Origin of the sequence: Nonomuraea sp. NPDC048882, assembly GCF_040649755.1 — a bacterium.
Classification (GTDB): domain Bacteria; phylum Actinomycetota; class Actinomycetes; order Streptosporangiales; family Streptosporangiaceae; genus Nonomuraea; species Nonomuraea maheshkhaliensis.
On sequence record NZ_JBEZGB010000015.1, the window covers coordinates 164,786 to 221,604 of the forward strand.

General features: G+C 68.3%; 55 protein-coding genes and 1 pseudogene. 34 read left to right on the forward strand and 22 right to left on the reverse strand.

The features are described from left to right. The first annotated feature begins 67 nt into the window (after positions 1–67). Entirely contained in the window at positions 68–2,224 is a 2,157-nt protein-coding gene (locus AB0C27_RS42005) for an NACHT domain-containing protein (protein ID WP_357856845.1), read from the forward strand. A gap of 38 nt (positions 2,225–2,262) precedes the next feature. Here AB0C27_RS42005 and AB0C27_RS42010 read toward each other — a convergent pair whose 3' ends face one another. The 3 genes from AB0C27_RS42010 to AB0C27_RS42020 all read right to left on the reverse strand — a co-directional run bounded on the left by AB0C27_RS42010 (position 2,263) and on the right by AB0C27_RS42020 (position 4,618). Beyond that, entirely contained in the window at positions 2,263–3,006 is a 744-nt protein-coding gene (locus AB0C27_RS42010) for a DUF6193 family natural product biosynthesis protein (protein WP_357856848.1), read from the reverse strand. After that, positions 3,003–3,635: a hypothetical protein gene (locus AB0C27_RS42015; RefSeq protein WP_357856850.1), complete on the reverse strand. Its 633-nt coding sequence runs from the start codon at positions 3,633–3,635 to the stop codon at positions 3,003–3,005. The genes AB0C27_RS42010 and AB0C27_RS42015 overlap by 4 nt, the downstream gene beginning before the upstream one ends. A gap of 179 nt (positions 3,636–3,814) precedes the next feature. Then, positions 3,815–4,618, reverse strand: coding sequence for a CPBP family intramembrane glutamic endopeptidase (locus tag AB0C27_RS42020; protein WP_357856853.1), 804 nt, complete (start codon positions 4,616–4,618; stop codon positions 3,815–3,817). 124 nt (positions 4,619–4,742) lie between these two features. Between AB0C27_RS42020 and AB0C27_RS42025 the strand changes: the two genes are divergently transcribed. After that, the gene (locus AB0C27_RS42025; protein ID WP_357856856.1) at positions 4,743–5,894 is read left to right on the forward strand and encodes a sensor histidine kinase; all 1,152 of its coding nucleotides are present in this window, start codon (positions 4,743–4,745) and stop codon (positions 5,892–5,894) included. Then, on the forward strand, positions 5,891–6,544 hold the full coding sequence (locus tag AB0C27_RS42030; RefSeq protein WP_357856859.1) for a response regulator transcription factor: 654 nt from the start codon (positions 5,891–5,893) through the stop codon (positions 6,542–6,544). The genes AB0C27_RS42025 and AB0C27_RS42030 overlap by 4 nt, the downstream gene beginning before the upstream one ends. 159 nt (positions 6,545–6,703) lie before the next feature. On the opposite strand, the gene AB0C27_RS42035 is transcribed toward AB0C27_RS42030, so the two are convergent. Further along, on the reverse strand, positions 6,704–6,940 hold the full coding sequence (locus AB0C27_RS42035) for a DUF1330 domain-containing protein (protein ID WP_357856862.1): 237 nt from the start codon (positions 6,938–6,940) through the stop codon (positions 6,704–6,706). A gap of 188 nt (positions 6,941–7,128) precedes the next feature. Here AB0C27_RS42035 and AB0C27_RS42040 point away from each other — a divergent pair, with 188 nt between their 5' ends. Continuing rightward, entirely contained in the window at positions 7,129–8,031 is a 903-nt protein-coding gene (locus tag AB0C27_RS42040; RefSeq protein WP_357856865.1) for a LysR family transcriptional regulator, read from the forward strand. Between the two features lie 292 nt (positions 8,032–8,323). Here AB0C27_RS42040 and AB0C27_RS42045 read toward each other — a convergent pair whose 3' ends face one another. After that, complete coding sequence (locus AB0C27_RS42045) at positions 8,324–8,812, reverse strand: DUF5360 family protein (protein WP_357856868.1); 489 nt, start codon at positions 8,810–8,812, stop codon at positions 8,324–8,326. 9 nt (positions 8,813–8,821) lie between these two features. After that, positions 8,822–9,802: a DMT family transporter gene (locus tag AB0C27_RS42050; protein ID WP_357856871.1), complete on the reverse strand. Its 981-nt coding sequence runs from the start codon at positions 9,800–9,802 to the stop codon at positions 8,822–8,824. Positions 9,803–10,068: 266 nt separating this feature from the next. On the opposite strand from AB0C27_RS42050, the gene AB0C27_RS42055 reads away from it, so the two are divergent. Together AB0C27_RS42055 and AB0C27_RS42060 are read left to right on the forward strand one after the other, a co-directional pair. After that, positions 10,069–10,695, forward strand: a complete 627-nt coding sequence (locus AB0C27_RS42055; RefSeq protein ID WP_357856874.1) for a CGNR zinc finger domain-containing protein — start codon at positions 10,069–10,071, stop codon at positions 10,693–10,695. A gap of 149 nt (positions 10,696–10,844) precedes the next feature. After that, positions 10,845–11,042, forward strand: a complete 198-nt coding sequence (locus tag AB0C27_RS42060; protein WP_357856877.1) for a hypothetical protein — start codon at positions 10,845–10,847, stop codon at positions 11,040–11,042. A 222-nt stretch (positions 11,043–11,264) separates the two neighbouring features. Here AB0C27_RS42060 and AB0C27_RS42065 read toward each other — a convergent pair whose 3' ends face one another. After that, positions 11,265–11,873: a TetR/AcrR family transcriptional regulator gene (locus tag AB0C27_RS42065; RefSeq protein ID WP_357856880.1), complete on the reverse strand. Its 609-nt coding sequence runs from the start codon at positions 11,871–11,873 to the stop codon at positions 11,265–11,267. A 78-nt stretch (positions 11,874–11,951) separates the two neighbouring features. On the opposite strand from AB0C27_RS42065, the gene AB0C27_RS42070 reads away from it, so the two are divergent. From AB0C27_RS42070 to AB0C27_RS42080, 3 genes are all read left to right on the forward strand, one after another. Further along, complete coding sequence (locus AB0C27_RS42070) at positions 11,952–12,776, forward strand: alpha/beta fold hydrolase (protein WP_357856883.1); 825 nt, start codon at positions 11,952–11,954, stop codon at positions 12,774–12,776. Then, the gene (locus tag AB0C27_RS42075) at positions 12,773–13,927 is read left to right on the forward strand and encodes a YbfB/YjiJ family MFS transporter (protein ID WP_357856885.1); all 1,155 of its coding nucleotides are present in this window, start codon (positions 12,773–12,775) and stop codon (positions 13,925–13,927) included. Before AB0C27_RS42070 ends, AB0C27_RS42075 begins: the two co-directional genes overlap by 4 nt. A gap of 114 nt (positions 13,928–14,041) precedes the next feature. Beyond that, positions 14,042–14,797 carry an alpha/beta fold hydrolase gene (locus tag AB0C27_RS42080; protein WP_357856889.1) on the forward strand — a complete coding sequence of 252 codons (756 nt, stop codon included), beginning with the start codon at positions 14,042–14,044 and terminating at the stop codon, positions 14,795–14,797. A 116-nt stretch (positions 14,798–14,913) separates the two neighbouring features. Here AB0C27_RS42080 and AB0C27_RS42085 read toward each other — a convergent pair whose 3' ends face one another. Both AB0C27_RS42085 and AB0C27_RS42090 read right to left on the reverse strand, forming a co-directional pair. Continuing rightward, a complete protein-coding gene (locus AB0C27_RS42085) occupies positions 14,914–15,474 on the reverse strand; it encodes a hypothetical protein (RefSeq protein ID WP_357856892.1) in 561 nt (186 codons plus the stop codon). Between the two features lie 102 nt (positions 15,475–15,576). Continuing rightward, positions 15,577–16,029, reverse strand: a complete 453-nt coding sequence (locus AB0C27_RS42090; RefSeq protein WP_357856895.1) for a site-specific integrase — start codon at positions 16,027–16,029, stop codon at positions 15,577–15,579. Between the two features lie 21 nt (positions 16,030–16,050). On the opposite strand from AB0C27_RS42090, the gene AB0C27_RS42095 reads away from it, so the two are divergent. The 6 genes and pseudogenes from AB0C27_RS42095 (at position 16,051) to AB0C27_RS42120 (ending at position 21,853) form a co-directional block, all read left to right on the forward strand. After that, complete coding sequence (locus tag AB0C27_RS42095) at positions 16,051–17,103, forward strand: hypothetical protein (RefSeq protein ID WP_357856898.1); 1,053 nt, start codon at positions 16,051–16,053, stop codon at positions 17,101–17,103. A 25-nt stretch (positions 17,104–17,128) separates the two neighbouring features. Then, positions 17,129–17,269, forward strand: coding sequence for a hypothetical protein (locus AB0C27_RS42100; protein ID WP_357856901.1), 141 nt, complete (start codon positions 17,129–17,131; stop codon positions 17,267–17,269). A 463-nt stretch (positions 17,270–17,732) separates the two neighbouring features. After that, positions 17,733–17,816, forward strand: a pseudogene (locus AB0C27_RS42105) (triose-phosphate isomerase); the annotation flags it as partial. A 671-nt stretch (positions 17,817–18,487) separates the two neighbouring features. Beyond that, positions 18,488–19,882, forward strand: coding sequence for an alpha/beta fold hydrolase (locus AB0C27_RS42110; RefSeq protein ID WP_357856904.1), 1,395 nt, complete (start codon positions 18,488–18,490; stop codon positions 19,880–19,882). 10 nt (positions 19,883–19,892) lie between these two features. Next, entirely contained in the window at positions 19,893–21,209 is a 1,317-nt protein-coding gene (locus AB0C27_RS42115) for a histidine kinase (protein WP_357856907.1), read from the forward strand. Further along, entirely contained in the window at positions 21,206–21,853 is a 648-nt protein-coding gene (locus AB0C27_RS42120) for a response regulator transcription factor (protein WP_357856910.1), read from the forward strand. Before AB0C27_RS42115 ends, AB0C27_RS42120 begins: the two co-directional genes overlap by 4 nt. A gap of 441 nt (positions 21,854–22,294) precedes the next feature. Here AB0C27_RS42120 and AB0C27_RS42125 read toward each other — a convergent pair whose 3' ends face one another. The 3 genes from AB0C27_RS42125 to AB0C27_RS42135 form a co-directional block, all read right to left on the reverse strand. Beyond that, positions 22,295–22,468, reverse strand: a complete 174-nt coding sequence (locus AB0C27_RS42125) for a hypothetical protein (RefSeq protein WP_357856913.1) — start codon at positions 22,466–22,468, stop codon at positions 22,295–22,297. A gap of 323 nt (positions 22,469–22,791) precedes the next feature. Beyond that, positions 22,792–23,829: an alpha/beta fold hydrolase gene (locus AB0C27_RS42130; RefSeq protein ID WP_357856916.1), complete on the reverse strand. Its 1,038-nt coding sequence runs from the start codon at positions 23,827–23,829 to the stop codon at positions 22,792–22,794. Between the two features lie 123 nt (positions 23,830–23,952). Next, on the reverse strand, positions 23,953–24,909 hold the full coding sequence (locus AB0C27_RS42135; RefSeq protein ID WP_357856918.1) for a carotenoid biosynthesis protein: 957 nt from the start codon (positions 24,907–24,909) through the stop codon (positions 23,953–23,955). A 143-nt stretch (positions 24,910–25,052) separates the two neighbouring features. Here AB0C27_RS42135 and AB0C27_RS42140 point away from each other — a divergent pair, with 143 nt between their 5' ends. Both AB0C27_RS42140 and AB0C27_RS42145 read left to right on the forward strand, forming a co-directional pair. Next, positions 25,053–25,628 carry a TetR/AcrR family transcriptional regulator gene (locus AB0C27_RS42140; RefSeq protein WP_357856921.1) on the forward strand — a complete coding sequence of 192 codons (576 nt, stop codon included), beginning with the start codon at positions 25,053–25,055 and terminating at the stop codon, positions 25,626–25,628. Positions 25,629–25,904: 276 nt separating this feature from the next. Continuing rightward, the gene (locus AB0C27_RS42145) at positions 25,905–26,078 is read left to right on the forward strand and encodes a hypothetical protein (protein WP_357856924.1); all 174 of its coding nucleotides are present in this window, start codon (positions 25,905–25,907) and stop codon (positions 26,076–26,078) included. Positions 26,079–26,262: 184 nt separating this feature from the next. Here AB0C27_RS42145 and AB0C27_RS42150 read toward each other — a convergent pair whose 3' ends face one another. Further along, a complete protein-coding gene (locus AB0C27_RS42150) occupies positions 26,263–27,144 on the reverse strand; it encodes an MFS transporter (RefSeq protein ID WP_357856927.1) in 882 nt (293 codons plus the stop codon). A gap of 117 nt (positions 27,145–27,261) precedes the next feature. On the opposite strand from AB0C27_RS42150, the gene AB0C27_RS42155 reads away from it, so the two are divergent. The 6 genes from AB0C27_RS42155 (at position 27,262) to AB0C27_RS42180 (ending at position 32,653) form a co-directional block, all read left to right on the forward strand. Continuing rightward, positions 27,262–27,480 carry a hypothetical protein gene (locus tag AB0C27_RS42155; protein ID WP_357856930.1) on the forward strand — a complete coding sequence of 73 codons (219 nt, stop codon included), beginning with the start codon at positions 27,262–27,264 and terminating at the stop codon, positions 27,478–27,480. Positions 27,481–28,015: 535 nt separating this feature from the next. After that, positions 28,016–28,774 carry a recombinase family protein gene (locus AB0C27_RS42160; RefSeq protein ID WP_357856933.1) on the forward strand — a complete coding sequence of 253 codons (759 nt, stop codon included), beginning with the start codon at positions 28,016–28,018 and terminating at the stop codon, positions 28,772–28,774. Between the two features lie 22 nt (positions 28,775–28,796). After that, complete coding sequence (locus tag AB0C27_RS42165; protein ID WP_357856936.1) at positions 28,797–29,570, forward strand: alpha/beta fold hydrolase; 774 nt, start codon at positions 28,797–28,799, stop codon at positions 29,568–29,570. Next, on the forward strand, positions 29,567–30,355 hold the full coding sequence (locus tag AB0C27_RS42170; protein WP_357856939.1) for a MerR family transcriptional regulator: 789 nt from the start codon (positions 29,567–29,569) through the stop codon (positions 30,353–30,355). Before AB0C27_RS42165 ends, AB0C27_RS42170 begins: the two co-directional genes overlap by 4 nt. A 416-nt stretch (positions 30,356–30,771) precedes the next feature. Further along, complete coding sequence (locus AB0C27_RS42175; protein ID WP_357856943.1) at positions 30,772–31,074, forward strand: hypothetical protein; 303 nt, start codon at positions 30,772–30,774, stop codon at positions 31,072–31,074. A 52-nt stretch (positions 31,075–31,126) separates the two neighbouring features. Then, positions 31,127–32,653 carry a CocE/NonD family hydrolase gene (locus AB0C27_RS42180; RefSeq protein ID WP_357857145.1) on the forward strand — a complete coding sequence of 509 codons (1,527 nt, stop codon included), beginning with the start codon at positions 31,127–31,129 and terminating at the stop codon, positions 32,651–32,653. Positions 32,654–33,346: 693 nt separating this feature from the next. On the opposite strand, the gene AB0C27_RS42185 is transcribed toward AB0C27_RS42180, so the two are convergent. From AB0C27_RS42185 to AB0C27_RS42195, 3 genes are read right to left on the reverse strand one after another with little or no spacing between them, the layout of a single operon-like run. Continuing rightward, positions 33,347–33,916 (reverse strand): helix-turn-helix domain-containing protein, encoded by a 570-nt coding sequence (locus AB0C27_RS42185; RefSeq protein ID WP_357856946.1) that lies wholly within the window; start codon positions 33,914–33,916, stop codon positions 33,347–33,349. 38 nt (positions 33,917–33,954) lie between these two features. Further along, the gene (locus AB0C27_RS42190) at positions 33,955–34,329 is read right to left on the reverse strand and encodes a serine hydrolase (protein ID WP_357856949.1); all 375 of its coding nucleotides are present in this window, start codon (positions 34,327–34,329) and stop codon (positions 33,955–33,957) included. Positions 34,330–34,331: 2 nt separating this feature from the next. After that, on the reverse strand, positions 34,332–35,468 hold the full coding sequence (locus tag AB0C27_RS42195) for a serine hydrolase domain-containing protein (RefSeq protein ID WP_357856952.1): 1,137 nt from the start codon (positions 35,466–35,468) through the stop codon (positions 34,332–34,334). An 871-nt stretch (positions 35,469–36,339) separates the two neighbouring features. Here AB0C27_RS42195 and AB0C27_RS42200 point away from each other — a divergent pair. Further along, entirely contained in the window at positions 36,340–36,525 is a 186-nt protein-coding gene (locus tag AB0C27_RS42200) for a hypothetical protein (RefSeq protein ID WP_357856955.1), read from the forward strand. Between the two features lie 56 nt (positions 36,526–36,581). Here the strand turns inward: AB0C27_RS42200 and AB0C27_RS42205 are convergent, their stop codons facing one another. Beyond that, on the reverse strand, positions 36,582–36,791 hold the full coding sequence (locus tag AB0C27_RS42205) for a hypothetical protein (protein ID WP_357856958.1): 210 nt from the start codon (positions 36,789–36,791) through the stop codon (positions 36,582–36,584). Then, a complete protein-coding gene (locus AB0C27_RS42210; protein ID WP_357856961.1) occupies positions 36,788–37,324 on the reverse strand; it encodes a tyrosine-type recombinase/integrase in 537 nt (178 codons plus the stop codon). The genes AB0C27_RS42205 and AB0C27_RS42210 overlap by 4 nt, the downstream gene beginning before the upstream one ends. A gap of 5 nt (positions 37,325–37,329) precedes the next feature. Between AB0C27_RS42210 and AB0C27_RS42215 the strand changes: the two genes are divergently transcribed. Continuing rightward, complete coding sequence (locus AB0C27_RS42215; RefSeq protein ID WP_357856964.1) at positions 37,330–40,401, forward strand: Tn3 family transposase; 3,072 nt, start codon at positions 37,330–37,332, stop codon at positions 40,399–40,401. A 79-nt stretch (positions 40,402–40,480) separates the two neighbouring features. Here the strand turns inward: AB0C27_RS42215 and AB0C27_RS42220 are convergent, their stop codons facing one another. Beyond that, the gene (locus tag AB0C27_RS42220; RefSeq protein ID WP_357856967.1) at positions 40,481–41,914 is read right to left on the reverse strand and encodes an MFS transporter; all 1,434 of its coding nucleotides are present in this window, start codon (positions 41,912–41,914) and stop codon (positions 40,481–40,483) included. A gap of 89 nt (positions 41,915–42,003) precedes the next feature. On the opposite strand from AB0C27_RS42220, the gene AB0C27_RS42225 reads away from it, so the two are divergent. From AB0C27_RS42225 to AB0C27_RS42250, 6 genes are all read left to right on the forward strand, one after another. Continuing rightward, on the forward strand, positions 42,004–42,573 hold the full coding sequence (locus tag AB0C27_RS42225; RefSeq protein WP_357856969.1) for a TetR/AcrR family transcriptional regulator: 570 nt from the start codon (positions 42,004–42,006) through the stop codon (positions 42,571–42,573). Between the two features lie 244 nt (positions 42,574–42,817). Then, positions 42,818–43,645: a tyrosine-type recombinase/integrase gene (locus AB0C27_RS42230; protein ID WP_357856972.1), complete on the forward strand. Its 828-nt coding sequence runs from the start codon at positions 42,818–42,820 to the stop codon at positions 43,643–43,645. 71 nt (positions 43,646–43,716) lie between these two features. Beyond that, a complete protein-coding gene (locus AB0C27_RS42235; protein ID WP_357856975.1) occupies positions 43,717–46,596 on the forward strand; it encodes a Tn3 family transposase in 2,880 nt (959 codons plus the stop codon). Positions 46,597–46,662: 66 nt separating this feature from the next. After that, entirely contained in the window at positions 46,663–47,886 is a 1,224-nt protein-coding gene (locus tag AB0C27_RS42240) for a tyrosine-type recombinase/integrase (protein WP_357856978.1), read from the forward strand. Further along, positions 47,886–50,033, forward strand: coding sequence for a tyrosine-type recombinase/integrase (locus tag AB0C27_RS42245; protein WP_357856981.1), 2,148 nt, complete (start codon positions 47,886–47,888; stop codon positions 50,031–50,033). The genes AB0C27_RS42240 and AB0C27_RS42245 overlap by 1 nt, the downstream gene beginning before the upstream one ends. Further along, positions 50,030–50,458 (forward strand): DUF6262 family protein, encoded by a 429-nt coding sequence (locus AB0C27_RS42250; RefSeq protein WP_357856984.1) that lies wholly within the window; start codon positions 50,030–50,032, stop codon positions 50,456–50,458. The genes AB0C27_RS42245 and AB0C27_RS42250 overlap by 4 nt, the downstream gene beginning before the upstream one ends. Positions 50,459–50,531: 73 nt before the next feature. On the opposite strand, the gene AB0C27_RS42255 is transcribed toward AB0C27_RS42250, so the two are convergent. After that, positions 50,532–51,083 (reverse strand): S1 RNA-binding domain-containing protein, encoded by a 552-nt coding sequence (locus tag AB0C27_RS42255; RefSeq protein WP_357856987.1) that lies wholly within the window; start codon positions 51,081–51,083, stop codon positions 50,532–50,534. On the opposite strand from AB0C27_RS42255, the gene AB0C27_RS42260 reads away from it, so the two are divergent. Then, a complete protein-coding gene (locus AB0C27_RS42260; protein WP_357856990.1) occupies positions 51,082–51,381 on the forward strand; it encodes a Tn3 family transposase in 300 nt (99 codons plus the stop codon). The two genes, AB0C27_RS42255 and AB0C27_RS42260, sit on opposite strands and share 2 nt — an antisense overlap. Positions 51,382–51,451: 70 nt before the next feature. Here the strand turns inward: AB0C27_RS42260 and AB0C27_RS42265 are convergent, their stop codons facing one another. After that, entirely contained in the window at positions 51,452–53,245 is a 1,794-nt protein-coding gene (locus AB0C27_RS42265) for a prolyl oligopeptidase family serine peptidase (protein WP_357856993.1), read from the reverse strand. Between the two features lie 344 nt (positions 53,246–53,589). On the opposite strand from AB0C27_RS42265, the gene AB0C27_RS42270 reads away from it, so the two are divergent. Together AB0C27_RS42270 and AB0C27_RS42275 are read left to right on the forward strand one after the other, a co-directional pair. Then, positions 53,590–54,516 carry a recombinase family protein gene (locus AB0C27_RS42270; protein WP_357856996.1) on the forward strand — a complete coding sequence of 309 codons (927 nt, stop codon included), beginning with the start codon at positions 53,590–53,592 and terminating at the stop codon, positions 54,514–54,516. A 117-nt stretch (positions 54,517–54,633) separates the two neighbouring features. Next, positions 54,634–54,915, forward strand: coding sequence for an STAS domain-containing protein (locus AB0C27_RS42275; RefSeq protein ID WP_357856998.1), 282 nt, complete (start codon positions 54,634–54,636; stop codon positions 54,913–54,915). Between the two features lie 351 nt (positions 54,916–55,266). Here the strand turns inward: AB0C27_RS42275 and AB0C27_RS42280 are convergent, their stop codons facing one another. Continuing rightward, positions 55,267–56,538 carry a hypothetical protein gene (locus tag AB0C27_RS42280; RefSeq protein WP_357857001.1) on the reverse strand — a complete coding sequence of 424 codons (1,272 nt, stop codon included), beginning with the start codon at positions 56,536–56,538 and terminating at the stop codon, positions 55,267–55,269. Between the last annotated feature and the right edge of the window lie 281 nt (positions 56,539–56,819).

Sequence of the window (56,819 nt, forward strand, 5' to 3'; positions counted from 1 at the left end):
AATAATCGCCGATCGATTTGCAATTCCTTTACGGCGGGGCCGGTTTTTCGGATTTTATCGACCTCGGGTGTGGCATTATCAGCCCCACTCCGTCGTCGAAAATCCCCATACTGGAGTTATGGCAGCACGTTATTGGCGACATCCCAATGCCAGTCATCGCGCACTGAGATGGGGCGTTGTTCTCCTGGTCCTGGCAGGCGTCGGCGCGTATCAGGTAAACCAGGCCGATCTCAGCAAAGAGGCCGCAGGTGGCGTTATCGTGGCCTTGATAGGCGGTGCCTGGATGGCGGGCGAGAAACTGTGGCCGCTGTTCGTCTGGTGGCGTAAACGTGGGGCGCCGTCTCGCGGGCCGACGTCCGACGAGGTAAGAACCGCCAAGGACATCCTGGCCGGGCTGGTGGCCCAGCAGTGGTTCGAGGAAATGGCGCTGCGTTCGCTGGGCGATCCCGCCCCGATGCCCGTGCCCTGGAGCTCGACCGAGCGGCGCGAACTGGCCGACCACCCCGAGATCATCGCCAGGGGAACCGTGGCCTTTCCGGGGTTGGCGGTGCACATCGCGGACCTGGCACGCAACTTCCGTGCCCTGCGCTGCCGCCGCCTGGTCATCCTCGGCGATCCGGGCACCGGCAAGACGACCCTGGCCGTGCAGATGATGCTCGAGCTGCTGCGCACCCGGCGACCGGATGAGCCCGTGCCCGTGCTGCTGTCGGCCGCCCGCTGGGACAGCCAGAGGCACCCGCGGCTGCAGGAGTGGCTGACCGCCAGCCTGGCCATGAACTATCCCGCGCTGCTCGCCGAAGGCCTGGGCCCGGACATTCCGGAGACGCTCGTGGCCCGCGGCGAGGTGCTGCCCGTCCTCGACGGTTTGGACGAACTGCCCGACCAGGCCCGCGCGGACATGCTGACCGCGCTAAACCGGTCGATGTGCGACAAGCACCAGCTCATCCTCACCTGCCGTACGACGCAGTTCGCCGCCGCGGTAGACAAGATCGGGGACGTGCTCACGGCGGCGGCCGTGATCGAACCTCACGTCATGTCGCCCGCTGTGGCGGCCGACTATCTGGAAGCATGCCTTCCACCGGTGCCACGTCCCGCCTGGCCGCCGATCCTGGAGGCGTTGCGTTCCGGCACTGCCCCCGCCCTGGCGCAGATCACCTCCACACCGCTGGGACTGTGGCTGGTGCGGGCCACCTACATCGCACCCGGAGTGGACCCGTCGCGGCTGCTGGAGCTCGGGCGCGGCGGCACAGCAGAGCTCTACGACCACCTCTGCGATCAGCTCATCCCCGCCCTGGTGAGCACGCTGCCGCCGGCCGACGGCCCGGTCCAGCCCTTCCGCCCGCAGCACGCCTGGTCCCCGGAGCAGGTCGGCCACTGGCTGACCTACCTGTCCCGCCAGCTCAGCCGCGATCCCAGCGACCAGCGGGACATGGCCTGGTGGCACGTGGCCCGCTACACCTCGAGCCGACCCGTTCAGGTGGGAGCCGGCGTCGTGATCGGGATCCTGGCCGGGACGGGCGCCCTGCTGCTGACCAAGCTGCTTCACGCCGGCGCGTCGATCGGAGTGCTGTTCGCGCTCGGGGTCGCCATCTGGATCGGATCCTGGTTCACCGAGCCGCCGGGTCATGCGGACTTCCACCTCCGCGGCAGGCTCCCGGAGCTGCTCAGCATCGGCAGGGACGCGCTGATCATCGCGACCCTCGCGGGCCTGGTCAGCGCTCTGACGACCTTCGCGATAAGGCCCGATCTGAAAGCCGCGCTGATGGGAGCGTGGGCATACGCTGTGCTGGCCGGGGTCGGCTACCTCCTCGTGTACGGTCTGATCCGCTGGGTCGAACGCCCCACCACCGGCACGACCGCCAGGTCTCCGCAATCGACCTGGCGGGCCGACCGGAACCTGACCTTCATCCGGATCCTCGCCGGCCTCGGTGCGGGGCTCGCGCTCAGCGTCGTCGGGCTGATGGCAAAACAGCTCTGGAGTCTGGTGATCGCAGCAGGGCTGGTGCTGGGCCTCCTGATCGGGCTCCTGCTCGGCAAGCACCACGCCTGGCTGGCCTACATACTGACGATTCCCCGCCTGGCCACCAAGGGCCGGCTGCCTCTGCGGGCCATGGACTTCCTCGACGACGCCCACCGCCTCGGCCTGCTGCGTACCGAGGGACCGTACTACCAGTTCCGGCACGTCGAACTGCAGGAGCATCTCGCGCGCCAGCCGGAGCGGTGAACCGTTGGGACGCGATGACGTGTCGGTGCCGGTTGATGTCAGGAGTCCTGCGCGGGGTCTTCAAGGGAGGTCTGCAGGAGGTCCGCGGGGATTCTGCCGACGGCGATGGAGACCGCTTCGGCGGGTGTGGGGATCTGCATCGGGTCGGAGTCGTCGCGCTCGCCGCGGATGGTGTAGCCACCGGCTCCTCGTGGTGCGTCGATCCAGGCGAAGGGCCGGGAGAACGGGTAGTCGGGGGTGCTGGAGAAGCCCAGTGTCCAGTGGCTGGTGTAGGGGTGGAGCCGTCGCAGCGCGGGTTCGGCGTAGGCGGCCTCGATGAGTGCTCGGTACGCGGGCCAGTCGGCGTCGCGGGAGTGTTTGAGCAGGTACTGCCACTCTGAGGCGATGACGGCGGCGGGGTTGTTGTCGGGGACCTCGAAACGTCCGGTCAGGAGGTCGAAGGGCGCAGCCTGGTCGATCTCGTCGAGACCGGCTCCTTCGGCCCAGCCACGAATCACTTCGGGAAGCTCACGCATGTCCTCGGTGTCACCGCAGATCATGAGTCTGCCGTTGGACGAACCCCAGATGGTCCAGCGCCGTTCGTGATGCCACGCCGTCACGTAGGACGAGTGGCGATGCGGGACGACGCCGGCGATCGTGGCATGGCGGAGCGGATCAGAGGAAGTGACGGCCAGGGGCAGGAACAGGCCCTGGTCGGCGGCTGCGGCGTGGAGCGCCGCGGCGAGGCTGCCGTGGGCGGCCACGTCCGGATAGAGGACGGCCGGGTCGGGTTCGTGGCTCATAAGCTTCCTAACAGAGGCGACGTCGTGGCTACCTGAAGGTGCCGGGCCACGGTCAGCAGGTCGCGAGTGCGGAAGTATTCCACCGGGTCGTCGTGGTGGAGCGCGGGTTGCAGACGGGCATCGAGCTGGTCGATGCAGCCGGCCAGCAGCCGTCGCTGCCCAGGGGGTGGATGACCGTCCGTTTCGAGGCAGGTCTGCACGCATGCACGGAGGTCGTGTGCGGGCTTGTCATCGTCGGTGAGCAGGCTCGGCAGCCGTCGCCGGTGCCAGAAGAGCACGGCATGCAGCGCCGCCTCCCGGTGCGCTCCGTACCAGTGCGTCGGGGTGTACGGATTGACGTCGCAGGGGTGGGGGCTTCGCTGACCGCGCCGCTTGGCCTCTCGTCGGGCGGCCGCGTAGGCACGCTTGGCCTCCTGCCAGGCCGAGCGGCTGTCCTCCAGCATCGCCAGGGCCCGCAGCAGGGCGGCCTCATCGGTGCGGAACGGCCCGGCTTCGGCGTGCAGGAAACTCAGGGTCGCCTCGAAGCCGATCGGCCGATAGAGCTGTACGCACGAGCGCAGCGCAGATATCCGCCGCCGGTGGGGCAGGGCGGGATCACGCACCTTGCGGGCGAAGTTGCCGAAGCTCATCTGCTCGTGCCCCGAGTCCGCTTCAGCATCCGGCAGGCGGTGGCGCGGACGACGGAGAAGACCTCCATGAGCTCACCGTACGCTGTCGGCCTGGGCCGCCGCCTCCGGATCGTGCATGATCATGACGACCGCGCATGCGCCATCTCACCTCCGGCATCTCCCCGAACCCTCCCTGAGACTCATCGCATCCCCCTGGCATGATCGGCGCCGCGAACCTCGCTCTTCCTACGCCCTCTCAGCAAGAGCAGCGCGGTGACGGAGAGCGTGCAGACGAGGGTGACGAGCTGGAGGCCGTAGTGGATGTCCTGGGTCGGCAGCAGCATGTTGCCGGTGTGGAGTCCGACATGCACGCCGACCGCCATCCACACCGTCCCCGTACGGACCCGCGCCGCCCCGCAGGCGAAGCCGAGCGCGATCGCCTGGACCACGTAGAGCAGGCGTTCGGCGAGAGTGTCCGCCGCGCTCTGCGAGATGATGTGCAACGCGCCGAACACCACGGACGTCACCAGCAGCACGGCCCTCGGCGACAACCGATCCGCCAGCGTGTCGAACAGGTGCCCCCGCCACAGCAGCTCTTCCGGAAACGCCTGGCCGAGCAGGGCCAAGGCGATCGCGAGCGGCAGATAGGGCAGCCCAGGGCCCAGTTGATCCCACGGCACCCAGGTGGCCACGCCGAGCATCACCGATACCGCACTGGAAGCGGCCACCGCGGCCGCGCCTGCCAGGAGGCCCGCCAGAAGGTGCGGCACCGCCTGCCGCGATCGCGCGAGCCCCACATCGCGCCACGGGCGGTGGTAGAGGAAGCGGCGTACCAGATAGATCAGCCCGAGCGAGGCCAGCGTGATCCCGGCCGTGCCGAGCGGCCGGTAGAGGGGGTGACCGGGGTCCAGCAGCAGAGTCACGGGTGCGGAACCGCCGATCACCTGGGCGAACATGACGGCGACCGCGACCAGCACGACCCAGACGGGGTGGGTGATTCTCATGGAAGCCCACGCTAGGAAGCCGGGGCCGGCCGCGCATCGAACCGTGGGCTGATTCCGGGCATGACCAGGATCATGGGTCGCCAGGAGGATCCCTCCTCCTGCGCGGATCACTACGCTCGGAGGCATGCTGCTGTCACGCCCGCTCTGGCTGCGCGATGCCGACCGGCCTGTCCTGTTCAGCGTCGTGTTCTGGGCGATGCTCGCGGCCACGGGGATCGCGCACGTGTCCCACCGGGAGACGAGCGGCATGGCCGTGGCGTTCGGCGTCAACCTGGCTCTCGTGACCGCGTTGTGGCTCGTGCTGCCGTGGCGGCGGGACGGCGGATGGCGGCGGCACGTGGCGGTGGTGTTCCTGCTCGCGACGCTCACGCTGGGGCCCGCAGGCTCGGCGGAGGTCCACCAGCTCCTGACGCTCATCGCCATCGCCAACATCGCCTTCGTCTACGGCATGCGGACCGCCTTCGTCATCATCGGGTGGACGAGCGCCGCCCTGTTCGTCTCCGTCGTGATGTGGTTCGGGCGCGGGGTGGCCGAAGCCGTCGCGCAGACGGCCGCGTTCGTCGTGTTCTCCGCGTTCGTGCTCGGCATGACGTCGGCGGTGCTGGAGGCGCGGAGCGCGCGGGCGGACGCGCAGCGGCTGCTGGCCCGCGTCAGGGAGCTCACGGTGGCTCAGGAGCGGGCGCGGATGGGCGCGGAGATGCACGACTCCATCGGCCACCACCTGACGGTGATCAAAATGAGCCTGGAGAACGCCGAACGGTTCCGCACCCGCCGGCCCGAGGCCGCCTGGGACGACGTGCGGCAGGCGAAGGAGCTGACCGTGGAGGCGCTGGCCGACGCCCGCCGATGGGTCCGCGCGCTGCGCCCGCTCGCGCTCGAGGGCCGCGTCGGCAGCGCGGCGCTGCAGCGGCTGGCGGCGTCGTTCGACGGTACGGGGCTGGCGGTGTCTTTCGAGGTGGTGGGCGGTGAGGTGCACCTGGAGCCCGATGTGGAGCTGGTGCTCTACCGCGTCCTGCAAGAGGGGCTGACCAACGCCGTCCGGCACGCCGGCGCCCGCCACGTACGCGGAAGGCTGACCTTCGACGGCGGGCACGTGAAGCTGGTGATCACCGACGACGGCAGGGGCCGCGACGACGGCGCGGCCGGCGGCTCCGGGCTGCGCTCACTGGCCGAACGTGCCCGTGCCGTGGGCGGCACCCTCATCGCGGGCGACCGGCAGGGCGGCGGCTTCGAAGTACGCGCGGAGCTCCCCGTACGGGTGGGGGTGGCGTCATGAGGACGGTCAGGGTCCTGCTGGCCGATGACCAGGAGCTGATCCGGCAGGGGCTGCGCAGGATGCTGGAGATCGAGGACGGAATCGAGGTGGTCGGCGAGGCGTGCGACGGCGAGGAGGCTCTGCGCGCGACGGGGGAGTGCCGGCCGGACGTGGCGCTGGTGGACGCGAGGATGCCCAGGATGGACGGCGTCGAGCTCATCTCACGGCTGTCGGTCCTTCATCCCGGGGTCGCCGCGATCGTGCTCAGCACCTTTGACGAGGACGACTACATCTTCGGTGCGCTGCGTGGCGGAGCTGTCGGCTACCTGCTCAAGGACTGCACCCCGGAGCAACTCGTCGACGCCATCCACCGGGCGGGGCGCGGAGAGACGGTGCTGGCCTCTCCCATCGCCGAACGCCTGGTCGCCGAGATCCGGCGGACTCCCGCCACGCCGAGCCCGGAGCAAGGAGCCGGGCGTCTGTCCGTCAGGGAGTACGAGGTGGCCAGGATGGTCGCCGCAGGCGCCACGAACCGGGAGATCGCGGCTCGGCTGCTCATCAGTGAGGGCACGGTGCGCAACCACGTGTCCGCTCTGCTGCGCAAGTTCGACGTCCGTGACCGGACCCGCCTCGCCCTGCGCCTTCATGGCCTGCCCGCCTCCGGCATGTAGCCGGACGTGGGCCGAACTCGGACTCCCGCCGGATCAGGGCTGGGCTGATGGGCTCGGCGGCCGCACCCGCACCGCCTTTCACCGAGGCCGTCAGTCGATGCCTTCGACGATGCGGAAGTCACGCTGGACGCCGTCGGGGAGGGCCACCAGCGCCTTCTGTTACGCCTCGCTCTCGTATGCCGCGACGGCCTGGTCAAAGCTGTCGAACTCGATCAGAACGACGCGTTGCGTGCTTCCGGCCTCGTGGGCGACGACCCGACCGCCACGGGACGGGAGGAGAGACAGGGTGCGCCCGCCCCCGGCCTGGACAGCCGGACCGGCGAGCTTGTCGTAGGCGGTCAGCCTCTCAGGGTCGGAATTGGCGGGGTAGACACTGACCCAGTAGCCCTTGGCCATGGAAACCTCCTGTGTCGGGCCGGACACGTCCGGCTTCGAATGGACGCTCAGATCGATCGATCCCGGCGACCGGTACTGCGGCCGGTCGAGTCGTCATATGCGCAGGTTAGGGCTTGATGTGCGGCCGAGGGAAAGACCGGTTCGGGCTAGACTCAGAACGGATCGTTATCAATCGGCAGGGAGGGCACGTGGCGCCGGACACGGTGAGCCTGCGGTACTTCCTGGTGCTGGCGCAAGAGCTGAACTTCACCCGCGCGGCCGCACGGATCGGGATCGCACAGCCCGCACTCAGCGCCCGGATGCGCCGGTTGGAGGCGGAACTCGGTACGGCCCTGCTGGTCCGCAACACGCGTAGCGTCGTACTGACCACGGCCGGTGCGGCTCTGGCGGAGTCCGCGCCGCCCGCACTGGCGGCGCTGGACCGGGCATGGGACACCGCCCGGAGCGCGGCGGCCGGCGAACTGGGCACGCTGCGCATCGGACACAGCCTCAGCGCCGGGGCCGAGACCGTACCGGCTCTGGTCGACAGGCTGACTCGCGGCAACAGCGGACTCGAGGTGAGCGCGGTTCCGATGGCGACACCGGAGATCTCCCCCGCGGTCGCCGACGGCCGCATCGATGCCGGGGTCACCCGCGGTGAACAGCCGGGCCGTGGCGTGCGCCGGTTCCTGCTGCGGCGTATGCGCGTCGGGGTCCAGCTGGCGCAGCACCATCCACTGGCCGAACACCCGGAGATCGAGATCGCCGACGCGGCCGCGTACCCGCTGCGACTCCCGGACCGTGCGGCCAACCCCGTGATCCACGATCAGCTGTCCGCACTGTTCCGAGACACCCGGCCACACCCTCGATTCCGTACGCCCGCGGTCTCCTTCGACATGTCTCAGCGCGACCTGCGCGACGGGGTCACCCTCGCCCCGGCCGGAGAAGCCGCGGTCACGACACAACCGGCCGGTCTCACCTGGCGACCGCTGCGTGGCGCGCCCAGCCTGACGATCCATCTGGTCCTCCCACGCGAGCCGTCGCCGCTTCACCGCCGCATCCGTTCCGTCGCCAAAACTCTGGCGCGCGAGTTGCACTGGCTGCCGGACTGACGCGCAAGAGGTCAACGGGGCGCGTTTTTCGCCCAGAAGGACACGAGCGCGTCGGCCGCCTGGCCGGAAGCCCCGAACATCCACCCATGGGCGGCGCCGGTGAGGGTGACGACGTCGGCGCCGATCCGCCCTCATCACCGAACTGGCCGAACACCAGGTCACCCTGATGCCCGACCCCAACCCTTGAGCCGGCCGACCCACCCCGGACCACCGTCGACAAGCCGCGCCATGCTGATCATGTCGCAGTCCCCGGTCTTGTCTGCCAGATCTTTCGTCAGGAGCCTGTTGAAGATCATGCGCGGCTCCCAACGGGTTGACTCGTCAGACAGATGATCCCGGGAACGGGGAAGAGCATGAGGTAGAGGTTCGGTATCCACCAGGTGAGTGAGAAGTCTCTCCGCAACGTCCAGAACGCGATCGCCATCAGCCCGGAGGCCATGGTCAGCACCAGCGAGACCAGCATCGGCGGCGGACCGCTCACCCTGCCGCGGCGCAGGAGCCACAGGCTGGTCAGCCCGGTGGTGCTGGCCAGCAGATCGATCCAGAGGAACGACCAGTTCCAGTCGATCATCAACGGGTTGGCGTAGTCAGCGAATGCCCATGTCGCTTCGCTGTCGGTGGCGACGCGCCGTTCACGGATTCCGGTACGCTCCTCGATCCACTCGGGGGCGACGTGCATGCGATCCGAGAGCTCGGCGTTGGACACGACGGTCGCCGGCAGGCAGGCAGGCACCGGTTCCGGCGATGGCGACGCGGTGGTTCGCGGGCGCGGCACGTTCACGATTTCGGTTCATGTTTCTCCCTGGGGATGTCGCCGGCGTTGTGGCGTCACACGCCGGTGTGCTGGGGCGGGTCCTCGGCGACAGGGGCCGGGGGGTGCCGCGGGTGTGGCGCGTCGCCCGCTGCTGGCGGCCGCCCCGATGACGGAGGCGCAGACGAGCGCGGCACCGATGATCTGCAGCGGCGACAGGTCTTCCGCGAAGACCAGGAACGCCAGCACGCTGGTGACGACCGGCTCGGCGCTGGAGATTGCCGCCGAAGGGGCGGCGCCCAGCAGCCGAAGACCGGCGAAGAAGGCGATGATGGCGATGAGTGTGGAGACGACGGCGGTCGCCACGGCCGCCGACCAACCGGCGAGGTTGCCGGGGAAGGACGGAGCGTGGGCCAGGCACGCGCCGGCGTAGACCCCGGTCGCGGCCAGGCAGACGGTGGTGGTCGAGGCGAGCGGGCCGGCCGCGCCCGACAGGTGGCTGCCCGCCAGGATGTAGCCCGTGTAGATGACCGCCGCGGCGACCGCGAGTGCGATGCCGAGAAGATCGCCCTCCAGCGTCGGGCCGGCGACCAGCGCGACGCCCAGAGTCGCCATGCCGGTGGCCGCGAGCGTGAGCAAGGCAGGCACGCGGCGGGCCAGGACGGCGCCGCAGATGGCCACCAGCACCGGGTAGGTGTAGAAGAGGACCGCTACCAGGCCTGCTGGTATCCGCGTCAACGCGGTGAAGTAGGTCAATGACTGCCCGACGTAGCCGACGGCGCCCATCAGCACTAGGAGGCGCAGGTCCCGCCCGCGCGGCCATGGGGTCGATGTGATCGCCATCAGCGCGGTGAGGGCGATCGCGGCGACGCTGAAGCGGATGAGCAGCACACCGTGAACGTCGGCGCCGCTGTCATAGGCGATCCTCGCGAAGATCGCCATGGCGCCGAAGGACACGGCGGAGCCGAGGATGAGAAGCACTCCGGTCGCGGTACGCCGGGGCAGGACCGGGGCGGTCATCGCGATCCTCCGCCCGGGTGCGCCGTCCGGCGTGGTGAGCAGGCGCCTCGCGCCGCCTCAGGCCACGTGCTTCAAGGATCGATACGGCCGCCGGGGCGGCTCTGATTGCGCCGCGCCTTGCGCTCTTCGGCTCTGATGCCGGTGGGGCTGAGCTTCGTGGGGCTGAGCTTCATGGGGGAACCACATCCCGTCTCCTTGAGCTTCCCCCCATTCGGAGTAACCTGTCAAGTAGTGAGAATGGTGACGGCGTAGATCGGGTGTCCATAATGACGAACGAGCAGAGGGGTAAGCCCGACGTGGCTCCGGAAGGCTTGGAGACGCTCCGGCTCTTTCTCAATACGCGAGATCTGGAAGCCGGCCTCGACGAGTTCGACGAGGCCGGCTCTCTCGCGAGGTGGCTGCGCGAACACGAACTTCTCGGCCCGGACGAGACGGTGGGTCATGACGACGTCCTGCGGGCCCGCGAGCTGCGTGAGGCGCTCCGCTCCCTGCTGAGCGAGCGCTCCGAGCCCGGCCGCGCCTCCCGCGCCGCGCAGTCCTTCAACGCGGCCGCCCAGTCGGCCGCCCCGCTGCAGGTCGAGATCTCACCGGATGCGACCGTCACGTTGGTCGCGACCCGCTCCGGGGCGCCTCGCGCGCTGGGCCGCATCGTCGCCGCCGTCGCCGGGTACGCGGGAACCCCTGCCTGGGAACGCCTCAAGATCTGTGGCAACCGTGCCTGCCAATGGGCGTTCTACGATCACGCCAGAAACAAGACCGGCCGCTGGTGCAACATGGCCACCTGCGGAAACAAGGCCAAGGCGAGAAGCTATCGGCGGCGGCGATCCAACACGGTGACGGCCGGCGTCGCCTTCGATCCGGGTGGCCGCCCCGGTTCACCCCAAACCGGCTGACCGGCCTGCGCCGGCCTGCCGGTGACCGGCAGGTGCCGACTTGATGCCCGGGCGGCCTCGCGGCCGGCCCACGTGGTGGGCCGCGCTTTCCGTACCGTGTCCTCAGCCGAAGTCGCGGGGGCCGTCCTCAGCCGGTGGGATGGTGCCTCGTGGCGGAGAGTGCGCAAGCGGATTCGTTCGGCGACCTCGACCTGGTGGAGGACGTCGCCGCGGCCGATTATGGCGAGATGTGGGCGCTCATCAGGGACGGCTGGGCTAGCAGCGTCGCCCCCTGCGGCGGCACGACCGGATTATTGATCCCGGCTCAGGAGGCTAAGGACACATTTCTGATCTATGGGCTCAGGTAACGGCCAGTATGCGCGCAAGGTGCCGACGAGGAAGGCAGTGCTTACCCTCCGTGTCCCGCACGGGTGGAGACAGTCCGAGTGAGTTGATACCAGCGTGCGGTGGCCATCTCAGCCCGCGAGTCACACCAAGCCCGTCAGCCTGAACATCAGGGCTCAAGGCCCCGGCCAGCCCACCTTACTCAGCGCACGTTCTACCTGATCACCAAGGTCAAGATCATCGGCTTAGGAACAGGCGTCCTGGACGCTGGGGCGAGCGGCGGCGGACAGCAGGGTGAGCGCGGCCTGGCGGGCGGCCTCGCCGGCGCCGGCTGGGTCGTGATGCGCGGCGACGACGGTCGCCCCCTCGACCAGCATGAGCAGTTGTCGTCCCAGGACGGGCGGATCGACAGCTCCGGCACGGCTGGCGATGCCGGTCAGGAGATCAAGGTAGTGGCCCAGATGGCGCGCGGTGATAGTGCGAACGGCGTCCACGTGGTGCTGGGCGGCCGCGTTCAGTATTGCGCAGCCACGGAAGACCGGGTCGTCGTACCACCGCTGGAGGGCGTCGAACACCGCGGCGAGCTGCTCGCCGGGGGCGTCCCCGGCGGCTGCGGCGGCTTCGGCCAGCCAGCTCGTGACCCGCTCGCTGCGCGCTTGCAGCATGGCCTCCACGAGGCCGTCCTTGGTGCCGAAGTGCCGGTAGAGCGTCTCCTTGGACACCCCGATGCGGGTGCACAGCTCGGCGACGCCGATGCCGTCGAGGCCGCGTTCGTACAGCACCGCGGTGGCCGCTTCAAGGATGGTGGCGCGAGTGCGTGCGGGGTCGATCGTCGAGCCTTTGGTGACTGGCATGAGGTAGATGGTACCGATCGGTCCGATCCGATGTAATGTCTCAGATCGTACCGATCGGTTCGATCTCGGGAGTCTCTTGTGTTTGACCCGCTTGCTGCCGACCCGCCGCGCGATCCTGACTTTCCGGCCACCACGCCGGCGCTGAGGTTCGACAGCGGGGGCGCGTCCCTGCTCGGTGTGCTGCACGTGCCGGCAGGCCGAGGGCCGCACCCTGTCGTCGTGCTCCTGCACGGATTCCCCGGCAACGAACGCAACTTCGATCTCGCGCAGGTGCTGCGCCGTGCGGGCTACGCGTCCTTGGTGTTCCACTATCGCGGTTCGTGGGGCGTCGGCGGCTCGTGGTCGTGGGGGCACGTGCTGGAGGACACGGCAGCGGTCGTGGCCGGACTGCGCGACCACGCCGCCGCTCACCGGCTGGATCCGCAGCGGCTGGTGTTGATCGGTCATAGCCTGGGCGGCTTCGCCGCGCTGATGACCGCAGCCGCCGAACCGTCCGTCACCGCCGTCGCCTCGGTGGCCGCGTTCGACTTCGGTACGGCAGCGGCGCTCTGCCGTACCGACCCGAATGTCCGGGCGAGCTATGTCGAGGCGTTCACCGGCGAACTCGGTCCCCTGCGGGGCACCAGCGGGGAAGCCCTCGTCGGCGAGATGGAGGCGATGGGCGACTCATGGCGGCTGGCCGGACTCGCACCGCTGCTGGCGGACCGCCCCGTACTCCTGATCGGCACCGGCCTTGACACCGTCACGCCGTACGACGTGCATCACGAACCAGTCGTCACGGCCTATCAGGCGCAGCCCGTCGAACACCTCGAACACCACCTCTTCCCGACAGACCACGCATTGTCGGACCATCGCGTGACCATGACACGTACGCTCCTGGGCTTCCTGGAACGGTGCCCGTGAGGCAGGCGCCGTGGCAGGCGCTGCGGTTGGCTCTCGGCACCGCCTCGGCGCTCGGGCTGGCGCGCTTCGCGTACGGCCTGCTTTTGCCGGCCATGCGCGAGGACCTGCGCTGGACCCTGGCTGAAGCGGGGGCGATGAGCACCGCCAACGGCCTCGGCTACCTCCTCGGCGCGCTGGTGACCGCCGCGATCGTGCGCCGCTGGGGCACCGCCGCCGCCTTCCGCATCGGGATGACACTCACGGCCGTGTCGCTGGCTGCCACCACAGCGAGCGACGCCTACCCAGCGCTGCTGGCCGCGCGGGCCGCGGCGGGAGCGGCGGGGGCGGTGGTGTTCGTCGCCGGCGGCGTGATCGCCTCGCGCGTCGCCGCCCGCGCGGCCTCCAGCTCGCCCATCACGGTGTACTTCGCCGGCACTGGACTGGGCATCGTTGTCAGCGGTGTGAGCGTCCCCGTGTTGGGGGAGCACTGGCGCCTGGCCTGGGTCGGCCTGGCCGTCGCCGCCGCGCTGACGACCGTGGCGAGCTGGAGTGCGGCGAGCACGGGTGAGGACGCGCATGCCGCCGCGGCCGGCCGGGTCCGCGTGCGCCCGCTGTGGGGGGCCGCCCTGGCCTACCTGCTGTTCGCCGCCGGGTACATCACCTACATCACTTTCCTGTCCGCCTACCTCGCCGACCAGCACGCCTCGCTCGGGCAGGTGGTGCTCACCTGGACGGCGCTGGGCCTGGCCGTCGTTGCGGCGCCCGCGCTGTGGAGCCGCCCCACCGCCGAATGGGCCGCCACCCGGGCATTGGCCACCCTGCTCGCGATCCTGGCCGGCGGAGCGGCGCTGGCGCTGGCAGCACCCACGCCACCGGTCATCCTCGCCTCCGCGATCATCTACGGGGCGACATTCATGGGCGTTCCCGCCGCCATCACCGCCCTCATCAAGGGCAACGTCCCGTCCGCCGACTGGACCGCCACGCTGGCGGCCTTCACCACAGTGTTCGCGGCTGGGCAGACCGCCGGGCCGTGGATCGCCGGCATGGTCGCCGATCACACCTCCACCGAGGCCACCCTGGCGTGGACCGCGATCCTGTGCTCCGCGGCCTCCGCGATCGCCATCGCCGGAGGCCGCACACGCCCCGGCGTACCCGGCGCGGCACACAACTGAGACGTGCGTCTCACACCGGCGACCGACACACACCGCGCATGCGGTCGACGTTCTCCCGGGCAGCGCCTCACGAGCCACCAGACACCAATCCGACAAGAGAAAGCGAGAAAGATCATGGGGAACTTCGTGCTCATCCCAGGGATGTGCCACGGCGGCTGGTGCTTCGAGGAGCTCACCGGCGAGCTTCGCGTGCGGGGGCACGCCGTCTACCCGCTGACGCTGACCGGGCTCAGCGAGCGCAGCCATCTGCTGCACGGCGGAGTGAACCTCGACACGCACATCCAGGACGTGACCAGTGTGCTAGCCGCTGAGAACATTCAGGATGTGGTGCTGGTCGGCCACAGCTACGGGGGCATGGTGATCACCGGCGCCGCCGACCGCGCACCCGAACGAGTGAATGCCCTGGTCTACCTGGACGCCATGGTGCCGGAGCCCGGCGACTCCACCTGGACCCTCGTCTCCGACCAGGAGCGCCAGTGGTACATGGACGTGGTGGAGACCGGCTACGCGGTACGGCCGCTGCCCTTCTTCGACCCACGGGCCACGCCCCACCCACTGGCCTCGCTGCTCCAGCCACTCCAGCTCACCGGCGACCTCGCGCACATCCGCCGCAGGGACTACGTGTACGCCGCAGGATGGGACGGCCATTCCCCGTTCACCCCCGTCTACCAGCGGTTGCGCGAAGACCCCTCGTGGCGGACGTACGCGCTGGACAGCGGGCACAACCTCATGCGGGACGCGCCGCAGGACCTGTTGAAGATCCTGCTCCAGGTCGTGGCCCCCGCTGATGGCGAGGATCGGGACAGCTTCACCGCGCGGGCTGCCACCAGAGCAGTCACCACAAGACCTTCGCCGGCCGGCCAAGCGTAGCGCCGAAGCAGCGCCGCGCGCCGACGCTCTGGGAAGCCCCTTCGCACCCAGCCATTCGCTCACGCTCAGGGCCATCCTTTCCATCCGGCGAATCGACAGCTGAGAGTGCGCGTTCCTCAGTGCCTGCGGGCGGCGGGATCGTGTCTGGCCTGCCAGCGCGCGAGTGCTTCTCCGGAGACCTGGGCATAGCGGGCCGGCGAGACGACTGAGGTATGCCCGGAGTAGGCCAGCAGGGTGGAGGTCTTGGCGCCGTCCTCGGCCGCGTGGGTCAGGGCCGAGTGCCGGAATTGATGCAGTGTCCAGCCGCCGGTGGCGCTCTCGAACAGCTCGGCCGCCCGACGATAAGACAGCCGCGCCTTCCCGCTGCCCGCACCGACATCGGCCGGTGGCAGGTCCACCCGGGCCCGCCGGTCGGTGGTGAGTACCGGCCCGCGGGCGGCCTCCCAGTGCTCCTGCGGTGGCAGGCCGGTCTCGCTGTGTGGCGTGCGGTGGTAGGTCTGGCGGACGAACTCGCTGAGGGCCGTGTCCAGCTCGGCTAGGCTGAGCCATGCTCGCCCGGCCCTGTCCCGGGTGCCGCGCGGCGCGTAGCCGGTGCCGCCGCACCCCGACTCGCCCGGTCCGCATATCGTGGCGCGCTGACCGCCCGAGGCCGATCGGTGAAAGTCCGGCCCCGCCACTGGAGCTGTCGCCCCTACTGCGGCAGCGATCACCACCCCGGTCGATACCCTCGCCTCTCGATGCGACCCGGATCGCCGGCGGGCCGAGGCTGGGGCCGGTCGTCACGGTGCGGTGGCAGCGGGCCGCTCAGCGAGTGGGCCGGGCAGGAGGGGCGCGGCGGTGGGGACGCGGAGGCGTTCCACGGCGTCGCGTGCTTCTTCGTCAGGCCGTACGTCGTAGCGGAGGGTGGTGCTGGGGCTGGCGTGGCCGGCCAGGCGGGCGGTCATGATCGCGTCTGCTTGCGGCAGGAGGTTGGAGATGAACGTGCGGCGCCGGTCGTGGGGTCGTACGGGGGTGGTGGCGGCCTGTTCGGTGCGTTTGGCAAGGATGTCGCGTACAGCCTGGAGGTTCATCTGCCAGGGACGGCCGTCCGGGGTGGTGCGTACGGCGCCGCCGCGGGTCAGGCGGGGGAACAGCGGGCCGCGGTGGGTGCCGCGGCGGGCGAGCCAGGCTTCCAGGCGGCGGGCGGCGAAGGTGTTGACGGGGCTGCGGCCGCACTGGCTGACGGCGGCCACATCTTGGCTGTCCTGGACGGCATGGACGAAATCCCCGCACCCGCCCGCGCCCAGGTGATCGCCGCGCTCAACGCCTCGCTGACCGCCCGCGACCAGCTCATCCTGACCAGCCGCCGCACCGAGTTCGCCACCGCCATCCACGACACTGGTCGCCCGCTCACCGCCGCCGCGGTCATTGTCCCCCAACCCGTCCCCCCACAAGCCGCTGCCGACTACCTGACCGCCTGCCTCCCCGCATCCCCGACCGACGTCTGGAGGCAGACCCTGACCGCACTACGCTCCCGCACCGTCCCCGGCCTGACCCAACTGGCCGCCACCCCGCTGGGCCTGTGGCTGATTCGCACCGTCTACGTCACCCCCGGCGCCGACCCTGCCCCCCTGACCGGCCCGCTCGGCGCCGACGCCGACGCGCTACGGGCCCACCTACTCGACCACGTCATTCCCGCCGTCATCGCCGCCCGGCCACCCAGCACCGGCCCCGCCGACCACTTCCGGCCCCGCCACCGGCTTGACCCCGATGCCACCCGCCGCCACCTGACCTACCTGGCCCGCGCCTTCCCCCCGGCCGCCACCCGCGACATCACCTGGTGGCACATCGCTCGCACTACACCCCACATCCGGTCAACGATCGGGCTCGCGACCGGGCTCGCGACCGGGCTCGCGACCGGGCTCGCGACCGGGCTCACATTCGGGCTCGTCGGGTTCGGGTTCGGGCTCGGGCTCGGGTTCGTGCTCACGTTTGGCGGGCTAGATGCCGAGTTCGCGGTGGTGCGCACGGTTGGGCTCATGATCGGGCTCTTTGGGCTCGCGTTCGGGCCCACGATCGGGCTCGCGGCCGGGATCCTTATGGGCAACCATCATGCGTGGCTGGTCTGCACCATCACGGTGGCCCGGCTAGCCCTCCAACGCCGGCTTCCCTGGCGATTCAGGAACTTCCTCGACGACGCCCACCGCCTAGGACTACTGCGTGCCGTTGGCCCGGTCTATCAGTTCCGCCACGCCGCCCTGCACGACCACCTCGCCTCCGCGGACATGTCCCAGGGGACTTCTCAACGGATCGGACACAACTTGTGAGCTGACGTCGCAGCATGTTCGCGACGTGAAGCTCCAGGTCGGGACGATGTTTACACCGCGGTCGTTCAGCAAAGTCCACGTGGAGGCGAAACTGGCCAAGCTCGACACCAGCGGCTGGCGACCGCTGCGGCCCACCCAATTGCGGGAGCTGGGGCTGACCCCGTGAACTGAGGTCCTTGAGAGAAAGGTGAGGGCCCCGTCCTCGCCCGGCAGGGCCGGGTGAGGGTTGGGGCCAGTGGGATGGCGGCGCACGGGTTACGGGCTCGGCACGGGCGGGGGCAGGATCCTGGACGGCAGTCGGCCCAGTCACGGTGCCACGTTCAGTCGGGCCACCCATCGGCCCTCCAGGCGGAGATGACCTCCACATGCCGACTCCGCCCGACTCTGCAATGTGAACGAGACCACGTCGCACACTCTGGCACCGAGTTGACCTCCCGCGCGGCGTGCTCGGCCTCGGCTCGGCTGCGCCACAGCACCCCATCCAGCCACTCACCGTCGCCCTTGGTCAGATACGGGATTGAGGCTGGAAGCCAGGAACAGCGGTTGGCACCGAGTATGGTCATCGGCCGGGCGTCTGGAGCTCACCAGCTCTAACGACGCCTTTCGGCGCCTGCTCGGCGCCCTCGCCCCCGGAGGACGCCCAGGAGGTCTGCGGAGCGCTGCGGGTCAGACTCGCCGAGCTCTACGACCCCGAAGTGGCCTCCGCGATCCAGCCTTCCTGCGGTACGCGACCATCGCCACCCCCACTGCTGAGGCCCGCCCCGGAAGCGGCCTGTCCATCACCGTGCGCTTCCCTGGCTGAACGTCACCCGGCGCCCACGATGATCAGCCGTATAGAAGCACGGTACGGCGGCCGAGCGTCGGCAGCACGCCCCCGTACGCGGCGCCACAGATAACCCGCGACCAGCCCGGCGGCCGGCGCGAGCGGCAGTACCAGCCCGACCCTGACGAGAGCCCCAGGGGGCGCGACACCACGGCAGCACCATGGACCGCGCTGTCAGCGGGTCGTAGTCATATCCGGCCGGGAATTTCCGTTGCCGACCATCGACGCATCCCAGCAGCTTCCGAGAAGGCCGTGTTCCCGGAAGCTCTCGCCACGGGGACTTCCGAGAACGAGGCCCAGAGCGCGGCGAACAGCCAGCTCAGCACTTCCGAGAACAGCAGCCGGACACCAAGCGGGAATTTCGGCCGGATAGTACAGCACCCGGATCTGCACGCCCGCAGCGTGCGTGGCGGGTCGTCGGTATGCCTTGTGGCAGATGTGGCGGGAGATCGGCGTGCCTAATCTGTGAGGTCGTCTGCGGGCGCTCGCCGCACCATCCTGTTGGAGGATTCGATGACCTGGCCACGATCGGTTTTGCTTGCCCTGCCCCTGGTGATGACGATGGGAGCGTACGCATCAGCAGCCTCCGCCTCATCCAGCGGAACGCCGGCGCCGCCCCTGACCTGGTCCGCCTGCGAGGGGAAGATCTCGGCCGAGCTGCAGTGCGCCACGTTGCGCGTGCCCATCGACTGGTCGAAACCCGGCGGTAAAACGATCGCCCTCACCGTGGGCAGGGCGCCGGCGACCGGTGCGGCGGCCGCGGGCACCGTCCTGTTCAGCCCCGGAGGTCCTGGTGGCGCCGGGGTGCAGGAGTTGTCCCGGGCGCTACCCCACTTCGCTGCTCTGCGTACCCGGATGGACGTTGTCACCTGGAACCCGCGGGGCGGGGTGAGCGGTGAACATATCCCGCTGGCCTCATGCGCGGCCGGTCCCGCCTTCGCCACTCCGGACAGCCGGCGCGAGTACGACCAGGCCCTCAAGGCGAACACTGCCGGGATCGTGGCCTGCCGGGACGCCGTGCCCGAACTGTTCGCCCACCTGGACTCCGCCACCCAGGCCCGCGACATGGACGCCATCCGCGCCGCCCTGGAAGAGAAGAAGATCGCCTTCCTCGGCAACTCCTACGGCGGTGTGCTCGGGGCCTCCTACGCGCGGCTGTTCCCGCAGCGGCTGCGCGCGATGGCGGTGGACAGCGTGCCCGATCACGTGGACCCGTTCGAGAAGTCGGAGCGGCTGCAATATGAGGGCCTGGAGGCCGGGTTCCAGCGGTTCGTCCGCTGGTGCTCCGGCTCCTCCGACTGCGTGCTGCGCGGCGCGAACGTGGAGAAGACCTGGCAGGCCGTCGTGCGGCGTGCCGAGCGCCGGCCCCTGTCTGGCGCCCCGGCCGCCGGTGAGCGCCGCTACGACGGCGACGACCTGAAGTTCCTGGCCTACGGCCTGGTGGACAGCACAACGGATTGGCCCGTGCTGGCCAAGGCCATCGCGAGCGCCGCCAAGGGTGACGCGGCCGGTTTCGACCCCCAGGGTCGCGGCCTGCCGTCGCGGGTGACCGCCATGCTCGCGGTGAACTGCGCCGACGGGTTCCGCTACGACGGCTACCACGCCTACCGTGCGGCGGTGCGACGCTCGGTCAAGGTGTCGCCGAACTTCTCCGGCATGCGGGAGAACGCCTGGCTCGCCTGCTCGCCGTGGGCGGCCAAGGCCGCTAACCCGCCGGCGTCGCTGCCGGCCCGCGAGCTTCCGCCGCTGCTCGGTGTCGGCCCGGTCTATGAGTACCCCTCCGTTCGCGCCATCACCGACCAGGTCCCCGGCTCGGTCACGGTCAAGTACGACGGCGTCGGTCACGGCCGGTACCTCAACGCCGGAGACCCTTGCGTGATCGGCCACGTGAACCGGTACCTGATCGACGGCGAGGTGCCCGCACCCGGCACCACGTGCCCCGCCTGGCCGGCGTGATACTGATCGCGTGAGACGACCAGCGGCTTTCCGCCCCCTTCCGACCGGCGCCTGGCGGCGTATGCCGCTCATGGGCCGCGACGCCCTGCTCGCCTGCGCCGTGGCGACCATCGCGCTGACGGTCTCGGCGCTGGACGAATGGCGGCGCGGCCCGCTTGCCGAGATCACCGATGTCGGCGCGGCGGCGGCGTGGGCGGCGCCGATTCTGGCCGTCTGCGCGCCGCTGGCGCTGCGCAGGCGGCTGCCCCTGACGGCAGTGGTCGCGTCCGCGATGGTGATGCTCGCGCTCGGCCTCGCGCTGGAGCGCGACGCCGGGATCTGGGTCCTGGGCCTGATCGTCGCCTCGGCGGCCTATCACCGCCATCGGCTGCGCGCAGTCCTCCTGGTCGGCTCGATCGTCTGGGCGGTGGCGGCAGGACTCGGGGGCAGGTCCGCGCTGGGCCTGGCCGCCGTGTCCGTCTATGCGGCGGCCGGCGCGGCGCCGGTCGCCGCCGGGTATGCGCTGCGGTTGCGGGCCGACCGCGCCGTGCAGGCCGCGCGGCTGCAGCGTGCCCAGGAAGAGCGGGCGCGCTCGCAGGAGGCCGCGCGCATCGCCCGGGAGGTTCATGACGTCGTCGGGCATCACCTCAGCGCGATCAGGCTACAGGCGGTCGGTGCCCGGCGGGCGCTGGCTGGTCACGACTGCGAGGCCGACCGGGCGCTGGCCGGGATCGCCGGTCTGTCGGCCGAGGCGCTGGCCGAGATTCGGGCACTGCTCGCGACGTTGGTGCGCTCGGATGGCGAGGACCACGCTCACAGCGGGAGCCTCGCCGACCTGCCCGCGCTGGCGGAACGCAGTGGCGGGCCGGAACTGGCCGTCGCGCTGGAGGTCGACCCTCGCCTCGACAGCACCGTTCACCCCGAGACAGCGGCCTGCGTCTACCGGATCGTGCAGGAGGCACTGACCAACGTGGCGCGGCACTCCATGGCCGCGCTGGCCTCGGTCACGGTCCGTGCAGTGAGCAACCGAGTCGTCGTCACCATCGACGACCCCGGCCCGCCCCGGCCGTCGGCCGGCGGCGGACCGGCGGACGACGGTGTCCTGAACGGCGGGCACCGCGGGGGGCAGGGCCTGGCGGGCATGCGCGAGCGTGCGGCGGCGCTCGGGGGGCACTGCCACGCCGGCCCGCACGGCGGGAACGACTGGCGGGTGCGCGTCAGCCTGCCTGTGCTTCCTTCGAAGGCGCGTGACGGGCACGGTACGGCGGTGACCGCCGGCGGTGCGGACCGAGGCCCTTCCACGATGTCCGTCGCGTACAGTCATCCGGCCCGGCGGGTGGTCCCGTGATCCGGCTGCTGATCGCCGACGACCAGCAGCTCGCCCGCGAGGGCCTGCGGCAGTTGCTCGGCCATGAGCCCGACATCGCCTTCCTCGGAGCCGCACGCGACGGGGACGAGCTGATCAGCATGGCACGCGAGCACCAGCCGGACGTGATCCTCACCGACCTGCGCATGCCGGGCACGGACGGGATCACGGCGATCCGGCGGCTGACAGCTCAGGCGCCGGATCGCCCCATCATCGCGCTGACCACGTTCGACACCGACGAATACCTCTTCGGGGCACTCGAAGCGGGCGCCGTGGGCTTCCTGCTCAAGGACGGCGACCCCGACCTCTATCTGGCGGCGATACGCGCAGCCCACCGAGGTCAGGGCCTGATCGACCCGCAGGTGACCCGCAGGCTCGTGCGCCGCTTTGCCACCCCACCAGTGCGAGGTCAGGGCCCGGAGCTGACGCTCCGGGAAACAGAGGTCCTCCGCTTGGTCGCGCTGGGGCGGTCCAATGCCGAAATCGCCGCCGAGCTGCGTATCGCCGCAGGCACGGTCAAGATCCACGTGTCGCGTGTCCTGTCCAAGGTCGGTGTGCGAACTCGTGTCCAAGCCGCGATCCACGCCTACCGCTCAGGCTTGGTGCCCGCGGATGAGGAGAGGTGAAAGCCACTATCGGCGCCGCCGCAGGCCCCGCGCCACCGCCGGGTGGCGGACTTCTACGGCGGACGCCGGAGCTCCCCCGACATCCTGGCCTGCGTGGCCACCACGTGTTACCAGAAGATCGGCGGAGGCGGAGAGCGTGGCATTGCCGTACTGAACCGCGCGGTCCTGCTTGGAAGCGCGTGACGCTGGACTCGCTGTGCACCAAGGCGCGGACATGACGGGCATAGGCCAAGACGTCCTCACCGTTCAGTTCGGCAAGAGTAGGCGGTGCAGGGCGCTGGTCCAGCCAGACGAAGAAGCGCCGGAGCTCGCCGAAGAGCATTCGCATGCTGATCGGCGACGGTCGTTCCTCCCCTGGCGGGAGCGGCATCGCCATGAACGCACAGAAGGCCTCCTTGGCCAGGGTTCGATAGCGAGCGGGGACCTTGTCGAACAGCAGCCTCAACCAGCGGACATCGGTCTGATGGATGCCCGGGGCAGGTCCCATGCCTCGTCGACGAACCGGCTGGTGTCGGCCAGATCGTGGCCACTGCGCAGCACGTAGTGACGCAGGATGTGAACATCGTCCCAGGGATGCGCAAGGTCGGCCTTGGCGGCGGCGTGGGTCAGGCTCATTCGGTTCCCTCCCAGGGGCGTTCCACCAGGTCGAGCAGCGCGTCGGCGGGTTGGTGCCGTCGTGCGGCCTCGATCTCCGCCGAGGTGAAGCCCGCGTTCCGCGTAATTCAGCGGTCTGGAGGTCTGAATCTGGGGTGTGAGCTGGGCTGACATGGATGTGACCGTCTGGAGGGCGTTTCTCTAGGCGGCTGTGTTCGGGCTCCTGCTCCGGCCTGCCGGGCACGGGTCCGAACCGGACCCCCTCCGGCACGCAGCCCGTGCACCGGCGCATGCACGGGTTGCGTGGTCGGGGCTGGTGGACTGTCCGGTCGGTTTGCCGCCGATTACTTGGACTCGATCTTGCCAAGCGGCTGAGCCGTCCGGTTGAGGGCGGTGACCGCGCGAGCCCAGGCGGGGTCGCCGGGGTAGAGCTGGCTGCGCAGATATGCCCACGACATCGCCCGTAGCTGGGCGACTCGTTGCGGGTTCTCGTCCGTGGTTTCCTTCGCGTCGTAGCCCGCGACACCGCCGAGCGAATGCTGTGCGCCGAACAGGGTCAGCAGGCTCTTCGGGCCGGGGCTCTGGTGGTAGGCGTCGGCTCGCCAGTTTCTGCGCGCGGAGAAGGCAGGGTTGAAGTCGTTGTCGCCGTACACGATCAGGGCGGGTTTGGTCATGGTGTCGAAGGTCAGCGTCCGCATCGCGGGCGACTGCGCCTTGGCGGGCGGCGTGAGGTCGGCGCCGTTGCCGGCGGGTGCCATGGCGACGCCGGCCTTGATCCGGTCGTCGGCGAGGTTCAGTGGTCCATCCACCGGATCGGTCAGGCCCTGGCCGAGGAGCATGGTTGCGGTGGTGCCGCCCATGGAGTGCCCGACGACGGCGATCCGGCTGCTGTCCAGGCGCCCGCGCAAGCCCGGCACGGCCTTTTGGAGGTCGTCGAGGTGGTCGAGGATGTCAGTCATGTCCTGGACCCGGGACCGCCAGTGCAGAGACGCCTCTGGGTCGTTCGCGTCGCGCAGGCCCAGTGTCGTCGAGTCCAGATGGGTGGGCTGGATGACGACGAAGCCGTGCGCGGCGAAGAAGTCCGCCAGCGGTGCATAGCCGTGGAGTGAGGAAAGGTGGTTCGAGGAGCCGTGTCCGTGTGACAGCAGAATGACGGGTAGTTTCTTGCCGGTGGTTGGGGCGGAAATCTTGATCTGAAGGGCGACCGGCCGCCCGGGGACGGCCATGGTGAGGGGCTGGAAGGTCGTCACGGGGGAGGGGCGGCTGACGGGTATCCCGCCTTCCAGGAACGACGAAGGACTCGCTTTCGCTTCGTCATCGGTCGCGGCATGTGCGGTCGGTAGGTGGCTTGATATCAAGGTTGCCACGACGGCGGCGGCCACGCCGGCACTCAGGCGGTCACGAGCACGTGAATCCCCGTCCCGCGGTGCCTGATTCTCCGTGGGAGTTTCCATGAGGGATGGTTGACGTCTTTTGCTTCGCACTGATACTCCTCGATGAGGGAATTAGGGTGTGTTGAAAAGCGGCGAAGAATCCGCTCTGGATTCCGCCCTCTCCGGTGCACCGATGAGAGCGGAACGGATGATGCGTGTCACCGCGATGATGACGATGACGACCGGACCGAAAAGGTTGAAGGTGAACATGGTTCCGTAGATGTCGTCAGTGTCCCAGGTGTGTCCGACGGCGTCGGTGACCGTGCTGTCGGACTGGGTGAAGAAAAGGGTCATCGTAGTGGCGGCGAGCAGGAAATAGATCGCGACGGCCAAGGCGACGGGCTCGCTCCGCCTGTTGTCGAGGCCGGGATCCACCGACCGGCGGCCGGCCAGCATGAGAGCGAAGATCTGGAAGAAGAGGTAAGTGACGAACCACCATCCGAGGTAGTTGGTCCAAGGCACGCCGAAGACAGCGCCGCCGTGATCCCAGATCCAATTCTTCTGGATGGTGGAACTGACCGAATCGGTGCCGAGATCGAACATGGTCATCATGGCGGCGGCGACTGCGGGCAGAGCGACGATGTCGACGCGGCGGGCCGGGTTGTTGCGATCGCTCAGGCGCTGGTCGGCATTGTCGAACAACGCGGCCGTGGTCAGCCAGCAGACCATCGCAAGTGAGCAATAGGCCAATGCGACCTGGATCGGGAAGTTGCCGATCCGCGGGCTGCTGCCGGGATAATAATAGTCGCCGAACGGAAAGCCGGTGGAGATGCTCAAGTTCTCGAAGATGTTCGCGACGGCGAAGGTGACGGCATAATACTGGCCCGTCATTCGCCAGCCGTAGCGACGACGCGCCAGGACGACGGTGAGCGGTATCGCGAAGAACATGACGACGGGTGTCGTGATGCCGAGGGCGGGCTGGATGACGGCCACCAGTGACGCGATCGCGGTCAGGATGCGGGCGGCGACGGTCCAGCCGTTGCACGGCGGGGGTTTTTGAGCGGGGCGTGCGCGGTTGACGGTGGTCACGCAACCTCTTCTCATGTGGAAGCCGAGGCAATCTAAGCGATGCTTGGATTCTAAGCAGTGTATAGATCGATGCGGTCTAGACTCAAGGGGTGCCAGCCAGTGAGACCAGAAGCACTTACCATCACGGGACCCTCCGTGAAGAGTTGATCAGGGCCTGCGTCGCACTGATCGAGAGTGAGGGCATCGGTGCGGTCAGCCTTCGCCGCGTCGCGAGAGAGGCCGGCGTAAGTCCTGGGGCCCCCTACCATCACTTCGCCGACCGGGCTGAGCTGCTCACCACGATCACCGCACGCGGCTTCGAACAGCTGGCGACCGAGATGCGGGCGGCTCACGACAGCGCCGGCACCCCGGTGGAAGCCCTCGGAGCCATGATCGAGGCCTACGTCAGGTTTTCCAGGGAAAACACCGCGTACGCCCGGCTCATGTACCGCCCCGAGTTGTCCGAGACCGGAAAGGGACAGACGGGAGCGACACACGCGCACGAGGGGATGAAGCTGGTCACCGACACAGTGATCGCGGCCCAGCGCGAAGGCACCGCCCCGGCCGGCGACCCGGCTCCGCTGGTGACCATGCTGTGGTCGCTGGCCGTCGGCCTGGCGGTGCTGTCGATCGACGGCCCGCTGGCCGCCGCGTCGGCCAGACGCGGCTCCAGCGTTCCCGAACTGACGGCACAGGTCACGGCACTGCTCCAGCGGATGCTCATCAACACGGAGAAGTGAACACCGCCGCGGCGGTTCTCTTCCGGTTGCCAAATCCGCTGCTCGGCCTCGTCATCCGCCCCAGCCGGCTCACCCTGCCGGACCGGCAAGGACAAGGTGGCCGTTCAGGACCACACCGCTCGCTTCCGGCTCATGCCCGCGCTCGCCAAGACGCTCAACGTCCCGACCCCGGCCATCCGCCGGCCGGGTAGCCGCTACTGTCCGTGTGCTGATCAATCAGTGTGACCCCGAGGGCCTATTAGGCATGGGGCTCCCGAGGGCGAGTACGACCCTGAAGTGCGTGATCTGACCGCTCTGGTGTGCGGTCAGGAAGAGATCACAGCCGAGGCTGTGGGTGTGGTCTGGAACCGGTGGTTCAACAAGGTCTCCGAGTGGAGCACCTGGAAAGCTGAGCAGGTCAAAGAGCGCGGCCGCGCTGGAGAGCCTTCGTGGCCAGCAACCGCGCTCTAGTCCCGCCACCACCGGCGCGATCGGGGGCGTTCACGAGTACGGTCGGCCTGGGGGAGGAGGTCATCGCAAGATCGCTTCCCGAACTCTTGGAGATCGTTTCCCGCTCAACCTGCGACACGGGGACCGTCACGCCAGCCCCCGTGTCGTTTCTGAGCCTTGGCACTTCGGGCCAATGAGGTCAGCGTCAAGCCTCGAATGTGCCCTTGTGGGGGCATTCAACCGTTCGGCCCTGATGCGTGATGACCCGATTGACCAGATGATCGCGTAGAAAACGGCGAAAGCCCCAAGAAGACGAGTGGTATCGGTCATCCCGATGGTCGCGGCCATGGGTGCGACCGCAAGTGTCGACACCCCCTGTAACGCGGACGAGGCTGAAGACGAACACCATGACCCGTCCACGGATGTGGTCGGGTGTCGTCAGTTGCAGACCATTGAGGGCGAGGATCGCACACGCACCTACTCCGATGTGGCCTACCAAGGCCGCAGCCATTCCTGGGCCGAGGTGAGTGCTGTGAGCCAGCAGCAGGTATCCGAGGCCGAAGATGGCCAGGGCGGCCGCGGCCACGTACAGCCGTCGATGGGTTGAGCCGCCCGTGAGCCGTCTGCCCACGAAGGGCCCGAGAACGGCGCCGAGTCCTTGTGCGAGGTACAGGGGGCCGACTCCCGCGTCGCCGACGTGGAAGCGTTCGAGTGCGTAGAGGGGCAGGAGTCCGACCATCCCGTAGCAGAGACGCAGTCCTGCGGTCAGCCACATCAAGGCCGACGCCACCGGGGTCGTTCGCAGAAACCGCCAGAGCTCCGCGGTGTCAGCTCCTATCCGCAGCCGCCGCGTTGCCATGGCGCTGGAGAAGGGCCGCTTGATCTTCGCGACGAGAAGCGCGGAGACAACGAACGAGGCGCCATCAATGAGGAGTGTGGCCGAGGTTCCCCATGTCGCGGTGACCACGCCCCCCAGACAGGCTCCCACGAGCAGGCCGGCCGAATACAGGCTGCCGATCACGGTCTGGGCCAGTGGCAGTTCCCGGCTGGTGACGAGTTCGGCAGTGCGGCAGAGTCCGCTGCGCAAGATGCGAACGAGTCCCGTCCCGATCAGAACCGGCGTCCGGACCCGCCGCAGTCGGCTGCGCACCGGGGCCGAGCATCGTCGGATCGGCGCGACCTGGCCGGGACTGACGAGCAGGTGGTGGCGGCGATGACCAGCGCGGGCCGACCGATGCGCGCCAAGGAGGTGGCCCAGGCATTGGGGGAACCACAGGCGCGAGGTCGGGTGGAGGCCACGCGAGCCCGGCTCAAGAAGCTGGTGACGGCTGGCTGGTTGACCCAGGCAGAGCCGGGACTGTTCGCGATCGCCGGCGGAATCAACGGTCATGCCGTGAAGGGAGCCGCCGAAGCCGACGCATGATGAGCGCCCCGCTACTGCCCTACCTCAGCAAGACGCGGCAACGGCCATGGACGTCCTGGCATCCGCGTCACCCGACACCGTCGTGCATCACCCGTTCACCAACCATGAGGGCCCCCTTTGCCTCGCCGTGCTGGACCTCGCTCCTCGGTGATGCATGGCCGGTTGCCACCGTGGCCGGGTCTGGGCTGTGCGTGACTTCTGATCTCGGTCTGCACCTTGCTCAGATCCTCCCCTTCGTCTGGTCACGGTGGTCGTAGCGGGCGGTGGTTAGGAGGGGTCTCGGTAGCAATGAAGAAATTTTCAACGAAGTAGTAGCTGACCTGCGGTAACGAAAGACCTTCCGGCTGACGTCTCGGTTCGATTACGGTGTGGGATCATCCTGCGCGGTGCCGGGTTGGTGGAGTTCTGCGACCCCGGACCCGGGTTCGTGGTGGAGGGCGACGCGATGGCAGCGTCCTGGGCCCCACTCGGGGTCCGCGTCACCCAGCCGCAAAATCACGCTACGTAATCGCCGCTACTCTTTGTGATTGCGAGATTGATCATCTCGGTGTCGAGTAACGACCGTCTGTCGACACTCATGGAGTTGATCACGGAACCGCAGGTGGATGCTGTCGATAGCTCGTGTCGAGAATCAATGTCGGTGAACGGTGCGTGGAGTAGATTTCGACAGTGGCTCTTCGGCTACGCGCGGATCAGTACCGCCGACCAGAACCCCAACCACCAGATCGACGCGCTGCTGCGCGCGGGCGTCAACCGCAACGACATCCATCTGGACAAAGCCAGTGGCGCCAAGGCCTCCCGGCCCAGCCTCGACCTGGTCCTCAAGCTGTTGCGCGAGGGCGACACGCTGATGGTCACCCGGCTGGACCGGCTGTCGCGTTCAGTCCTGCACTTGGTCACCCTCGGGGCGGACCTGCGCGAACGCAACGGGGGCCGTCGCCCCCGCCTCACGCCCGAGCAGGCAGCGCTGGCCCAAGAGCTGTACGACGCGCGAGTCAAGACCGTCCAGCAGATCGCTGACCTGTTCGGTGTGCCGCGCTCGACGGTGTACGGGCATCTGAAGGGCGACACCGTGCTCCGCCAACTGAAGGAGGCCCGGGGAAGGTCGCAGTCGGGATGTGGGGTTGGGGGTTTGTTTGTCGTGACTGGCCCACCGGTCCCGAGTGACTGCCCGCCTTGCGTTCAGACGAAGTCAGGCGCTTGGTCGCATGCCCCTTCTGCGAATGCGCGCGATGCCTACGCCCTGGGTTTGACCTTGACCCTAGGTCAGGGTGCACGCTTTACGGGTGAGTAATTTCAACTCCGCGTGGACAGGCATGGTGCCGATCGACGACACCGCGCTGGCCGTGACCGACACCGGTGGGCCCGGCCGGCCCGTGATCTACCTCAATGGCCAGTTCGCCAGTCAGGCGTACTGGCGGCAGGTCATCGCCGAACTCGGCAGCGACTACCGGCACATCACCTACGACATGCGGGCCCGCGGCCGATCGAGGCGTTCGGCCGCGGCCGCTTCGTTCGAGACGCACGTCCGTGATGTCGACGCCGTCCTTGCGGCCAGGGGCGTGGACCGGCCGCTTGTGGTTGGCTGGTCCTACGGCGCGGCGGTTGCGGTGCACTGGGCCGCCCGGAATCCGGACCGCGCCCTGGGGGTGGTGCCCGTGGACGGCGCCTACCCGCACGACTACCCCGACGCTCCCCCGGAACGGGTCCGGCAATTCTGGCGCCGGATGCGCTTGCTGCTGCCACTGCTCTCCAGGCTGGGCATGGCCGCGAAGATGTCCGCCGAGCAGCATGCCCAGAGCAACATCGAACTCATCGAGATCAGCGCCGCCCTCGGCCCGGTCCTGGACGGTATGACCTGCCCGGTCCGATACGTGGTCGCCACGGGCGCCAACCTCGGAGGCGGCCATGATGAAATGGAAAGCGCGCGCGCCACCCTCACCCCGATGCTCGCCCGCAACCCCACCATCACGAGCACGAAAGTCGCCAGCAACCACAGCAAGATCGTACGCATGGACTTCCGCGCGATCGCGGACGCGGTTCGCGAACTCACCGGCGCCCCACGATCACGGCGCCGGCAGAGCAGATGACGGACGGCGTCACAATCGGCCAGGCGGCGGCATTCGCCGGCGTCACGGTGAAGGCCATCCGGCACTACCACCAGCACAGGTTGATCGACGAACCCGCGCGCGACAGCTCCGGCTATCGACGCTACGGATCGGCCGACCTGCTGCGGCTGGTCCAGATTCGGACACTGGTCGGCGCCGGCGTGCCGCTGGCCGAGATCGAGGCGATCCTCGACGCCGATCCCGACCGGTTCGCCGCCGCACTCGTCGACGCCGAACGGCGCCTCACCGACCGGATCGACGATCTGACCGCGCGGCGCGAGACGCTGCGCCGACTCGCCACCGGCGACCGTGCCCTGCTGCCCCAACGCGCTCTCGCCCTCCTGGATAGGGCCGCCGATCTCGGCTTGACCCCGGATGACGTGACGATGGCCCGGGAGGGCTTGGTGTTGATCAAAGCCCTGGTGCCGGAGGGTTTCAATGACTACCTCGGCCGGATCGAGCGCGCCCTCAACGATCCTCGGTACATGTCGTTGATCAAGCGCATGTGGCGTGCCGCCGAGTGGGAGCCGGACGACCCCCGCATCGACGAGCTCGCCACGGCCATCGCCGGCCACTTCATCGCCCATCCCGCGCTGCTGCCCATCCCGGCCGGACTCCAAGCCCGCACCGACAGTGCGATCCGCTACAGCCTGCTCACCCACCACGGACACGAGCAGAAGCCGGGCTGGACCCGGCTGACCGCGCTGATCGAAGCGCGCCTGCGCTCGGCCGGCATCGACATCGCGGACCAGACTCCCCTTCACTGAACTCTGAAATCGCACCCCCGGTTTCCACCGCGTAGGTCGGGCCCACTCCGGCCTTCTGAGCCAGGGGCACTCTGGCGGCCCACGGCGCAGCCGTCGGCTTTCGGATCCATACCAGCGGCCTCTTCCTGGTCAGCCGCCGGGTCATGAGTGTGCGCTTCGCCGTGCGTAGAGCGCACAGATACTCATGCTCGAGGGGCCGGTCCCGATCAGCCAGGGCCGCCCCCGCCCGGGGCCGTGCTCGTCGCCGTCGAAGCGGCCGCCCGCACCCGCCAGGCCCAGCCCGGCCGCACCCTGGCGGACATGGCGCCCAAGATCACCGAAGACTTCGACGCCGCTTGACGGGCTTGTCTCGAGGTTCTCGCCGGAGCCCCGTGCTGCGGCGTTTCATCGATTGTTACCAGCCCAAAGGAGGGCACATGTCCAGTTTGAAACGGCGAGGGTTCCTCGCCGTGGTCGCACTCGCGGTTCCGCTCGTAGTCGCCGCTGCTCCCGCCGCGTCCGCGTCCGCGACGGCGAAGCCGAAGATCAAAGTCTCCGGCGGGCTCACGCAGCCCGTTTTCTCCTACAAGGACGCCATCCGTGAGCACGTCCGGGTGCAGTCGACGGTCGACAGTGACGGCGACGGTAAGAAGGATCTGGTCCGGGTGGACATCATCCGGCCGAAGGAGTCCGGTCCCGGGCTCAAGGTTCCGGTGATCATGCAGCCCATACTTCGGTGAACCGGGTGTCGGCTTCGAAGTCGAAAAGAAGAAGTACGGCGCGGACGGGAACCTGACGAAGTTCCCGCTGTTCTACGACAACTACTTCGTGCCGCGCGGGTACGCGTTCGTGTCCGTCGATATGACCGGCACCCGATTGTCGGACGGCTGCCCGACGAGCGGCGGTCCATCCGACGTGCTGGGCGGCAAGGCGGTCGTCGACTGGCTCAACGGCCGCGCGGCCGCGTACGACGCCAAGGGCGCTGCGGTCAAGGCATCCTGGACCACCGGGCGTACCGGGATGATCGGCCACTCCTATGAGGGTGCCCTCGCCATGGCAGTCGCCGGCACCGGGGTGCGGGGGCTGGAGACGATTGTGCCGATCGCGGGGCCCAGCAGCTGGTACGACATGTGGCGCGCGAACGGCACCCTCACCGATATCAAGGACGGGCAGGCCTGGATGGCCGCACGGATTGACGAGGATCCGGACGAAAAGTGCGCGGCGGTGCGCCAGCGCATGACCGAGGGCTCCGACGACGCCACCGGCAACGACAACGCCTACTGGCAGGAGCTCGACTACCGGACCGGCCCGATCTCGAAAGCGCGCAACGTGCGGGCCAGCGTCTTCTCGGTGATGGGAATGCAGGACCGGAACGTGATGGCCGACCAGTTCTCCACCTGGTGGGCCAGACTGCCCCGTACGGTGCAGCGCAAGGCGTGGGTGACGCAATACGGGCATCTCGACCCGTTCTGGGCTCGCCGCAATGTGTGGGTCGACACCCTGCACCAGTGGTTCGACCACGAACTCATGGGCGTCGCCAACGACATCACGCGCCGCCCGCGCGTCGACGTACAGCTCGGCCCGGACCGCTGGATCACTCAGGCCGACTGGCCCGCACCCGCGGCGCGGACGACGACCCTGCGGCCGCACCAGGACGGCTCCCTGGACCGCAAGCCCTCGACCGGAACCGCCAGCTACCTCGACACCGCCCAGACCGAGATCGCGATGGCCGACAACCCCGACACCGCCAACCCCAACCGGCTGCCCTTCCTGACCCCGCCGCTGAAGAAGGCGATGCGGCTGTCCGGGACGCCATCGGTGAGCCTGCGAGTCACCCTGAACGAGCCGACCGCCAACCTGGGTGTCGTACTCGTCGACTACGGCACCGACACCCGCATCGACTACCGCGAACGCAGCGCGACGTCCGCGGAAGGCCTGAAGTTCATCGGCGGTGAAGACTGCGTCGGCCAGAGCACGGACGATGACGACGGCTGCTACCTCAAGGCTGGCGACAACCTGGCGACTTCCGACTTCCACGTGGTCACCCGGGGAATTCTGGACGCGCAGAACCACGAATCGCTGAGCCACCAGGCGCCGCTGACGCCTGGCAAGGCCTACCAGATCACCTGGAAGACGCTGCCGCTGGACTACGAGTTCAAGGCCGGGCACCGGCTGGGCCTGATACTGACCGGAACCAACGACGACCTCAACCTCGACGAGAGCAGCAACGTCGAACCCGGCACCGGGGCCAAGGTCACCGTCGACCTGGCCGACACGTCGATCTCGCTGCCGCTGGTCAACGGCACCCCCAGCAAGTAACAGCAAAATCGACACTCGCGATCTTCACCGCGGTGTCACAGATCCCTTCTCCCCACGCCAGCTGCGCGCCTTGCCCGGCGCGTAGCCCACCCCCTGCCGTCGCCGGCACCCGATGCGACTCCGCCGTTGTCGGCGTGAAATACCGGATCAACTCATCCGCGCTGATCTCCGGGAACGAGCGCAGCTGGTCCAACTGCTCCTCGGAGAACATCTTCTCTGACAACGCACCACTCCACGTGCCGTACCGGACAAAACCGGAACGAACGTAGCGGCAGTGATCATCAACTCGCCACAGGACGTCAACTCCTACGTTTCCGCAGTTCAGGCGCTACTTCGTGTGCCGTCGGCCTCGGTCACCGCCCGCACGTCGTTGACGGTGAGGGCGGCCAGGGTGCTGACCCGGGCACCGAGGTCGTCGAACAGCGCGATCGCGGCTGCCTCGGCGAGACGCCCCTACTTTCGCAGGGCGAAGATCCCCCGGCGGACCTGTCGATGCGCTAGCGCTGGCAGGGCCCGCGTGCTGCCCTCGGTGGAGACGCGGGGCGGACGGACGTCGGCGGCAGGGTTGTCTGGCACGACCTTGCGCCGCCGAGCGTAGGAGAAGAAGCTCGACAGGTTGTTCCGCATATTGGCGACGGTCCGCGGCTGCAGCGGCTTGCGAGCGTCTGGGACGCGGACCGACTATCTCACCGTCTAAGGCTCGGCGATCGGTTGGGGATCGAGGATCGCGCTCGCGCCGCGAAGGAGCTCAGCACGTAGGTCGTCCACCGGCACGTCTGTAAGTTGGCTGATGGGATCGGTGGCCGCCGCGAACGCCTGGGCCGCGCGTATGCGTCGGCGCCAGTCAGGATCGGGCCCGGCGAGCAACTCGATAGCCCGGTTGACGATGGTCACCATCCTCGACATGACATCGGTCGTTCCGTCGCTGTATACAGAGGCGTCGCGCAGGAGCAGGGCCATGGTCTCGCGGTGGGCCAGCATGACGTCTAGACAGCCGCCGAGCACGTGCTGCCTGATCTCCGCCTGCGTGGAGCGAGTCGCCGCGGCGTCGACCGTCGACTCGAGCTGGTCGATGGGGGGACCCACCAGGCTGGCCAAAATCTCACTCTTGCTGCGGAAATGGTGATACAGGGAGGGCTTGGTGATGCCTACCCGCTCTGCGATGTCGCGCATCGAGGCGGCCCGGTAGGTTTGCGTGGTGAACAGTTCCCGTGCTGTCTCAATGATGCGACTTCGGGTGTCGCCCTGCTCGGTACGCGGCAACTGCTGTCCTCTGTACTCGGTTCTCAGCTGATCACACCCTATCCAGTGCGTTCTGGATCGGTAGTCACGGGAGAGCGCTGTACACCAGTGCCGCCAGCTGCCTGGCGTTGGCATCCGCGCCTTCGATGTAGCCGGACATGGTTGGGCACGTACACGGGTGTGCCCAGGCTGAGCGTGCCGTCCTGGACCAGGAGCAGCACTGCGACGGCCAGCAGCTCTTTGGTGGCGTCGGTGACCGGGGCGATCGTGTTCTCGTTCCACGGCCTCCGTGTCTTGACATCGGCGGTGCCCGCCCAGATGTCCACGATGGGGACACCCCGGTGGTAGACGCACAGCGCCGCGCCACGGTCGTCGCCCTTGCCGACAACCCGCGAGAACGCCTCGGCAACGGCGGAGAACCGCGGTTTCAGCATGGTCAGAGCCTCCCTTCGTACAGCGCCTCGATCAGGCCGCGGACCCGGAAGTCGCCGCCTTCGAGCAGCTCGGAGCCGCGGTTGGGGACGTACGCGAAGGCCAGGTCACGTTGGGGGTCGGCGAAGGCGAACGAGCCGCTGGCGCCGCTGTGTCCGAACAACCCGGTGACCTGTTCCGGCGCGGGCCACATCGGACCCCCGGGCAGCGCGAACCCCAGCCCCCACGACGTTCGCACCCGCAGGATTTCATCGATGCCGTCGCCGTAGGACCGACGCACCTGGTCCACGAGCTGAGGGCTGAGGAGCCGCACGCCGTCCACCTCGCCGGCCAGCGCGGCGTAGTAGCGCGCCAGCGACGGGGCGGAGGCGACGCCATCCATGCTGACGCTGCCGAACATGGCACGGTACGTCAGCGTCGTCGGATCGTTCAGCGCTTCGACCATGTCGGCCAGCTCAGGCACCTCCATCCCCAGCATGATCTGTTCGGCGTCGGGGACCACCATGGTGGCCATCCGGGGCAGCTCGGCGTCGGGTACGCGGATGTAGCAGTCGAGGCCGCCGAGTGGCGCGGCGATGTGGCGGGCGAAGCACTCGCTGAGGCTTGTTCCGGACACCCGCCGGACGATCTCACCGGTCAGATGGCCGAACGTCACACCGTGGTAGCCGTGGGCGGTGCCGGGCGGCCATTCGGGCGCCGCGTCGGCCAGGGTGTCGGTGACCGGCGTCCATTCCCTAAGGTCCTCCCACGTAACCGGCCTGGCCTCCATCGACGGCAGCCCCGCGCGGTGGCTGAGTAGCACCCGCACGGTGATCTCACCCTTGCCGTTCTGGGCGAACTCCGGCCAGTAGCATGCCACCGGCGCGTCCAGATCCACCTGGCCACGCTCGATCAGCAGCAGTAATGCTCCCGCCGCGAAGGTTTTGGTGGTCGAGGCCAGGGCGGCGATCGTGTCGCGCTCCCACGGCCGATGGGTGTCGGGATCGGCGTAGCCACCCCACAGATCTACGACCGGCTCTCCGTTCTGGTAGATGGCCAGCCCGGCGCCCACGTCGGCGCCCAGGGCGAGATTGCGTCGAAAGACATCCCTTACCACCTCGAAGCCGTTGGCGACGGTCCCGTTGACTTCGGTGGCATCCATGGCAGTCCTCTCATCTCGCTCTACCGACCGGTCGGTCGGCCGGTCGAGAAAGGAGACTACCTACCGGTCGGTTGGTTCGCAACTTCTCGTCGCCACCTGCCGGTCGGTGCTGCCGTCCAGATGATCGTGGTCCCTCCCGGGAGGAACGAAGTGATCGAGACCATCGGGGACGGTTGTCTGGGCAGTGGCTGCCGTGAGTGTCGGCTTCGTCGTGGTCCGTTTCCTCCTGGTGGAGCGGCACCGGAGCTCTGCGACAGCCGTGGAGGCCCAGTAGGCGGGGCAAACATGCCCTCAGTGCTGGCCGCAGAGGTCTTCTTCGTCGCTGCCTCCGAGGAGAAAAGTGAAGCCTTCCAGATCGGCGCGAAGGGCGTCCAGGCCGTACGCGGGGTAGCCGAGGTAGGTAGGAGCGATGCGACAGCCTGGCAGGGCCTGCGGCGAGCCAGTCGGCGATGAACCGCAGGAGCTCGGCGAGTTCCATGGTATCGAGGCTGGTGGCGGGCGTGGTGGGCTGGTCAGGCCGCCCGGCGGCTGGAGCGCCGCAAGCCCGCCCGGTGCGGTGACCGCGCCATCCCGGCCGCCCGGCTGGACAAGCTGTTCACCGACCTCGCGCACGCCCTGCGGGAGAAGGTGCTGTGGAGGCTCCTGTACGACACGGCGGCCCGCGCCGAGGAGATCCTCAGCCTCAACGTCGAGGCCCTCGACCTGGAGTTCCGCTGCGCCCGGGTCATCTCCAAGGGCGCCGCCATCGACTACGTGCACTGGGCCACCGCCACCGCCCGGCTGCTGCCCCGCCCGCTGGCCGGCCGCACCGCTGGGCCGGTGTTCCTGGCCGACCGGCGCGCCCCCACGTCCGGCTCTCGAGGGATGGACCTTGCACCAGCTCCGGCACAGCGCGTTGCAGCATCTCGCGCAGGCCGGACGGACCGCCCCGGAGTTGCAGGCCAAAAGCCGCCACCAGCACCTGGCCGGCCTCGGCCGCTACGTTCGCCTGGGCGAGGAGACCTCCGCGCGCGTCACCGCCGAAGCCGACCCCGCCCAGCGCCGCCGTCCCCGCTGAATTTCCAGGGTCGTCGCTCATGATCAGCACCGTAAGCGAATCGAGACCTAAGCCGCTTAGCTCGGGATAACCGCGAGGTCAGAAGCAACTTCGTTGAAAATTTCTTCATTGCTACTGGGACCCCTTAGGAGGGAGGCGCACCCGGCGAGGGCTTGGACGGTGGACAGGTCGACGCCGGCGATCAGCAGCTCGCTGATGAAAGTACGGCGGAAGTCGCGCGCTGTGAGCCGGGCGGTTTTGGCCCGCTCGCTGCGCTCGGTGATCACGTGGCTGACAGTCTGGCCGGTGTGGTGATCGATGCGGCCGCCGACGCGGCGCGAATCCGTTGGGAGCGCGGGGTGAATGGGGCGACCAGGCCGCCGGTATCGCGGCCACGCTCGGCCAGCCAGGCCTCCACCCGGGCGGCTGCGCTACGGGTGACGAGAACGAGCCGTTCCTTGTCGCTCTTGCCGCGCACGCGCAGCGAGCGCCGGGCTGGATCGTAGTCGTCAAGGGCGAGCCGGGCCAACTCGGCCTGGCGCAGGCCGGTGGAGTAGAGAACATCGATCATCGCAGCGTCGCGCAAGGCGATGAGACGCATCTCGGCGTACCAGGCCTCGTCCGGAGCGGGTGCGTCGAGGTCGGCGTCGCAGGCGTCAAGGAGAGCGTCGACCCCTGCCGGGGTGCCACCGGAATACGGCGGAAACGGGCCGCGCTCTTGATCGCCGGTCGTTAAACTCCTGACTTCACGCTGGTTGGTGATGGTTTCGGGGGGTTTGGGTGGCGTCGATCGATCGGACGGCGTACCCGAGGTTTGCACGGGCGGTGTCGGCGCGGGAGTTGGCGGAGGTGTTCACTCCGTCGGCAGCCGAGGTGGAGTGGGCGCGCGGCAAGACGCAGGATGATCAGCATCTGCTGGCGTTGCTGGTGTGGTTGAAGGCCTATCAGCGGTTGGGATATTTCCCGAAGCTCAGAGACGTCCCCGCGGTGGTCTTCGAGCACATCCGAGAGATGATCGGCCGGCCGGAGGGGGTGGTGCTGGAGGATGCCGCGGAGCGGTCGGCCAAGCGGCATCGGTCGTTCGTGCGCCAGCGGATGGGTGTCACCTATGACGCGGCCCGGGTCCGGGAGGTGGCCGATGAGGCGATCCGCAAGGCGGCCCAGGCCAAGGACAACCCCGCTGACTTGATCAATGTGGCGCTGGAGGAGCTGGTTCGCGCCGAGTGTGAGTTGCCCGGCTACACGACGCTGGATGAGATGACCAAGAAGATCCGCACCGAGGTGAACCGCGGATTCTTCACGCTGGTGTCCAGCCGGGTCGACGCCGGAGCCCAGGTGAGGCTGGCCCGGCTGCTGCTGGTCGACCCCATCACCCGGCGCAGCGCGTACGACGGTTTGAAGGACGTGGCGCAGGCGGCGTCGCTCAACAAGTTCAAGGGTCGTCTGGCGTTCCTGCGGGAACTGGACGCTCTCGGGCCGACCGAGGCGTGGCTGGAGGGGATCCCGCCGGGGAAGATCGCGCATTTCGCGGGAGAGGCGAGGGTCACCGATGTCGCGGACCTGCGGAAGGTGCTGGATGAGGACAAGCGCCTCACATTGATCGTGAGCCTGCTGCACACGGTGCGGACCGGGGTGCGGGACGACGTGGTCACCATGTTCTGCAAGCGGATCGCGACGATCCACAAGAAGGGCCGCGACCAGCTGGAAGCCCTGCGGGAGGCGCACCGGGCCGAGTCCGAACGCCTGCTGGGCGTGTTCGGCGATGTTCTGGACGGCGTCCGCGAGGCGGTCACACCCGCCGAACTCGATGCGGTCGGCCCGCTGCCGGACGGCGCGAGCACCGATCCCGCCGCGAGCGCGGGCTCCGGATCCGGGGATGTTGCCGAGCGAGCTGGCCGCCTGGTGCTGAAGGCTTTGGAGGAGGCCGGCGGCCTGGACGCTTTGGCGGCCGCGCACGAGGCGGTGTCGGCCTATCACGGCAACAACTACCTGCCGCTGCTCGATCAGCTCTACCGATCCCACCGCTCGGCGCTGTTCACCCTGGTCGAGTCGATCGACCTGGAGTCGACCAACGCCGAGCGCAGCGTGCTGGACGCGGTGGAGTGCCTGCAAGCCCAGCGCAACGCCCGGGCGGTGTTCGTTCCCGATCGGATCAGCGTGCAGCGCGCGGGTCCGGACGGCACTGCGGTCGCGGTGGAGCTGGTGGTGGACGTGGACGCGTTCGCCTCGGCGATGTGGCGGAAGATCCTCAAGGATCCGGTCCGGCCGGGCCTGCTGGTCCGCCGCCATCTGGAGGTGTGCGTGTTCTCCTACCTGGCTTCAGAGCTGAAGTCGGGCGACATTGCGGTGGCTGGGTCGGACTCCTATGCCAACCTGCACGACCAGCTCATGTCCTGGGCGGAGTGCGAACCGCTCGTCGAAGAGTTCTGCGCCGAAGCCGGTCTGCCGACCGATCCGCGCGAGCTGACCCGCCACTACCGGCAGCTGCTGGCCGACACCGCCGCCGGGGTCGACGCCGACTACCCGGCCAACACCGACCTGACACTTGAGGGCGGACGGCCGGTGCTCAAACGCCGCAAGGGTGCCGAGCGGAGCAAGGAGGCGCTCAAGCTGGAGGAGGCCGTACACGAGCGGCTCCCGCAACGGGACCTGCTCGACATCCTCACCCGCACTGCCTACCAGACCGGCTGGACCCGGCACCTCGGCCCGGCCTCGGGCTCTGACCCGAAGATCAAGGAAGCGCTGGGCCGGTACGTGCTGATGGTTTTCACCTACGGGACGCTGCTCGGCCCGGCCCAGGTTGCCGCGCATATGCGCGGCAAGGTCAGCGCCGCGGAGATCGCCATGACCGCGAACAAGCACTCCACCAGCGACAAGATCTCAAAAGCCTCCACCGACGTCATCAACGAGTTCAACAAGCTCGACATCGCCTCGGTGTGGGGCGACGGCAAGACCGTGGCCGCCGACGGCTCCCAGATTGAGACGTGGGAGAACAACCTGCTTGCGGAGAGTCACATTCGGTATGGAGGATATGGAGGTCTGGCCTACAGGCACATCTCCAACACTTATGTGGCGCTTTTTTCCCATTTCATCCCGTGTGGGGTGTGGGAGGCGGTCTACATCATCGAAGGGCTGTTGAAGAACGCCTCGGAGATCCAGCCCGACACCATCCATGCGGATACTCAAGGCCAGTCGCTGCCGGTCTTCGGGCTCGCCGCGCTCATGGGGTTCGACCTACTGCCCCGTATCCGCAACTGGCACGACCTGATCTTCTACCGGCCCACCCCAGGCACCCGGTACCAGCACATCGATTCGCTGTTCGGCGACGAGGTGATCGATTGGGCTCTCATCGAGACCCACTGGACGGACCTGCTCCGCACCGCGATCTTGATCCGGGAGAACCGGCTGTCCTCGGTGACCCTGCTGCGCCGCCTGGGCAACCACTCTCGCAAGAACCGGCTCTACCGGGCCTTTCGCGAGCTCGGCCGCGCGGTCAGGACGATCACGCTCTTGCGGTATTTGTCGGATCCAGACCTTCGCGAGCAGATCACCCAGGTCACCAATCGCAACGAGTCCTTCCACAACTTCGCCGACTGGCTGATGTTCGGCGGCAAGCTCATCGGCCACAACGATCCCGACTACCAAGAGAAGATCATCAAGTTCAACGAGTTGCTGGCCAACTGCGTCATTTACTCGACCGCTCAGGACATCACGGACGCGGCCAACGCCATCGCCGCCGATGGCCACCCCGTCGACCTCGATGACCTGGCCGCCATCTCGCCCTACATCACCCACGTCATCCGCCGGTTCGGCAACTGGATCCTCAACCTGACCCCGCCGGCCGCCAACCCCACCACCCGACTCGACCTCGAGTCCCAAGTCCTCTTCGCCCCATAACCGGCGGCTCGCTCGCCGCTGCGGGTGTTCTTCGGCACCGAAGGGCTGCGGATGACCCAGCAGGCCTACGCCAAGCGGCTCAAGACGTGGGCCGACTGGGAGGAGCTGTCAGCGGCGGCTCACTGACTGCTTGGCCTCCTGAGTGTTCGGCCCGGACGCCCCTCGGTGTCCGGGCTGCGGTCAGCCACAGGCCGGTGAATACGGCGCAGGCCAGTGTCACGGCACCCGCCGCGAGGAAGGCGCTGTTGAGGCCGGATTCGAAGGAGGCGCCGCCGGACTCCCGCGTGTGGACGATCGCCCCGAGCACCGCCACGCCGAGCACCGCGCCGATCTGCCGGGTGGTGCTGCTGACGCCCGAGGCGAGGCCGCCCTCCTGCGGGCTGACCGCCTGGATTGCGGCCCCGGTCAGCGGCGACATGGTGAGAGCGAACCCGATGCCGACGACCGCCAGCCGCCACCACACGTTCCCGTAGCCGGTATCGGCGTGGACGAAGCCCAGCGCCAGCAGCCCCAGCCCGGCCAGCGCCAGGCCGATGCTGACGACGACGCGGAAGCCGTACCTGGCCGCGAACCGGCCGGCGTACGGGCTGACGATCACCATGGCCAGCGAGATGGGCAGGGTCTGCAGCCCGGCGACCAGGATCGAAGTGCCCTGGACGTAGACGAAGAACTGGGAGAAGAAGAACGACGACCCCATCAGCGCGAACCCGACCACGACCATCGCCGTGTTGGACACCGTGAACAGCCGCTGACGAAACAGCCGCAGCGGCAGCATCGGCGTCGACACACGACCCTCGACCACGACGAACGCGGCCAGGAGCACCAGTCCGGCGGCGAAGCTGCCCAGGATCACCGGCGAGGTCCAGCCTCGGGAACCGCCCTCGATCAGGCCGTAGGTCACAGCGCCCACGCCCGCGGCGGACAGCACCGTGCCGGGGACGTCGATCGGCGGCGCGCTCGGGTTGCGGGACTCCCCCAGCACGCGCAGCCCGGCCAGCAGCAGGACCGCCCCGATGGGCACGTTGACCAGGAAGATGGCGGGCCAGCCGAAGGACTCCACCAGGATCCCGCCCGCCAGCGGTCCGGCGGCCAGGCCGATGCCGCTGAACCCGGCCCACAACCCGATCGCTCTGACGCGCTCTCTCGGGGCAGGATACGCGGCGGCGAGCAGCGCTAGTGAGGCGGGGCTCAGCGCCGCGGCCCCGACGCCCTGCAGCACCCGTCCGGCGATCAGCCAGCCGATCGAGGGCGCGAGCGAACACACCACCGACGCGGCCGTGAACACCACCACCCCGGCCAGGAACACCCGCCTGCGGCCGAACCGGTCGGCGAAGACGCCGCCCGACAGCAGCAGCATGGCCACCAGCAGCACGTAGGCGTCGACGATCCACTGCAGGCCGGTCAGCCCGGTGTGAAGCCGCTGCTGCATGTCGGGCAGGGCGGCGCCGACGATCGTGTTGTCGAGCAGCACCATGAACTGACCTGCGCAGGTCAGGGTGAGCAACCCTTTCACGTACATCCCTCCTAAAAGCAGTTTATGACTGCGTTAAAGTAGACCCTCATACGCTCTAACGCAAGTCTCAACTGCGTTAAGGTGGGGGCATGGATGAGCAGGGGCGGGCCAGGCGGCCCGGCGGGCGCAGCGCCCGGGTCCGCGCGGCAGTGCACCAGGCCGTTACCGAGCTGGTCAGGGAGCGCGGCTACGGAAACTTCACAGTCGGCGACATCGCGGCCCGCGCGGGCGTGGCCGACACCAGCCTCTACCGCCGGTGGGGCAACCTCCAAGCCCTGCTCAGCGATGTGCTGCTGACCCGGCTCAACACGCAGTCGCCGATGCCTGACACCGGCAGCCTGGCCGGCGACCTGCGGACCCACGCCGCCAACGTGGCCCGCGAGGTCACCGGACCCGACGGCCTGGCGCTGGTGCGGCTGACCATCGCGCTGTCAGGCGAGGGTCAGCAGGGCCTTCAGGCGCGCGACGAGCTCCTAGCCGACCGCACCAGGCAATTGCAGGCCATGCTCGACCGCGCCCGCGGCCGCGGCGAGGACCCGCCTGACGTACTGGAGGTGCTGGACCATCTCCTGGCGCCGATCTACATGCGCGTCCTGTTCGGCGCGGGCCCGCTCACCCCTGACTACCTCGACGGGTTGGTCGACCGGTTGCTCGCCTGATCCAGTCCGTCGCGCTGTGGAACAGCCGCTACCTGTCGACCGCCGTCGGCGAGCTACGCCCCCATCACTACTTGTGGCTGGGGGTCAGTTTCGAGAATAGGATGCCCAGTTGGTTGCGGGATAACGTTCGTTATCTGGCTAGATAGCGATCACGGACGTAGCGCGAGCTGGGCCACCGCCGCCCGGCACGGACGCTTCGTTTCCCGGTTATCTGGCAACTCGGCGGATGGTGGAGGCGTACCGCATGGATCCGGTCATCGCCGAGCAGCTCGGCCGTGCCCACCCGCTCGCCCGCCATCTCGACGACTTCCTCACCGACCTGGCCAACGCCGGCACCTCACCGCACACCCGGCGGGCCTACCGCGGCGACCTGATCGCTTTTGCCGCCCACCACGGCGAGGAGATCGGCGAGCTGACCGCGACGCCGATCCGCGCCTACCTGGCCGGGCTCGCCGAGCTGTCGCCGGCCAGCCGCAAGCGTAAGCGCGCCGCGATCGCCTCCTTCACCAGATGGGCGGTTCGCCACGACCTCCTGGGTGCCAACCCGATGGATCGGATCGACACCGTCAAGGTCCCGAAGGCCCTGCCACGCCCGGCCGCGGCCGCCGACGTGGCCAAGGTCCTCGCAGTGATCTGCTCGCGGCGGCCGCGCAAGGACGTGCCGTTGGACCGGTTGCGCGATCGGGTGCTGTTCGAGACCGCCTACGTGTGCGGCGCCCGCGCCTCGGAGGTCTGCGGGCTGTACGTCGAAGACCTGGACCTGCACCTTGACGACGAACACGTCCGCATCCACGGCAAGGGCGGCAGTGTGCGCACCGTGCTGCTGGACGATCGCGGCTACGTCACCCTGCTCAAGCTCTACCTGGCCCGCGCCGGCTACACCGCCGGGCCGCTGTTTCGCGCCTCCATCAACGGCCGCGGTGGTCCGCTGTCCTACGACGCCGCCCACCACCGCTGGCAGAGCTACTGCGCCGCCGCACGTGTCGAGATCGACATTCACCAGCTGCGCCACGCCCACGCCACCGAGCTCATCAAGGGGTATGACGAGCATCCGAACGAAAAGTCCCGTTAGCGGATGGCCCCAGCTAACTATTTGATCTTCCGCTCCTCCTGCTTGCCGGGCCTGCCCTACCTTCGGCGTCTATGCCGGTTGAGTTCTTGAGTGATGGTGAGGCGGCCGCGTACGGCCGCTTCTCGGGTGCTCCGTCGCAGGCGGAGCTGGAACGGTTCTTCTACCTGGACGACGCGGATCGGGCGCTGATCGCCGAACGGCGTGGGACACACGCCCGCCTCGGCTTCGCCCTCCAATTAACGACAGCCCGCTACGTCGGGCGCTTTCTGACCGACCCGCTGGACGTGCCCGACGAGGTGCTGGTGTACCTCGGCGAGCAACTCGGGATCGAGGATGTCTCGCAGATCGGCCAGTACACCGAGCGGCGCAGCACACCGTTCGAGCACCAGGACGCGATCCGCAAGGCATACGCGCTGAAGGAGTTCTCCCAGGCAGAGGCGGATTTCATCGTGTGGGCGAGCGCGAGGGCGTGGAACACCGGCGACGGCAAGAAGACGATCTTCTATGACGGGGTGACGTGGCTGCGCACCAACAAGGTGCTGCTCCCGGGTGTGACCACGCTGGCACGGCTGGTCGCCCGGGTGCGGGATGAGGCCACCGACCGTCTCTATGACACGCTGCGAGAGGTGCTGTCGCCACGGCAGCGGGTGATCCTGGAGATGCTGCTGGAGGTGCCCGAGGGCCGGCGTTCCTCGGACCTGGAGCGCTGGCGCAAGGGCCCGGCGGCGCCCTCGGGGAGGAATCTGGAGAAGGCGCTGGAGCTCGCTGCGGAAATCCTCGGTGTGGGGCTGGGGGCCATGCCGCTGCCGCCGGAGGTGCCGCACCGGCGGATGGTCGACTTGGCGCGGTACGGCATGCAGGCCACGGCGACCGCTTTGCGCCGCCATGGGCCCTCCCGTCAGCTCGCCACGTTGCTGGCCACGGTGATCTATCTGGAGGGCAAGGCGGTCGACGACTGTCTGGAGATGCTGGATTTGCTGGTCACCACCGAACTGGTCGGCAAGGCCGAGACCGCCACTGACAAGGAGCGGGTACGCCAGCATCCGAAATTGGCCAAGCACTCGGCCACGCTGGCCGCGGCGGTGGAGACCCTGCTGGAGGTCACCGAGTACGGCGAGGAACTCCGGTTGGATCAGGTATGGGAGGCGATCGACGCGATCGTGCCCCGGCGGGAGTTGCGGGAGGCGGTCGCGGCGGTGACCGAGATGGTGCCGCCGCCCGACGCCGATGCCGACGGGGAGATGCGGGCGCTGCTGGCCACGCGGATCGCCACCGTGTCGGGGTTCCTCAAGACGCTGACCACGGTGATCGAATTCGGCGCCAACGCTGAGGGCGCGCCGGCGCTCGCGGCGATGAAGCAGCTGCCCCGGCTGCTGGACGGCCGCAAGAAGAAGGTCACCGAGGCCGACATCGACCCCGAGTTGGTGACCGGGTCCTGGAAACGGCTGGTGTTCAAGAGCCTGCCGAATGGCAGCACCGTGGACAAGAACGCCTACACCATGTGCGTGCTCACCCAGTTTCATCGGCACCTCAAGCGCCGCGACATCCACGCCGAGGCCTCGGTGCGCTGGCGGGATCCACGCGGGCAATTGTTGGACGGTGCGAAGTGGGAGGCGGCCAAAGGTCCGGCGCTGGTCGACCTCCAGCTTCCCGAGGATCCCGGGCGGTTACTTGCCGAGCACGCGCTGGTGCTGCATCTGGCGCTCAACGATGTCGCGGGCCGGGCCGGGCAGGATGGCGTGGATGTGAGCGTGGATGCGGAAGGCCGGCTGCACGTGGCCAAGCTGGCCGCCCTTCCAGAGCCGCCGTCCCTGATTGACCTGCGCAAGCGGGTGCTCGCGATGCTACCGCGGGTGGACGTGCCGGAGCTCCTGCTGGAGGTGATGGGCCGGGTTCCGGAGTTCGAGGCCGCGTTCATCTCGGTGGCCGGCGGGGTGAGCAAGCTCGCCGACTTCCACGTCTCGGTCGCGGCCTGCCTGACGGCCCAAGCGCTGAACATCGGGTACGCGCCGGTGGTGAAGGCGGGCACGCCCGCGCTGGAACGCGGGCGGCTATCGCATGTGGTGCAGAACTACCTGTCGGCGGAGACCTACACCCTGGCCAACGGCCCGCTCATCGACGAGCAGGGCAAGATCGGTTTCGCCCAGGCACTCGGCGGCGGACTGGTCGCCGCGATCGACGGGATGCGGTTCGTGGTCCCAGTGCCCTCCATCTACACCCGCCCGAACAAGAAATTCTTCGGCCGCTCGCGCGGTGTCACGTGGCTCAACATGATCAACGACCGTGGGGTGGGGCTCGGGGCGAAGGTCGTCACGGGAACCGTGCGTGACTCGCTCCACATGATCGATGTGGCGTTCCGGAGGGATGGCGGACCGCGCCCTGAGGTTCTGGTGACCGACACCGGATCTTACAGCGACGTCGTGTTCGGCCTGGTCCACCTGCTGGGGATGCAGTACCGGCCCGCGCTGGCCGACATCCCCGATCAGAAGGGCTGGCGCATCCAGGACGCCGACTACGGCAGCCTGTCCCGGTTCGCGCGCGGGAAGATCGATCTGGAAAAGATCAAGCGGCATTGGAGTGACATCCTGCGCGTCGTGGTGTCGATCTACACCGGTGAGATCCGCGCCTACGACGTGATGCGCATGATTCAGCGGGACGGCAACCCGACCCCACTCGGGGAGGCGATCGCCCACTACGGGCGGATCTTCAAGACCCTCCATATCCTCACCTACGCCGTGGAGGAGCCCTACCGGCGCGACATCAAGGGCGTGCGTAACCTGCAAGAGTCCCGCCATGCGCTGGCGGGGAAGATCTTCCACGGCAGGAAAGGCGAGATCTACCAGCGCTACTACAAGGGCATGGAAGACCAGCTTGGCGCGCTCGGCCTGGTGCTCAACTGCGTCACGCTGTGTTATCTGGGGTGGGAGAAAGCCGTCTGCAACGCAGCGTAAGCGACCTTCCGGGATGTCTCGTCGTACCTTGCATACGAGCTATCCGGGGTCTCTACGCTACCGACCGTGACGACGGTGACGAGGGCGTTGGAGTGCAGGGCACAACGGGTCGTGCTGCCGGGCGGAGAGCGTACGTGGACGGTGCTCGGCCGTGACCACTTGCCGGTCCCACCTGTCGAGGAGTACCTGGAGTACCTGCGGGTTCAGCAGTGCTCGCCGAACACGGTGAAGTCCTACGCGCGGGCCCTGGCGTTGTGGTGGGAGTACCTGGAGCAGTACGGGCTGGCGTGGAAGACGGTGACGCTGGAGGACTTCGGCGGGTTCCTGAACTGGCTGCGAACAGGGAACGGCCCGCAGGTTACGTCGCTGAAACCGGGGGCGGCGAGGTTCGCCGAGTCGACGATCTCGGTGCGGCTACGGGCGGTGACGTCGTACTACGGCTACCACCAGCTCAACGGTGTCGAGGTCAGCGCGGACCTGCACCGGATCGTGCATGGGCGAAGCGGCGGTTACAAGCCGCTGCTGGAACACATCGCCCGCCGCAAGGGCCGCCGCCAGGCCGTGATCCGAGTCCGCCGGCCCCGGCCGGCCGCGCCGCCCACGCTGACGCCCCGGCAGATCGAGCGGATCTGCGAGGCGTGCGCGAGATGGGACGAGGAGGCCCGCGAGTGGCGAGGCTCGGTCCGTAACCGGCTGCTGTGGTCGCTGCTTGCTGAGTCCGGCCTGCGGCTGGGCGAAGCGCTGGGGTTGCAGCACCGCGACTGGTGCACCGGGCGCGGAGACACCCCGTTCATCGAGGTCGTGCCTCGCGACAACGAACACGAGGTGCGGGCCAAGAGCGGCTACCGGCGGCTCTACATCTCCGACCAGGTCGACCGACTCTATGGCGAGTACGTCTGGCAATTGTGCGAGGCCGGCGCCGACCTCGCGGTCGCGGACTTCGACGTCTCCTTCGTGTTCGTCAACCTCGGCCGCGAGCCTCGCTTCGCCCCATGGAAGCCCGACACCGTTTATGACCTGGTGGACCGACTCCGGCGAGAACTGGTCGGTCAGGTGCCCGAGGGGTGGACACCCCACTGGTTCCGCCACTCGCATGCGACGGCCCTGCTGCTGTCAGGGGTGCCGGTCCACGTGGTCAGCCGCCGACTTGGCCACGCCGACGTCCAGACGACCTTGAACACCTACGCGCACGTCACCGAGGACGCTGAGCTTCGAGCCGTCGCGGACTGGGCCAAGCTCACCGCAGGCTGGCGAGCCGCTCAGGACGCCGGACTGATCGGACCCTGCTGATGGGATCCAAGCAACTGCTGGAGAGCACGCGGGACGACTCCGGCAGCTACGCACCCGAGATCCTGGGATCTCTCTGGGCAGCGGTCCCTGCCCAGTTCCGCACCGTGGAGCTGGCCTCGGCCGACCTGACCGATGAGGACAGGGCGGTGTTCGGCCACAAAGCCGGAGTCGGCAGCTTTAATCTGCGCTTCAACCTGCTCGGCGAACCGATGGATCGCGAGCTGGCCTGGTGCTGCTGGCGGATCATCGAGTTGGGCGGCCGGGTCGCGGTCCCGCTCTGGCAGTCCCTGATCCGCTGGCTGGCCTGCACGATCGAAGACCATCCGGCACTCCGCGGCTCGTTGATGCTGCAGACGCCACGTGAGTGGGAGCGGGCGATCGCTGCCAGCTTCGCGCGCCGCAAAGGCGCATTGCCCGGCAGGAACTGGCTGCTCAACACCACCACCTTGCTGCGGCGCTGTTACCGGCTGCTCTGGACCGCCTACGATCAGCGGCCCTGGTGGCACCGGGAGCAATGGAACCTCGCGCTGGACCCGCGGATCCCACGCCGCCCGCACGAACCATCTGAAGGACAGAGCCTGAACTTCCACACATTGGAGCCGCAGTGGCTGCGCCTCGGGGTGCAGTGGTGGTTCAAGGTCTCGCTCGAGACCAACACGCTGACCTGGACGAGCCTAAGGGCGATCCGCTCGGGCATCGGCGTGTTCTCTACCTGGCTCACCGCGCGAGAGCCGACACCGCCATGGCTGAGCGACAACCCGGCCGAAGTGCGCGTGCTCATGCTGGAGTTCCTCGGCCACGTGCGAACCCTGACCGCGAGAACCGGCCCCAACCGCGGCAAGCCCTTGTCGAACCTGCGGGTCAACGACATCGCCACCAACGTCGAGCAGTTCTACATGTTCATGCACGACCAGCGCGAGAGCGCCGCCCTGGCCCTGGACGAGCCCGGGTGGGAACGGCTCGGTCCCCAGCACGCCAAGCTCTGGCGACGCGGCGAGACCCGCCGGACCACCGTGAGCCCCGAGCGCCGCGAGGTCATCGACGACACCGCCCTGTCCCAGATCATGGCAAACCTGCACCTCATCGGCGCCCCCATCGAGGAAGGCGGGTTCGGTGACGAGCAAGCCATGCGCATCGTCATGCTGGTGGCCCGGACCGGACGGCGCGTCAGCGAGATCCGGATGCTCGACCGCCAGCCCCTTCTGCCGCTGGACCGACTCTCCAGCCCCGGCGCGGATGATGACGACGGCTTTGTGGCCAAGCTCCGCTACCAGCAGACAAAGATCGACGGAGCACCCGACACCATGCTGGTCGATGCCGAGATCGCCGCCATCATCGCCGAGCAGCAACGCTGGGCCGATGAACACCTTGGCCCGAGATGGGTGCCGGGGGTTACGCCGACCTACCTGTTCCTCGCCGCCAAGATGAACCGCATGGCCGACCGACACTACCCCTACGAGCGGGTCAACGCTCTCCTCAACGAGTTCGCCCGGCGGCTGAATATCCGCGACAGCTCCGGCCGACTGGTCGATTTCAATCGCACCCACCGCTTTCGCCACACCAAGGCCACCAGCCTGCTCAACGCCGGCGTCCCGTTGCACGTCGTCCAGCGCTACATGGGTCACCTGACGCCCGCCATGACGATGGAGTACGCCGAGACCCTGGCCGAGACCCACGAACGCGAGTTCCTGCGCTACCGGAAGATCACAGCTGACGGCCGTGACCTGCAGGTCGACCCGCGCGATCTCTACGACATGCTGGAGCTGGACAAACGCACCGACAGGATCCTGCCCAACGGGTGGTGCCTGCTGCCGCCCCGGCAGGCCTGTGACAAGGGAAACGCCTGCCTGACCTGCGATAAGTTCACCACCGACGCCACCTTCCTGCCCGAGCTCGAACTGCAGCAGCAGCGCACCGGCCAGCTCATCGACGAACGTCGGCAGGCGTTCAAGTCCCGCACCGGGCAAGAGATGAGCCGCGACAACGTGTGGCTGGCCGGGCGCCTGCAAGAACACGACGCCCTCGGCCGGGTCATCCTCAAGATCGAACAGACCCGCAACGCTGACGGAACCCTCCAAGCTGTCCGCGGCGCCGGAGTCGACGCCCGCACCGACGCCATCACCCGCGACCAGGAAACGCGACCATGAGCCGGGGCAACCCCGACAACCTTCGTGCTGCCGCCGCGGCCAAGAGCGCCGCCGCCAAGACCCGCGCTGAACAAGGCCTCCGCGACATGATCCGCCGTGGTGACCCGATCACCTTCCGCGGCCTGGCCCACGCCGCAGGCGTCTCGCTCGACTTCCTCTACCGCAACCTCGAGATCCGACGCCGCGTCGAGCAACTGCGTGACCAGCAGCGAGGAACGCCTCCCACAACCCGATCTCAGCAAGTCGGCCCTGACCAGCCCAGTAGCGTGGTCCGCACGCTCACCGCCCAACTCGCCGACCTAAAACGTCGTCACCGCGACGAAGTCATCGCGCTCAAACAGGCTTTGGAGGCCGCGCACGGTGAGAACCTCGAACTACGCAGACGTCTGGGGCCGCGAGGAACAGGTTCCGCTCCCGACAGCTGACAACCTGAGCCGGCTGCTTCCATCTCCGTGACCAGACATCGGCGAGACGAGAGCCAACATCGACCGCGCAAAGTCACACATGGCCATCGCCGAACGCGTTGAGGTCCACCGGCGCCTGCGCGAGAGTCAGGCCGATCCGCCGTCGGGGAACGTCGACCAGACTGATCCCCACGGTGAGGATGTCGCCGACCTCCACCTCGTTGCCTGCGAGCTCCGTGTTCGGCACGAGACCCTCGAAGCCGTCGTCTCTGTCCTCCACGCGGACGAAGACCCCGATCGGCACGATCTTGGTGACCGGCCCGCTGACAAGCGATCCGATCTGCTGCTCAAGCTCAGTCAACGGATCATCCTGCAGCGCCTTCAGCGACAGCGCCACCCGCCCGCGTTCGATATCTACATCAAGAATCTCGGCGGTGACCTGCTGCCCAACGGAAACGACGTCAGCGGGGTAGTTGATGCGACGCCACGACAGCTCAGGAATATTGATCATCGCGGTGAATCCACCGATATCAACAAAGGTGACGCCGAAGTCAGCGATCTCGATCACCGTTCCTTCGATGCGCTGACCTCGGCGCAACGTGCGCAGGAAGTTCTTCTCCGGGTCGCTGAGGGCAGGCTCTGGCATGCCACTACATTCTCATGCGGACGCGACCGCAAGCGATCGACCTGCAAGGACAATACTTTTCAAGATCGCAGCCCCGGATACCCTGTGGAACACCTTCTACATGGACCGGGCTCTCGATCGGCTCAAAGCCGAGGGCTACCCCATGGTCGAAGAAGACGTCGCACGCCTGTCACCCTTCGTCCGCCAGCACATCAACGTGATCGGCACCTACTCCTTCGCCCAGCCCGACCTTGGTCCCGCTGGCGTCCGGCAGCTCCGCAACCCCGACGAGCCGGACTGGGAGGATGAGATTCTCTAGCCCCGGAGCCCCAAATAGGTACCGTCGTGGGCTGGAAAACGGTGGTCTCTCTCGAGATCGACTGGACTGATTAAGACCCGTTCAGGCGGCTGAACCACGTTCTGGTACGGCGTAGCAGATCGATACGGTGGTTTCGCTCGACGATGTTGTGGCCCTCGCGCGGGTAGACGACGAACTCGTGTTCGACGTCGAAACTGCGCAGGGCCCGGTGAAGGAACTCCGCCTGGCTGAGCGGGACGTTGGTGTCTTGTGCGCCATGAACGATCAGGACCGGGGTTCGGATCTTGGTGGCGTAGGAGATGGGACTCCGCTCGTCATGTGGGTGCGGGCCCACCCCCTCCCAGCCGATGCTGCCGCCATGCGCCGCCTCGAACGCGCCGAGTTCGCCGGTCGCGGCGAGCATGCCCCAGTCACTGATCCCCGCACCCACCAGCGCCACTTTGAAGCGGTCGGTCTGACCAACTGCCCAAGCGGCCATGTATCCGCCGTGACTGTAGCCGCCGATGCCCAACCTGTCCGGGTCAGCCACCCCCTGCTCGATCAGCAGGTCGATGCCGGTGAGCAGGTCATGCCACTCCTCCCTCCCGAGAGTGCCGTTCGTGGCGAAGGCGTGCCCGTGACCCTGGCCACCCCGGGGATTGGGCAGGAAGACGGCGTGACCCTCGGCGGCCAACCACTGCGCGGGCTCGTAGTGATGCAGGAGCAACTGGTCGGCCCAGCGTCCATAAGGCCCGCCGTGCACGATCGTGACCAAGGAGAACGGGCCGTCCTCGCGGGACTTGCCGGGTGGCAGGACGAGCAGGCCATCCAGGTCCAACCCGTCTTTCGCGCGATAGGAAAGGCGTTCTTGGGCGCCCCACTCGATGTCCCGCAGCTCGGGTGCGGTGTCGCTGCGCCGTACCAACGGACCTTGGACTGGACCCGCGAAGACCGATCGTGCCTCGTGCGCCTCGCTCCTGGCCACTGCCACCGTCGCGCCGTCCGCGCTGGCCGTCAGCCACCACGCCAACCCCCGCAGGGGCAGGACCTCGACGAGCCTTCGCGTGGCCGGGTCAAGGCGATGGATCGCGGAGTCCAGCCCGTTCGCGACCAGAGCCAACCCGCCAGAGGTCAGGTTGAGCGGGCAGACCGGTAGACCTTCGGTGAGATTACGGTGCTCTCCTTCCGCCAGCGCGACATCCAGCACAGCGTTCCCGCCGGCGATGCCGGGCGGTGTCGTCGCGATGTATGCAACATGCCACCCGTCCGCTGCCTCCCACCAGGTGAGCGAACCCGCCGACACGGCCGCCGCGCCCAGTTCCCGCACCTCGCCGGTTGCCGGGTTGAACAGGTGCAGGCGTGGCGTCAGCTCGCCGGGATCGGGGTCGGCCGACTCCTGCGTGAGTACGGCGAGCATCCCGCCCCCGGGCCGCTCGGCCACTTCGACCACATGCCGCCCCAGGAAGACCTCTGGGGTCTTGACCGCACCGCTCTGCAGATCGAGCAGCCGCAGCCGGCTATGGTTCCCGGCCTCGCTCCACACCCACGGATCTCTCTCGCTAGGGTCCGGAGAGAGCACGACCACGGTGTAGGAGTCGGCGAGCGGCAGGTAGGTGCCCACCTCGCCCTTCCACGACCTACGATCGCCCCCTTCAGCCCGCTCCCGATGCAGCTGCGCTTCCGTCCGGAAGTAGACATACTGCGAGTCAGCTGACCACTTGGGGTCGATCCCTTCCCCCAGCTTCCTCGATGGCGCGTTCCCGTCCACCCCCGCCACCCAGACCGTCTTGCCCGGCATCACGCCATATGCCACCCACCGCCCATCCGGCGAAATCACCGGAACAACGGGCATCTGCGCGTCAACCACCATCTCTTCGGTCAGCATCGCCCGATGTTCGCACATGTACTCGGCACCCGCTCGGTGATCATCGTTTTACGAACCACCCTCAGACGTCAGGTCCGCACCGGGGGCCGATATCGGCCGATTGCGCCCCCACATGCGGATCCAATCAAACCGCCGTCCGCCACCTGCGGAAACGGCCGGTCAATCCAATGGAATCCGGTCCAGACTTCCGCCTCCCCTTTCCGCCCCCTTAGAGTGGTCGCAGACACCCACCGGCTACCACAAGGCCGGCCTTCGGGAAGGGGACACGATGGCCCTGCTCAAGCAGACCGACTGGAACGGCACGGAGATCCCTTCCACCGGCAACCACTCCGCGGATGCCCGGCGTGGCTGACCGGGTCTACCTGCGGCACTCCACCGACAAGCAGACCGACGCCCGCCAAAGGCACGCCCTCACCGCCCTGCTGGCCGCAGGCGCCCCCGCCTACGAAGACCCCGCCACCTCCAGCCGCCAACTCTCCCTCGACCGCGCGGGCTTCACCACGCTGCTGCACGAGGCCGCCGTCGGCGACACCATCCGCATCGCCGACGCCGCCCGCCTGTTCCGCTCCGTCGCCGACATCCTCGCCCTTCGCCCCGTGCTCATCCGCCGCGGCCTCCACCTGCGCGTCGAATCCGGACTGTTGTCCGGCATCGACCTGGCCAGCGACGACCCCGGCACCAAAATGATGGTCTCCGTCCTGGCCGCCGTGCTGGAGTTCCAGCGCGACATGATCAGCGAGAACGCTCGCGAGGGCGTCGCCGCCGCCAAGGCCGCCGGCAAGACCCTCGGCCGCCCCGCCGCCCTCGACCAGGACAAGGCCGCCACCATCGTCGAGGAGTACCGCCAGGGTGCTGCCGTCAAGGCCCTGGCCCGACGTCACCAGGTCGCTCCCAAGACCATCCGCCGCATCCTGGACGCCGCCAGCGCCCGCAACCTGCCCGACCAGCTCGACGCGCCGCCGACCGACACCAGCGAGCAGCATCGCGTGCCCGCGCTGGGCCCGGACGCGACCCTCGATCTGCCTGGACTGCTCGCCGATCACCTGCGTACCACTGGTGATGAAACCGTCCGCCAGGCCCTCGCCTCCGGGCAGACCATCCGCCGCGGCCACGGCTATTCGGTCCGCATCACGGCCCCGCTCGCACTCCACCGCGCCGCGCTGAAGCAGAGCGCTGCCCTCGCCGATGCCGGCCCGGCCGAGCGCAAGGCGCACCGCGTGTTCGCCGCCCGTGTCACAGCCGTTCAGGCCACCCGACTGCATCCGTCATGACCTGCGAAAACCCTTCGGCGAGACGCATTTGAACGGAAAGTCACGGCAAGCCGCTCAACGCTGCTCTGCTAACGGGACTTTTCGTTCGGATGCTCGTCATGCCCCGAGGCGGACCGCGTGCTGGCCGGCCAGCCAGCCGCGGTGGTGGTGGACCTGTCACGGCTGGCCTTCTGCGACTTCGAAGGCATGGGCGCGCTGATCGGCGCGGAGCGGCGGGCGCGCGAGCTCGGCGGCCGGCTGGTGCTGACCGGGGCCCGCGGCCAGTGCGCGCGGCTGCTGCATCGTACCGGCCTGGACCGGATCTTCCGACTGCTTCCCGGCCCGGCGGCGACCGGCGAGGCAGGCCCGCCGGTCGCCGTGCCGAGAGGCTCTACGCAGCTGGTCACCTCACTGACCTGAGAGAACCCCGCAAACGCCGGATTCCGTTCCAAGTCTCTCTGACCCCCGCGTCATGGAGACCCGATCGCCCAGAGCTGGGTCGAGTACGGCGACAACGCCTCCAGCGAGTAACGGCGTCCCGTTCCCGAACGTGGCCCCAGCCCCAAGGTAGATCGTTGCCGCAGGTCAGGACCTTGGGTGGCAGGCCCGTTTCGGCGGCCGTCGCCCGTCCGAAGATGACCGGAATGGTGGCTTGGGAGCCCCCATCACGCTGACCTGCGGCCCAGCGATCGCGGGTACCGGACAGAGCGCATGTTCTATGCGATCACGGGCCAGATGGCGGCTGGGGCCGCGTTCGGGACCGGAGAGCCGTTAGAGCAGGTTGGCTGCGGCTCTCTCCACGGCGGGCCTGCCGAAGTGGCGGACGAGTGTCAGGTAATACAGGGCGGGAACGACCGGGGCCCAGGCGTCTTCATCGTTGATCTTCATGAGCTGTTTAAGCACGCTCTCGGGAGTGAATTCGACCAGTTCGTGGCTGTGGTGCTCGTACCGGTCCTTGGCGGCGCCTTGTGAGGTCTTCTCCAGCCATTCCTCGGCGGTGTACTTCAGCCGGCCGGAGAAGATGCAGCCCCAGTGGTGCAGACGTACGTCCAGGGTGATGCCGAGCAACTGGAGGTTGCAGTCGCCGTCGGCGATGCCCAGTTCTTCCTTGAGCCCTCGCTCCGCGACCTTGTAGAGATCGGGGGATTCAGTGCCGGTCGAGTCGAGGTTCCGGGAAAGGCCTTCGTTCGCCGAGGAGTTCCACACGTTCGGTTGTGTGCCGACCTGGCCGGATCGCTTCGAGAAGATGATCTGGTCGTCGGCCGTGATCGCAGCGACGTTGATGCCGAAGCTGCTGGAAATGAACGGCGGCACCGAGGACCAGTGCCTGCCCTCTAGGTACCTGGAGCGGAGCGTCTGCCCGTCCCGCATCGGCCGGTCCAGCTGCTGGGCGGCGAGGAAGGTGAAGTAGTTCGACCACTGGAGTCCGATGGAGACCCGTGAGTCCTCGGCGTCGGGTGTGCGGGACACCGAGATGTAATCCACGGCGTAGCTCGAGCCGTTCCACATCGGCTGACGCCCGGACGCTTCGACCTGGTTCTGTTCTTCGACGATGGCCTCGCGCCACTCACGGACTTCCTCGGGCACCTCGACCATCCGGTTGTCGATGACGAGCCGGACGTTCTGCTGCGCGATGGGATGGCCGCCATCGCCTTCGACGATCAGAAGGGTCGACTTCATCCGGCCGAGTCTGAACGGCTCGGTCTGGTAGGTCCTCGTCGGCTGCATGACCGCGGTGGGGCTTCCACGCTGGGCAGCGGTCCACAGAGCGTCCAGATGATCTAGCAGGGCCCTCTGTGCTCGCTCGCTGAGCCGGCCGGGGTCCCGCTCGACCAGGAACGCGCCGATGGCAAGTACATGTCGCAGGTTCGGCAGCTTAGTCGTGGTGAAGACGACGTGGGCAGCGGTGTGATTAGGGAGCTCTGTGCCATCGCTGATCGCGCGAGTGCTCGGCTTCCCGGCGCGTGCATGGAGTCGGTGCAGCTCGTCATTCAGGTCGCGTAGCGGTCCTTCTTCCAGGCTGGGCTTGGAGAGCGGGGCCATGCCTCGATCCTGAGCCTGTATGTGGATGTAAGCAAGCGTAAGAAGAATGATCGTTCTTAAGGGAATCCGAGGACGAACCAGGTCAATTTCGGCGGGGGTGTAAGTGGTCGTCAGCACCCTGATTGTCGTGGTCGACCCTTGCGGTATCGGCTGTGGTCGACAGCCCACCGCGAAGGAGGCGTCCGTGACGGGCACGTGGAAAGGCCACGCGGGGATGGTCGCGGCGATCTTGGGTGTTCCGGGCGCCGTTGCGCTGCTCGATCTGCGACTGGCCGTCGTCC

Bases quoted from the DNA above. Each gene is read 5' to 3' on its own strand.
- AB0C27_RS42010 (WP_357856848.1), bottom strand. From the start codon at position 3,006: ATGAGCCACGAACCCGACCCGGCCGTCCTCTATCCGGACGTGGCCGCC.
- AB0C27_RS42015 (WP_357856850.1), bottom strand. From the start codon at position 3,635: ATGAGCTTCGGCAACTTCGCCCGCAAGGTGCGTGATCCCGCCCTGCCC.
- AB0C27_RS42020 (WP_357856853.1), bottom strand. From the start codon at position 4,618: ATGAGAATCACCCACCCCGTCTGGGTCGTGCTGGTCGCGGTCGCCGTC.
- AB0C27_RS42025 (WP_357856856.1), top strand. From the start codon at position 4,743: ATGCTGCTGTCACGCCCGCTCTGGCTGCGCGATGCCGACCGGCCTGTC.
- AB0C27_RS42030 (WP_357856859.1), top strand. From the start codon at position 5,891: ATGAGGACGGTCAGGGTCCTGCTGGCCGATGACCAGGAGCTGATCCGG.
- AB0C27_RS42035 (WP_357856862.1), bottom strand. From the start codon at position 6,940: ATGGCCAAGGGCTACTGGGTCAGTGTCTACCCCGCCAATTCCGACCCT.
- AB0C27_RS42050 (WP_357856871.1), bottom strand. From the start codon at position 9,802: ATGACCGCCCCGGTCCTGCCCCGGCGTACCGCGACCGGAGTGCTTCTC.
- AB0C27_RS42055 (WP_357856874.1), top strand. From the start codon at position 10,069: ATGACGAACGAGCAGAGGGGTAAGCCCGACGTGGCTCCGGAAGGCTTG.
- AB0C27_RS42065 (WP_357856880.1), bottom strand. From the start codon at position 11,873: ATGCCAGTCACCAAAGGCTCGACGATCGACCCCGCACGCACTCGCGCC.
- AB0C27_RS42080 (WP_357856889.1), top strand. From the start codon at position 14,042: ATGGGGAACTTCGTGCTCATCCCAGGGATGTGCCACGGCGGCTGGTGC.
- AB0C27_RS42095 (WP_357856898.1), top strand. From the start codon at position 16,051: ATGGACGAAATCCCCGCACCCGCCCGCGCCCAGGTGATCGCCGCGCTC.
- AB0C27_RS42110 (WP_357856904.1), top strand. From the start codon at position 18,488: ATGGGAGCGTACGCATCAGCAGCCTCCGCCTCATCCAGCGGAACGCCG.
- AB0C27_RS42125 (WP_357856913.1), bottom strand. From the start codon at position 22,468: ATGAGCCTGACCCACGCCGCCGCCAAGGCCGACCTTGCGCATCCCTGG.
- AB0C27_RS42165 (WP_357856936.1), top strand. From the start codon at position 28,797: ATGGTGCCGATCGACGACACCGCGCTGGCCGTGACCGACACCGGTGGG.
- AB0C27_RS42170 (WP_357856939.1), top strand. From the start codon at position 29,567: ATGACGGACGGCGTCACAATCGGCCAGGCGGCGGCATTCGCCGGCGTC.
- AB0C27_RS42175 (WP_357856943.1), top strand. From the start codon at position 30,772: ATGTCCAGTTTGAAACGGCGAGGGTTCCTCGCCGTGGTCGCACTCGCG.
- AB0C27_RS42190 (WP_357856949.1), bottom strand. From the start codon at position 34,329: ATGCTGAAACCGCGGTTCTCCGCCGTTGCCGAGGCGTTCTCGCGGGTT.
- AB0C27_RS42195 (WP_357856952.1), bottom strand. From the start codon at position 35,468: ATGGATGCCACCGAAGTCAACGGGACCGTCGCCAACGGCTTCGAGGTG.
- AB0C27_RS42225 (WP_357856969.1), top strand. From the start codon at position 42,004: ATGGATGAGCAGGGGCGGGCCAGGCGGCCCGGCGGGCGCAGCGCCCGG.
- AB0C27_RS42230 (WP_357856972.1), top strand. From the start codon at position 42,818: ATGGATCCGGTCATCGCCGAGCAGCTCGGCCGTGCCCACCCGCTCGCC.
- AB0C27_RS42235 (WP_357856975.1), top strand. From the start codon at position 43,717: ATGCCGGTTGAGTTCTTGAGTGATGGTGAGGCGGCCGCGTACGGCCGC.
- AB0C27_RS42245 (WP_357856981.1), top strand. From the start codon at position 47,886: ATGGGATCCAAGCAACTGCTGGAGAGCACGCGGGACGACTCCGGCAGC.
- AB0C27_RS42250 (WP_357856984.1), top strand. From the start codon at position 50,030: ATGAGCCGGGGCAACCCCGACAACCTTCGTGCTGCCGCCGCGGCCAAG.
- AB0C27_RS42260 (WP_357856990.1), top strand. From the start codon at position 51,082: ATGCCACTACATTCTCATGCGGACGCGACCGCAAGCGATCGACCTGCA.
- AB0C27_RS42255 (WP_357856987.1), bottom strand. From the start codon at position 51,083: ATGCCAGAGCCTGCCCTCAGCGACCCGGAGAAGAACTTCCTGCGCACG.
- AB0C27_RS42265 (WP_357856993.1), bottom strand. From the start codon at position 53,245: ATGCTGACCGAAGAGATGGTGGTTGACGCGCAGATGCCCGTTGTTCCG.
- AB0C27_RS42280 (WP_357857001.1), bottom strand. From the start codon at position 56,538: ATGGCCCCGCTCTCCAAGCCCAGCCTGGAAGAAGGACCGCTACGCGAC.